Raw genomic sequence first — 57,671 nt, forward strand, 5'->3', positions numbered from 1 at the left:
CCTTCTTGTTCCCAGTCACTATTCTCCCATAAATGTACATAATAATCCCGTGCACAGCGGCGGACGATCCACTGCACTTTCTCATAGCGTTCCTTGAAGTTCATGTTATCTCCTTTTCCTTTGATAATATGATTCTACAAGAAAATATTCTTCTTTAGTGTCCCTGTCCCTATCCTGTCTATTTTTTGCCCCAACTGGTTCCTAACGCAAATAATTCCGACATCTCAGGGACATTTTATGACATGTTAGAACGCAAAAACAACTGCTTCAAAAAGCAGTTGTTTTCTGGATATTATTCTTCGTCTTCAACATCCTGATCATCGTCGGAATATTCGTCGTCTTCTTCATTTAACTCAACTTCTTCGCCGAGGTCATCTGGAGCTATTTCATTGATTTCAGCATCGTAGGCTTCAACCTCACTCTTTTCATCATCTGGATTATCTTCGTCATATGAAAGAGCTGGATCCTCTTCATAAGAGTCCTCATCTTCAGGATCATCATCGCTGTAATCAATTGCATCTTCGTCTCCATCCATAAAGGCATTAACGCGTTTTTTCTTGCGTTTCTTAGGCTCGTCTTCCTCATCCGTTTCTTCCAAAGCGATGATTTCTTCATCGACTTCGTCAATGGCATACCAAGAACGAAGACCCCATTTATTGTCGCCAAGTGGGATGAAGCTACCATCTACATTCAGTTCTGTATAAAATAGTGGTAGTGCTTCTCGGATTTCTCCATTTGTTTTTTCCAGATAATTTTGAATTTCATTAACTAGCTCATCGAAATACATTTCATGGTCACGCCCGCGCAATTCTAAGATGGCACGTGCTACCTCAATCATCGAAAGCTCACTTTTTTCTTGTCCTGCAAATACTTCTAATTCCAAAGTTATTCTCCTTAAGATTACACAGGCATTTAGCCATGCATTTTTTCGCTACTTTCTATTGTACGATAAATTTGCCGTCTAGTCAAAAAAATTTCACCTAGGCCATCCGACTTTTCAAGTCCAGCTTTTCTACTATAAGTATAGCATCTATAAAACAGCAGCTTCCTTCAATTTATACTTTGACATATTTCTCCTCACAAGTCTTCAACTAATCATGATATAATAGAAAAAACTTTATTTAATAGAAAGAAGCTCATGCCTCTCCTCCAACGTACCATCAAACTAGCTCTTGCAACATGTCTTGCCGTCGCTCTAGCTGCTTTTTTAGGTCTAAGCAATGCTATATCAGCCGGTATCATTGCCATCCTCAGCGTTTCCGACACTCGCAGAAGCACTATCAAACTAGCCCGCAACCGCCTCTTGTCTACTATTTTAGCACTGGCTATCGGGAGCTTATCTTTCATCCTTCTGGGATTTAACCTTTGGAGCTTAGTAATTTATATCCTACTCTACGTTCCCTTGGCTTATCTCTTTGGATGGGAAATAGGCATCACCCCCAGCACAGTTTTGGTCACTCATCTACTGCTGGCCCATTCTGTTTCTTGGTCTCTTTTAGCTAACGAAATGGCTGTTTTCCTTATCGGAACGGGATTCGCTCTCCTAGCTAATCTATATATGGTTTCGAACCAACAAGATATTGATAACTATCGTATTCAAGTTGAAGAACAACTGAAGAAAATTCTACTACGTTTTGAATATTTCTTGAAAGCTGGAGACGGTCGAAACGATGCAACTCTAATTAAAGAACTAGATATTATCCTTCAAGAAGCCTTAGAACTGGTCTATCTGGACCATTCCAACCATCTCTTTCATCAGACCAACTACCACATTCACTATTTTGAAATGCGGCAGGCACAGAATCGCATTCTAGAAGACATGGCAGGAAATATCAATGATTGCCAATTGGCAGCCAGTGAGAGCTTGATTTTAGCACGCCTTTTCTCTAAGACAGCCCAACAGCTCAGTCAAGAAAATCCTGCTCACGAGCTGGTTGAAGAAATCGAAACCTGCCTAGCTGTTTTTCGCGAACGCCCGCTCCCTAAGACCCGGCAAGAATTTGAGACACGCGCCACACTTCTGCAACTTTTACGAGACTTGGAGACTTTTATTAAGATCAAGGTAGAATTTTATCAAAATTACCAAAAGGTGCAAGCAAATTAGCTCTGTGCCATTTCCAATAGATAATAAAAGGAGTTGAAGATTTTTCAGCTCCTTTTTCTCATTAAGTAAAGGCATTCGCTCATTCCTTTAAGTGATATGAATAACTTGCGACCACGACATCCTCATACCATTTCAGATAGTATTTCAATTTCAAGCTCATCTGGTTATGCAAGACATTTTGCCATCTTTTTTTAGGTATAAATTGAGGTACTAAAACTGTCACTGTTCTTCCCTCTTTTTTGGCTCGCTTGGCTACCTTAATCACATACTGAACTGTCGGACTGATGATATTGCGGTAGCTAGTCGTGACTGTCTCGAAGCGAATATCAGGGAAGTAGTCAGCAAATTCCTCGGCGACTTCAGCATCTTTTTCAGCAGTTTCTGCTGTAGAAACGTGCATTGCCACAACTTCATCTCCGATGCTGCGAGCATAGCTCATCGCACCAACACTGACTCGGGTAACATTCCCTACTAGAACAATTACTGTATTACCAGTGTAGTTCTGACGCTCAATGTGGTCATGCAATCTCAACTGTTTAGCGACTCTATTATAGTGCTGCTTGATAGACAAAAACAGCCAAGTCAAGACGATGATAATAGGAAAGAAAGGCCAAATATCTTGAAGACGGAATAAGAGCAAGATAAGGACAATCCCGTAACAAATGATCGCACCAAGGATATTCGCAATCGAATGTTTCAAGAAATCCTTTCCATATTTTTTCTTCCAATGGACAACCATACCAGTCTGGGAGAGAGCAAAGGGCACGAATACACCAATGGTGTACAGGGGAATCAAACGTTCTGTATTTCCCTTAAAGATGAACAAAAGAGCAATGGCACCAAAAGCCAAAGTAAAAATGCCATTAGAATAGCTCAGACGATCTCCTTTTTCCATGTACATATGAGGCATGTATTTATTCTTCGCCATATTGTAGGAGAGCATCGGAAAGGCTGAAAAGCCTGTATTGGCTGCCACTGCTAAGATCAAAGCAGTTGACAATTGGAAAACATAAAACAAGATACGACCAAGAGGAGAAGTCCCCAAAATCGCTTGCGCCATCTGAGCCAAGGTCGTTACACCTTTGACAGGCACGATGCCAATCCAATAATTCAAGAAGGTAATGCCCGCAAACATGATGCCTAGGATTAAAGCCATAATCGAGAGGGTAGCTGCGGCGTTATGGGCTTTTGGTTTCTTGAAAAAGGGAACCGAATTGGAAATAGCTTCCACCCCTGTCAAGGAAGCAGAGCCGCTGGTGAAAGCACGAAGCAGTAAGATCAAACTTACTCCAGCAATCGGACTACCAATCCGCGCGGTTGCGTGATAGTCTAAATTTCCTGTCAGGATTTGCACAAAACCAAAACCAATCAACAATAAGGTGCTGACAATAAAAAGATAGACAGGAATCATCAAGGAAGTAGCCGATTCTTTTAATCCTCGGAGATTCATTAACATCAACAAGAGAACTAAGAAAATGGAAATATGTAAATTGTAAGGATGTAAGACAGGAATTGCAGAGGTAATTGCGTCCGCTCCAGAAGCGACTGAAACGGCTACGGTCAACATGTAATCTACCAGCAAGCTTCCGCCAGCGATCAAACCTGCCGTTGGAGATAGATTTTCCGTCGTCACCATATAAGCTCCTCCTCCTTGAGGGTAAGCATGGATAACCTGACGGTAAGAAATCGTTAAACTCGCTAATAAAACTAATACGACAATTCCTATTGGAAGCGACCACCAAATGGCACCAATAGAAATAGAGGTCAAGACCAAAACAACCTGCTCTGGTCCATAAGCAATAGAAGATAAAGCGTCACTGGAGAGCATGGCCAAGGCTTGCATCTTGGTCAGTAAATGACCATCCTCGCCCTCTTTCCCAGATTTTAATGGGCGTCCAATAAAAAATCCTTTTAACTTGGAAAACATAAGTTCCTCCTTTAAAAACATGAGCCATTCTACTCCTTTTCAGAAAACATGTCAATACTTTTCTGAAAATAAGTTTTCATAAATTTAAACTTTCTGCTTTTTATCCAAATGCTTGATGAAAACCATCTCAGTAGATATCAAGATCATTCTCCAACCTCACTAAAAATTGAAGGTGAAGAGGATAGAAATCGCAAGCGGGAGAGCCAGAAAATACTCAAACAATCTATTTAAAGTTTCAAACACACTCTCCTACAAAATCTTCCATTCTTTTTGTAAACAGCATGCTTGTTTATAAAAAACGAGCTTTATGCCAAGCTCGTTCTTGATATTTAAATTTCTTAAATTTTAGTGATTGTTCATAAAAGAGTTCTATCTCAGAATAAACAAGATGACAATCAATAGAAACCATCAAGTCTTCTGCTACTTTAATTGGAAAATGTATCTAGTTAATCTAAAACAAAGGTTTCTAACTATCTGTTAGATTGGTTTTACCGATTAGAACTAGTAGTTCATTGTCGTTTTTACAAACGATTCAGAACATTATTACTTTCTGTCACTCTTCAATCTCAATCCCTTTGGATTCGAATAAATCACGTACTTCTTTAGAAAATGGAAAGATTGTTCCGTCAATGGTTTTTAAATTCGAAAACTGTGATAGCTCCTTTTCAGTCACATTTTCCAAATCAAATTGATCATCTTCCCCATCCCACAAAGGGATCAATTGTGCATAGATCTCATTTCCTCCATCAAAGAAGAGACTTTCCACATTCTGCGCATACTCTTTAGGTATTTCCAACCGTTCGAAATAAGCCTCTACTTCAGGGATTGGTGTCTCATAGAAGTCTTCTGGATCTACAGATAAGTTATCAGATTTACAAAAACTGTAAACGTCAAATCGTGGCTCAAGCACGTTTTGTTCATACATCAACTCCTGAATAATAGCCAACTTAAAATTAAAATTATCAAATTGTAAGAAATCACTCATAAATTAGTTCCTTTCAAAATCAGGACGAAGCCTCTATTTTCCGAATACACCAGTCAATCAGCTCTTCCAGTCGCTCAATGGCTTCGGTCATATGCAGGTAGCCCATAACAGCTTCAAAGCCGGTAGACATCCTATAGGTGACGATATCTGTATTCTTAGCCTTGGTATGGCTGTTGGCATTACGGCCGCGCTTGTAGATATCTTCTTCCTTCTCCGTCAGAATCCCTTCTTCTAGCATGAGAGAGATGAGATTAGCCTGAGCCTTGGCAGAAACATACTTGGTCGCTTCCCTATGCAGCTGATTGGGCTTGGTCAGACCCTGAAAAATCAGGTGACGCCGGATATACATGGAGTAGACAGCATCTCCCTCAAAGGCGAGGGCAATGCCGTTAATCAGGTTGACATCAGTCACGGGTCCACCTCACTCCGTCCTTGGTATCCAAAAGCTTGATACCCTGAGTGGCCAATTCATCCCGAATACGGTCTGCAGTCGCAAAATCTCGATTAGCTCGCGCCACTTGGCGTTCCTCAATCAAGCGCTCAATGTCCGCGTCCAAGACTTCTTCTACAAAGACGATACCAAAAACTTCTAAGAGCTTGGCAAAGGCTGCCTTAACTTCAGCAGTGTAGTTGCCAGAATTGATCCACTTGGCTAGCTCGAAGACAACCGTGATACCGTTAGCCGCATTGAAATCTTCGTCCATAGCAGCGGTGAACTTGTCCAGAAAGGCCTGAAGCTGATCAGAGTCAGCCTGACCCGTGAAAGGCTGCTCATAGGTATTCTTCAAATACTTGAGATTGGTCGCTGCATCATGAACAGCTTTTTCTGTGAAATTGATTGGCTTGCGGTAATGCTGGGTAGCAAAGAAGAAACGCAGCACCTGACCATCAATGGTCTTGAGGGCATCGTGAACAGTGATAAAATTGCCTAGAGACTTGGACATCTTGACGTCATCGATGTTAACAAAGCCATTGTGCATCCAATAGTTGGCAAAAGTCTGACCAGTCTTGGCCTCTGACTGAGCAATTTCATTGGTATGGTGAGGAAATTCTAGGTCTGCTCCGCCACCATGAATGTCAATAGTATCACCCAAAATCTCCGTTGACATGACCGAACACTCAATGTGCCAGCCCGGACGACCAGGTCCCCAAGGACTGTCCCAAGAAATCTCGCCTGGTTTTACAGCTTTCCAAAGAGCAAAGTCTACAGGATTTTCCTTACGAGCCGTTTCTTCATCTGTTCGACCTGAAGCACCCAGCTCCAAATCTTCCAAGGTTTTATTAGCTAGTTTGGCATAATTGTGCGACTTTTCCACTCGGAAATAGACATCGCCCTCTGACTCATAGGCGTAGCCTTTGTCAACCAAGTCCTCAACAAAACGGATGATGTCAGCCATAAACTCCACCACCCGCGGATGACGAGTCGCAGGTTTTACACCCAGAGCTGAGACATCCTCACGAAAAGCTGCGATATACTTATCAGCCACTTCTTTTGGTGTGATGCCTTCTTCCTTGGCCCGATTGATAATCTTATCATCTACATCTGTAAAATTGGAAATATAATTGACCTCAAATCCCCGATACTCAAAATAGCGACGAACTGTGTCAAAAGCTACTGTTGAGCGGGCATTGCCGACATGGATATAGTTATAAACCGTCGGACCGCAGACATACATGCGAACCTTGCCCTCTTCAATGGGCACAAATTCACGTAGGCTGCGGGTCATGGTGTCGTAAATTTTAATCATGCGGTCCACTCCCTTCTCTATTTATGACTTTTTCGGCTGAAAACCAGCTCTGCAAAAGGGCCAAATTGTCTGAGGCTATCCAGTTGGTAAAAGCGCTGCCCTTCCTCTTGGGTAAAGAGGGGAACCCCCTTTCCTAGGATAAGGGGCGCTATCTGAATAATGAGGTGGTCGAAAAGATCCGCATCCAAGAGCGGTCCTACCAAGGAATTACCACCAATCACAAAGACATTTTTGCCTTTGTCAATCTGGTGAACAAAGTCCACCACATCCCCAGCTACTGGCTGGTAATTGCTGACAGGCAGGTGCCTATCATGCGTAAAGACATAGTTTTCCGTAGCTTGATAAAAACTTTCTACATCTTGCAAATCTTGGATCTCCTCAAAGGTCCGCTTGCCCATGATGGTGATATCCATTTGCCTGTAAAAGTCATCATAGCCTGTATCCTCTACAGAACCAAGCTGATGCAGCCAGTCTATCCTGTGCTGGCTGTCTGCCAAGTAGCCATCCATGGTGATACAGCCGTAAAAATATACTGCCATTCTTGTAGTTACCTTTCTAGTTCCTTTGCTATTGTCAAAGCGATAGTGAAAAAAGTCATGGCATCAGCTGTCCGCTCTTCATGGCGGGCATCCCAGGTTCGGTTATGATGATCCACATAGTCAGCTGTGTAGAAGAATTGATAGACCTTGGTCTTACGAAATTGACTCCAAGCCATGATCGCCGAAGCTTCCATGTCCACCACTTGAGCTCCAGCAGCCAAGCGACGCTTGATCTTATCAGGCGTTTCCCGATAAAAGGCATCAGTCGTCCAAGACTTGGTGCGGATATGCTCAATATCGTGCTTGTCAAAGATGGATTCCAGCTTAATCAACAGGGATTCATCATAGGAGATTTCGTCACCCGGTGGGACATAGTGATAGCTAGTTCCTTCATCTCGCAATGCAGCCGCAGGCAGGATGATTTTATCGGCCTCTATCGAGCGATCCAAAACGCCACAGGAACCTAGAATGATGAAATTCTTGAAGCCTCTGGCTGCCAACTCCTCCAGTTGGCCAACTATCATAGGAGCTCCAATCGGAGCCAACATAACTGCTAGCTTACTAGGACCTTGACCGTACATATACCACGGATGCTGTCCATTTATACTTTTTAAATAGCCTCCCTGATAGACATCTTCTGACTCAATCAATCGTTTCAGGATTTCGCCATTAAAGGACAGGATGATAGTTTCACAAATCTCACCCTTGTCCATAATCTGCCTATCTGTTGGCTCAATAACCCCAGCTACATCTTCGAATTCCTCTAATAACATAACTTCACTCTCTTTAAGCCTTCAGCAAAGCCATCTTCAACTTCTTCTTTGATGGTAAAGTTTAGTCTCATCTTTTCGGATTCACTTATAGTGAGCCCATTGAGTTACATTTTACCAAATCACTCCTTGGCAAGACCTCCTAAAGTATCTTGTTAGCTGTCCAAATTTGGCCTTTCTTAGAGCTCCGACGAATGGTGGCTGGCTTCACGGGCATGCTCCAGCTTGTCCAAATAATATTCTCGCTGTTCTTCCACCTCATGGATGGTCGGCTCATCTTTCTGACCATGAACACGCACGATCTTAGCCGGGATTCCAACTACAGTTACATCACTAGGTACATCCGCCACGACGACTGCCCCTGCTCCAACTTTGGCATTTTCGCCAATTTCCACTGGGCCAATAACTTGAGCATGAGCAGAGATGAGCGCTCCTCGACGGACAGTCGGGTGGCGTTTCCCAGCATCCTTGCCAGTCCCTCCTAGGGTCACCCCATGATACAGAAGCGCACCCTTTTCCACGATGGCCGTTTCACCGATAACCAATCCACTACCATGGTCAATGAAAACACCTGACTCAATCTGAGCACCTGGATGAATCTCAATCTGAGTCCAAAAGCGCCAAAATTGGCTGTGCATGCGTGCCAGTAGCTTAAAACCTCTCTTCCAGAGGAAATGAGAAAGACGGTGGGCTGCCAAGGCCTTGACACCTGGATAAGTCAGGATGACCTCCAGCGAAGTACGAGCAGCCGGATCATTTTCTTTTACAATCTCAATGGCTTCTTTCCACCAGCCCATCTTCTTCTCCTTTCATTAGGTAAAATAAGGGAGCAGGCCCTACACAAAGAAATTTGTAAGGTAATTGAGCCTGATCACTCCCTTTTCATTATTCTTCCGATTTAGTTTTTGGGGCGTCTTCATGTTTCTTATGAAAATGCCCTTTTTCCTGATGTTTATCGTGGTCTCTCTTTGGCTTGTCTGGCTTAGGCGGACGTGGCAAGAGAGCTTTCATAGACGCATCTACGCGGCCTTTTTCATCAATCTTAATGACCTTAACATCGACAAAATCACCAATTTGTACCAAGTCTTCGACATTGTTGGTTCGAGTCCAAGCCATTTCAGAAATATGAACGAGGGCATCGGTCTTGTCAAAGAGATTGACAAAGGCACCGAATTTCTCGATCCGAACAACCTTGGCATGGTAAACTTCATCCACTTTAGCTTCGCGAACCAAACCAGCAATGATTTCTTTAGCACGGTTAATAGCCGCTTGATCGCTAGAGTAGATGGATACATTTCCTTCTTCGTCAATATCAATCTTAACGCCTGTTTCAGCGATAATCTTATCGATGGTTTCTCCGCCTTTACCGATGACAATCTTAATCTTGTCCACATCAATCTTGATGGTGTCGATTTTCGGAGCAGTTGGAGCCAACTCAGGACGTGGAGCTGGAATAGTCGCTTCAATCACATCAAGGATTTCAAAGCGGGCTTTCTTGGCTTGAGCAAGAGCTTCTGTCAGGATTTCGGCTGTAATTCCTTGGATCTTGATATCCATCTGCAGGGCTGTAATCCCTTCGCGAGTACCAGCTACCTTAAAGTCCATATCGCCAAAGTGGTCTTCCAAACCTTGAATATCGGTCAGAACTGTGTAGTTGCTGCCATCTGAAATCAAGCCCATGGCAATTCCGGCAACCGGAGCCTTGATTGGCACACCACCGGCCATCAGAGCTAAAGTGCCTGCACAGATAGAGGCCTGTGAGGAAGAACCGTTCGACTCCAAGACTTCTGCTACCAGACGGATAGCGTAAGGAAACTCTTCCAAGCTAGGCAAGACTTGCTCCAAGGCACGTTCCCCAAGAGCACCGTGTCCGATTTCACGACGGCCAGGAGCCCCATAACGGCCTGTCTCACCGACAGAGTATTGCGGGAAGTTATAGTGGTGCATGAAGCGTTTCTTGTACTCTGGATCCAAGCCGTCCACAATTTGCGTTTCTCCCATTGGTGCCAGAGTCAGAACAGACAAGGCTTGGGTTTGCCCACGGGTAAAGAGACCAGAGCCATGCACACGCGGCAGGTAATCCACTTCCGCATCCAGTGGACGGATTTCATCAACCTTACGACCGTCAGGACGGACCTTATCTTCGGTAATCAAACGACGCACTTCTGCATGCTCCATTTGCTCCAAGATTTCAGCCACATCTCGCATGATACGGTCGAATTCCTCGTGATCTGCATATTTTTCTTCGTAGACGGCTGTGACTTGATCCTTAACAGCCTGAGTCGCTGCTTCACGCGCCAGCTTTTCTTCTACCTGAACAGCCTTTTGCAAGTCGCTGTTGTAGGCTGCGATAATCTCTGCTTGCAGCTCCTCATCAACATGCAGCAATTCTACTTCTGCTTTTTCCTTGCCAACTGCTGCGACAATTTCTTCCTGGAAGGCAATCAATTCCTTGACCGCTTCGTGCCCTTTGAGAAGAGCTTCCAGCATGATATCTTCAGACAGCTCCTTAGCTCCAGACTCTACCATGTTGATAGCGTCTTTGGTACCAGCCACTGTCAGTTCCAAAAGTGAAACTTCTTTTTGTTCCTTGCTAGGGTTAATGATGAATTCACCGTCTACATAGCCGACCTGAACTCCTGCGATAGGGCCATTAAAAGGAATATCTGAGATAGAAAGAGCCAGAGAGCTACCAAACATAGCAGCCATTTGAGGCGAAGCATCTTCGTCATAAGAAAGAACGGTATTGATAACCTGAACTTCATTACGGAAACCTTCCGCAAACATTGGGCGAATCGGACGGTCAATCAAACGAGCCGTCAAAGTCGCATCTGTTGACGGACGACCTTCCCGTTTCATAAAGCCGCCAGGATATTTCCCAGCCGCATACATTTTTTCCTCATAGTTGACCTGCAATGGGAAAAAGTCACCAGTAGCCATCTTTTTGGACATGGTTGCCGCAGTTAAAACGGTACTTTCTCCATATCGAACAACGGCGCTGCCATTTGCCTGCTTTGCAACCTGACCGGTTTCAACTATCAGCTCACGGCCTGCAAAAACGGTTTTAAAAACTTGTTTTATCATAAAGACTCCTTGCCGAGCACATGCTCAAATTTTTTCATACGTCTTGGCTACAAAGATCAAGATATTAAGACCTTAAGCAACTCATCGGACGTGTTCGGTTAGCACTTTCGCTTTAACTTCATGGCCTTAATAGCTTACTATATCCTCATCTTTGTATCAAGCACGTATAGACCTTATTTTACCACAATTTCAGCCAAAAGAAAAAGGCTTTGAGTGCCTTTTTCTTGAATCATTTATATTTGCTTTTATTCAAATCACTTATTACTTAGTTTCCTAATTTTAATGTTTTGATTCTCGCTCACGCTTCAATCCTACAAAACCTAAAACCGCCATTGCAATTCCCATAAGCCCAAGAGTGCTTACAGAATCACCAGTAGAAGGTAATTTTTTAGTATCTGTTTGTTTTACATGAGTAGCAATTGGCGTCGTTGCTCTCTTAGTTACAATCGGAACTTCCACTTTGCTGCTGAATGTTTCATGGCGAATAACTTCATTACGATGATTTCCTTCTTCATGATGAATATGTTCTTGTTCCCAGCGGATTGAATGTTCTAATTCTTTTGATCTAACAAATTTTTTATAGGATTCCAAAACACGTTTATAGTCTTCTTGAGCAACTTTATTTTTTGATTTTAAAATCTCTAATTTAGCGATTTCAGCTTCTAATTTTTCTTTTGCTTCAGTCGTTTTTACTTTAGCTTCTGTCAAGATTTTTTCAGCTTCTTCAAGTTTCATAGGTGCATTTTTAAGCAATTCCAGATAAGCTTTCGCTTCTTTAACCGCTTGTTCTGCTTCTTTAACTACTTCTTTGATACGTTCAACTCTTTGTTTGGTTTCTATAATCGCAAGTCCTTTTTCTGTCAAATCATTTTCTGCATTGGTTGCTTCTTTAAGAGCTGTTTTTAAAGCTCCTTCTTGAGCAATTAATCTAGATTTAGCATTTTTTAATTCAACTTCGCGCTGCTCACGAATTTGTTGCAAGTTGTCAAGATTTGATTTAGTAGTTACTAGTTCAGCTTTGGCTTTTTCAAGAGCTTCCGCCGTTTCATCAATCTTTGCTTGAGCAGACGGGCTTTGTTCCTTAATGGCAAGTACATCATTATAAGTTTTTTGAACTTTTGCAATGGCGTTATTTGCAGCGTCAAGTGCTGTCTGCGCATTTTCTTGAGCTTTTTGAGCAGCTACTAATGCGGTTTCACCATCTTTGACGGCTGATGCGGTTTTTGCTTTGTTAGCTTTAGCTTTTTCGAGAGCTTTTTCTGCTACAGACAAACCTGTGTTTTGTTTTAATGCGTTTTCGGCATCTTGATCTGTGTTCTTGTAGTTTGATGTAAGAGGAGCTGTATCCAAAACGTATTTTGGAATTTTGATGATGTTGACAGAACCTGTGCTGACAGCAACACCTGTACCGGCACCTTTTGCATTTGGATCAATCAAGTGTTTTGCGTGACCATTGGCCGATCTTGTGTCTTCAAGCATCATCATGCGGATGTCATTAGCGATGTCCTGTTTTAAAGTCATCATAGTGTAACCATTACGGTTTTCTTGATGCCATACGGGTAATAATCCACCAAGTGATTCACTAACTTTGTATTTGCTAAGAACATCGTATTGGTGGCCCCAGTTTTTCGCAAAGTTGAACTTGTCGGGAGTGCCTCCATTTGCAGCGTAAAAGGCGCTGTATTCGTCAGCAACTTTTTGAGCTAAGGTTTGACCTTGATCTGTCAATTTAATGGTCGAGAGGACCTTACTTGGGTCACGATGAGTCCAGTATTGCGTTTGAATGTCATTCATCATTTGAGCGACGAATTCGGCAATTTCGCGACGTTGGGCATTAGTCATGTTTGCAAGATCAACCTTGTCGGCATTTGAGCCGATTGGAAGCATGTCGTAGTCAGATGCGTTATTTTTCGGTTGTGCATCTAAAAATCGTTGTTGGTTTGCTTCAAACCATGCAAGATCATTGATGTCATGTTGAGCATAGTCTTTTGGAATGACGATTTGACGCAATTTACGGTCTTGTTTGAATTTCTTCAAAACAATATCATAGGCTGCTTGAGCATCTGCAAGTGCTTTTTTAGCATTTTCAATTTCAGATTGAGCTGCATCTAACTTAGCCTTCATCTCTTCAAGAATTTTTGCTTTAGAGTCAACCTTTGCTTTTGCGTCTTCGATACTTTGTTCAAGAGCAAAAATATCCTTCTCAGTTTTTAGCTTATCTAGAGCTGATTTTCTTTCATCTATTTTTACTTGACGCTTTGCATCGAATTCTTTAGCACGAGTCAGTTCAGCTTGAGCTGCTTTATATGTAGTTTCAGCCTCTTTAAGCTTATTGCCTGCAATATTTACTATCTCTTGAGCTTTTGTCAAAGTTGTTTCTTCTAAACTACGCTCAGCTTTCTTGACTCTTTCCTTAGCTAATTCTACTTTTGCTTTCTCAGCTTCAACTTTTTTAGTAGCAACTTCGTAATTTTCTCTTGACTCAGATTCAATTTTTTCAGCTAACTTCTCGTCTCCCTCGGCTTTCTTCAATTCTTCTTCAGCAATTTTCACCCCTTCTTCTTTAACTTTAATAACATCTTCAGTTTTTGAAATATTTTCAGGAGTTGTTTTTTCTGCAATTTCTTTTGTTTTAGCGTATGTTTCAGTAGCTATTTTTTCAGTAGCTTCAGCTTCCTTAACTTTTTGATCGATATCACTTACAACTTGTTCCTGCTCAGCAACAGTTTTAGCTGTTTCATCGGCATTTGCCTTTGCCATATCGACTGTTTCTTTTGTAGTTTCAGCAATTTTATCCTCATTTGAAACAGTAATCGGCGTTTTAGCCTGTGGTTGAGACACACTCGTCTCATCGGCCTTGACAGTTGATGATAGCCCCACTGTGGCAATAATAGCAGCACCGATAATAATACCTTGTTTTGTTGATTTATTCATAATTTAAAGAATCCTCTCCGAATGAAATAGATTAAAATTTATGTAGTTCATATAAACATATCAAAGACAATCAATCTTTCTCTGTAACATTTTTTGTTCCAATTTTATCAAGGCCAAAACTTATTTTTTTCTTGGCAAGTTGTCTACTCAATAGCATATTCTCAGTTCTAATACCTACCCATTGTTCCCCAGAAATGATATATGGCATACTTTCATAAGTTGGTGTAGCTTGGAATTTTGTATCAACATAATCTGCTTTTTTGATTTCATTTTCAACTACCGCTTTTGTCCATTCAAAATCCACACTAATATCTAGTATATCCACATATGGCATATGAATCAAACTTTCTTGGAATACATAATTACCTGATGAATCAGTCCAAACATTTGATTTCAGCTTGATATCTGAGTTTGGTTTCCTAAATTGTTTATAAGTTAAATTCGAATAAAATTCTCTTGCTGCTTTATAATTTTCAAGAGATCTTTGGCCATAATCTTCATCATCTTTTCCAGAACTTATATTTTCCTCTGATAATTTTATCCCCTCATTAGCAGCATTAATTTTTTTCTCTTTTCTCTGTTCAAAATATTTCTTATCATATTCTTGGGCAATTTTTAGAATTTCTTCATCAGATTTGGATTTTAGAGCTGATAAAGTATTATCTTTATACCCTTTTAGAATATACCTTGTCATTTTCCCTTTTTCAATTATATATACTGCTTTAACCTCAGAATTTTTATTGACATCACTACCTGAAATTCCATACAAAATCGTTTTAGGTGTACTATTGAAAAATTCAATTATTCCAACACTCTCCATTTCGTTCATTAACTCTGTACCAGTCTTGTTGCCTGAAACTTTAGTATCTTCCTGTAGTGTAGGTTGATTCTCATGATTAGATGTGCACCCACCAATGACGAATATGCTAGAGCATAACAATAAATATAACTTTTTCATAATCATTTCCTTCCCAAATCTTTCATCTTCCATGACGAATATTCTCAAGCTCATTTGCTATGGCACGCGAGGATGCAGCGGCCTCCTGCGTTTCTGCAATTTGACGTGCTCTTAAAATATTAGCATGTTCTTGAAGCCTAATCATTCTCTCCTGATTAATAATCTGTTCCTTTTCTAGTTCAAGCATTTCCATTTCAAATGCTCGACGTGCCGCTCTATCTAGATGAGTATCGTATAGATTTATTGCTTCTTTTATACTATCTGCTTTAAAATTATCAAACGCATGAATTAAGTACTCTACTGCATCTAGAGCATAGTAATCTTTGGGATACCATCCTTGACCAATCGCTAAAGCCTGATCACGAAACCTCTCCATTAATTGTCCCTCTTGCTGATAGGCCAAATCTAATCTTTGATTTTCTGCAACTACTGCTTGATAGTCTTTTAAATGCTGTTCATTTTCACTACGAATAGTCTTATTTGCAAGCGCAATCATTAAATCCAACTTATTTTGAATAATAAAATATGTCGCTACAACAGATAAGCCAAGTAAAATTATTGTTATGGGATTAGGAGTCAGAAGTAAACGTAGTGGGAATACAAGTAAGATCCCTCCCATAATAAGCATCGCTGGATATATCCAGCTATCTTTGGAACCTTTCATACGACGATACAATAAAAATAGAAATCCTGATATAAACAAAATCTCAAAGAAGAGGTCACTAAATAATCGATTTACAGCCCCGAACAATAAAACATATAATAAATCGCCCAAAAGTATTGCAATACTTGAAAATACCATGACTGAAAATGCGATTTTAAAAGATTTATGAGATAACGTGTTATCACTATATTCTTCTTGTTGAATTAATTTGGCAGTTCGCATTTGATTAACAAGTGCAACTTGACGTGAACGTGCCTGAATAAATCCCAGAATATTCTCACGAATTAACCCTAATTTTGAAACAATTTCTTCTCTTGTTTCCATATAAACCTCCTTTATCACTAACTAGCTATATTTAATTAAAATTAAGAATATAAGTATTAATCTGATAATTGTTCATGCAACTCTTTATATTCTTTAAGGCTATTAGTGTTGAGTATTGCATGAAATGCAATACTCTGATATGCTTAGTATATCAGCAAAATTTTATTTCACCGTTTATCTAAAACGTAGTGTTAAAAATTGAAATATTTGTTTTAAATTTCTTCAACAGTATTTTTCATTTAAACCCCATCATAAATTTCAGAACTATCAACTGTTTCTAGCTATTCTCAACAAGTTCACTCCTTTTTTCTAAGCAGACAGCTGAAATCATATTTCCCTAATTTTTTCCTATGAACAAGGCATTCTGAAGGAATTTTTGCTATACTTAATATAGCTATTTAATCAAAAGGAGTAAACTATGGAACAAAAACATCGTTCTGAATTTCCGGAAAATGAACTCTGGGACCTAACGGCCCTTTACCAAGATCAGGAGGACTTCCTGCGGGCCATCGAAAAGGCCAGAGAGGACATCCAGAAATTCGTCCGTGATTACCAAGGCAAGCTCAGCATTTTCGAAGATTTTGAGAGAGCCTTTGCTGAGTTGGAGCAGATTTATATCCAAATCAGCCACATCGGCAACTACGGTTTTATGCCACAGACCACTGACTTTGGCGATGAGAGCTTTGCGCAGATTGCCCAAGCAGCCATGGAGTTTGAGACCGAGGCCAATGTCGCACTCAGCTTCTTTGACGACGCCCTGGTCAGCGCAGACGAGGCTGTATTGGAGAGACTAGGCCAAGAGCCCCATCTGACTTCAGCCATTCGCCAAGCTAAAATCAAAAAATCCCACTATCTGGGAGCGGATGTCGAAAAAGCCTTGACCAATCTGGGCGAGGTCTTTTACAGTCCACAGGATATTTACACCAAGATGCGAGCCGGCGACTTTGCTATGGATGACTTTGAAGTGGACGGCAAAGTATACAAAAACAGCTTTATCACCTATGAGAATTTCTATCAAAACCATGAAGATGCAGAAATCCGCGAAAAAGCTTTCCGCTCTTTCTCAGAAGGACTTCGTCAGCACCAAAACACTGCCGCTGCCGCCTATCTGGCTCAGGTCAAGTCTGAAAAACTGCTGGCTGACATGAAAGGTTATGACTCTGTCTTTGACTACTTGCTAGCTGAGCAAGAAGTAGATCGCTCTATGTTTGACCGACAGATTGATTTAATTATGAGCGAATTTGCCCCAGTAGCTCAGAAATACCTCAAGCATGTCGCTAAGGTAAACGGACTTGAGAAAATGACCTTTGCCGACTGGAAGCTGGACTTGGACAGCGAGCTCAATCCCGAAGTCAGCATTGACGATGCCTATGACCTGATCATGAAGTCAGTCGAGCCACTCGGACAAGAATATTGCCAAGAAATCGCCCGCTACAAGGAAGAACGCTGGGTCGACTTTGCGGCCAATGCCGGAAAAGACTCTGGAGGCTATGCTGCTGATCCTTATCGGGTTCACCCTTATGTCCTCATGAGCTGGACTGGTCGCATGAGCGATGTCTATACTCTGATTCATGAGATTGGCCACTCCGGTCAGTTCATCTTCTCCGACAATCACCAAAGCTACTTCAACGCCCACATGTCCACCTACTATGTGGAAGCACCGTCTACCTTTAATGAGCTCCTGCTCAGTGATTATCTGGAGCGCCAATTTGACAACCCTCGCCAGAAACGCTTTGCTCTGGCTCATCGTCTGACAGATACTTACTTCCACAATTTCATCACCCACTTACTGGAAGCTGCCTTCCAACGCAAGGTCTATACTTTGATTGAAGAAGGCGGAACCTTCGGTGCAAGCAAACTCAACGCTATCATGAAAGAAGTCTTGACAGAATTCTGGGGCGATGCCGTTGAAATCGACGACGATGCTGCCCTGACTTGGATGCGTCAGGCCCACTACTACATGGGGCTTTACAGCTACACTTACTCAGCAGGTTTGGTCATCTCTACCGCTGGCTACCTCCACCTGAAAAATGACGAAAATGGTGCCCGTGACTGGCTTGAACTACTTAAATCTGGTGGCAGCAAGACTCCACTTGAGTCAGCTATGATTATCGGAGCAGATATTTCGACAGACAAACCCCTTCGTGACACGATTCAGTTCTTGTCCGACACAGTTGATCAGATTATTGCTTACAGCGAAGAGTTAGGCGAGTAAAATCTTATAGGAGATTGTAAATGAAGAAAAACAATACCACTTCTGGTTGCCTGACAATATTTGCAGCAATTGTTGCTATTGCAGTCGTAATATTCTTTATAGCCTTAGCCATGCCACTTATGCTGATTTTAGGCAGTTTTGGTATTATTCAAAAAAATATCCAAATACCAAAAGACAAAAGGTTGCTATCGCAGTCACTCTAATAGGTCTGATTGGCTCATTCACCGTAACTCCTTGGGTATTTAATTCAATAAACACTAAATCAGAACAGACTCAAACCACCATTTCTAGCTCTAGTCATTCCTCAGACTCTTCAAGCTTCAGCTCTTCTAAAACAAGTGGTTCCTCAACATCCGAGGAAAAAGAAAAGCAAGAGAAAGAACGCAAAGAAAAAGAGCTACAAGAAGCGCAGAAACAAAAGCAGGAACAAGCGCGTAAGGAAGCCGAAGCTAAGCAAATTGCTGAAGCTGCTGATCAAGCTGTCCAACAACTCGAAAACAATCCAGTTCAAGAAAATATTTCTTCAGCACAAGCTGCTGTCGAACACGTTGCAGATCCAGCTACAAAAGCTAGTTTGACTGAACGTATCGGCCAAGTCCAAAACGCAATTAACCAACAGGCGGAGGAGGCTCGCCAAGAAGCTGAGAAACAAGTAGTAGAACAACAAGATACAGGCTCTACCGGTGGATATTTTAAAGATGCTAGAGGTAGATGGCATCGACCTAACGGTCAGTATGCTTCCAAAATAGAAATTGCAAATGCAGGATTAGCATGGTAACATTCGTTTTATGTTATGCCAAAATTTTCAGGTGCTTATGAAATAATCAAAGGGAATGACAATTCACTATACGACATTAGCGAGTCTACCAATTTTATTACACTTGAATATTTCTATCATTTAGGGAAAGAAAAGAATATAAAATGAGCTTGAAAAAATGTTCAAGCTCATTTTTCATTATTTTAAAAAAGTTTGAAGAAATATAGATAAACCAAAATATAGATTGTAAAACAGACGATAAATACGAGCCACCTCATCCAAAACTGTGACTTGCTATAATTTTTAGCACGCAAGAGGCCGATAAAGAACCAGATAAGCCCCCAAAAAAACATTCCCAGCAATTGAGGAGCATAGTAAGAAATCAAAACTAGACTAAAAAGGACAAAACTGAGTACAAGCATGATACTTTTTTCTGTTATCTGCGACCGAGGAATCATCCAGCCCAAAAAGAAACAGAAAATTGGCACCGCGATAAACGGCGTAAAAACCATCAAAATGAAGCAAAACTGCGATAATGACTCAAACATAAACAGCGCCCTTTTCATTCCTTTTTTATATTTTGTAAAACACAGCTGATTTACCTTCTTCCTATTATAACCTAAAAATTTTATTTTCAAACAAAAAAACTGGAATATATCATTTTTCTTAAATCAATAGAGGACTAATGAGGCAAGCTAAGGGCGTGAGAGACACCAGCTACCTACACCTGAAAATGACGAAAATGGTGCCCGTGACTGGCTAGAACTGCTCAAATCTGGCAGCAGCAAGACACCGCTTGAATCAGAAATGATTATCGAAGCCGATATCTCAACGGACAAACCACTCCGTGATACCATCCAATTCTTGTCTGATACAGTTGATCAGATTATCGCCTACAGTGCTGAGTTGGGAGAGTAAATTAAAAGAGTCTGAGACAAAAGTCTAACCTTAAATATAAAAAAGCGAACAAAACGAGTTATCTGACACTCAGAATACTGTCTTGTTCGCTTTTTTTATAATCTATCGATTTTAAAAATTCATAATAAAGAATTCCTAAAATCAAAATTTTTTGTCCCGGCCTCTTAAATTATCCCCAAAAGCTATCTTCCTCAGCTTGATCTGAAGAGAAGAGCCAAACTTCTTTGATTTTTCCGTCTTCAATACGGAAGAGGTCAATCCCGTTCATATTGAGTTCAGTACCATCAGCACGTGTTCCGAGAAAAGTAACATTAGCTGCGATTAAATCCTTATTGTCAGAAACCCAATTTGTTATCACCTTAAAGGTTCCATTAGTTTTCTCAGCAAATGTAGCTAGGTGAGATCCTAGCTTGTCCTTACCAACAACTGAACCAGATATACTATGATTACCAGGTTGATGCCAGACAATATCATCTGCCATCGTTTCAAAGACACCAGGAAAGTCACCAGCAATTAAAGCTTGGTTATAAGCATTGAAAATTTCTAAGTTTGTTGACATATCTATTCTCCATTTCTTTTTTATGGTATAATTGTAACAGTTAAAATCAAAAAAACAAGTAGACACTTTCTCGATAGCTAGTATCAAAAGTAGTACTATTATTGATACTAAAAGATAAATTTTTTTAAAAAAATAGAAAGAAGATATTTTATGCCAAATAAAGTGAGTGAGTATGGTATTTGTCCATTTGCGACAACGCAAAGGGTTTTAACAGGGAAATGGGCACTGGTAATCATTTATCAGTTGAGTACGGGTACCAAACGATTTAAAGAATTGCAGAGATTATTGCCTGGGATTACTCAAACTATTTTGACCCGTCATCTCCGTCAATTAGAAAAGGATAAGATTGTTCAACGAAAGGTCTATGCGGAAGTTCCCCCACGAGTTGAGTACAGCTTAACCGAAATGGGACAGGAATTCAAAGTTGTATTAGATGCTGTCGAAAACTGGGGTCTGGATTATATTAAGTTGCTAAATGCTAATGAGATAGGCAACTGATAAGTCCCATAGAGGGAATGCATTTTTTATCGAATCCCTCAATCAAAAGACAGTAAGGCAAACCAGTAAATTTCCAATCAATTTTCTTGAAACCCGTTCCTTCTTTTGATAGACTAATATATAGTTTTGAAAAAGGAGACTTATCATGAAAAAATTTATTGCTGAATTAATCGGTACATTTATGCTTGTGTTCATCGGAACAGGAGCCGTTGTTTTTGGAAATGGTACAGAGGGTCTTGGACACCTTGGAATTGCTTTTGCCTTTGGTTTAGCAATCGTGGTTGCAGCTTTCTCAATCGGAACTGTTTCAGGTGCCCACTTAAACCCAGCCGTTTCAATCGCTATGTTTGTAAACAAACGCTTGTCATCTTCAGAGCTTGTCAACTACATTCTTGGACAAGTGGTTGGAGCTTTCCTTGCATCGGGTGCGGTCTTCTTCCTCTTGGCAAACTCAGGCATGTCAACTGCTAGTCTCGGTGAAAATGCCTTGGCAAACGGTGTAACTGTCTTTGGTGGTTTCCTGTTTGAAGTCATCGCAACTTTCTTGTTTGTCTTGGTTATCATGACTGTCACTTCAGCAAGCAAAGGCAATGGCGCGATTGCTGGTTTGGTAATCGGTTTGTCTTTGATGGCAATGATTCTTGTAGGATTGAACATCACTGGACTTTCAGTAAACCCAGCTCGTAGCTTGGCACCAGCTGTCTTGGTAGGTGGCGCAGCCCTTCAACAAGTATGGATTTTTATTCTTGCACCAATCGTAGGTGGCGTTCTTGCAGCTCTTGTTGCGAAAAACTGCCTTGGCACAGAAGAATAAGAAACGAAAAAGAGTCCTGTCCTCAGTTTGAGGAACAGGGCTTTTTCTATGAGAACAAAGAAACACTCCCTTTTTGAATGGGGAGTGCTTTTCTTTTAACTCAATTCAGCAACGATGGCCTTGATTTGTTCTGCAGTGTGAACACCTGCAACTTGTTTCACCACTTGGCCGTCTTTTTTGAAGAGAAGGGTTGGGATGGACATGATTCCAAAGGCACGAGCTGTATCTGGGTTTTCATCTACGTCCATTTTAACGATTTTCAGGACATCTTCTGAAAGTTCTTCAGACAATTTATCCAAGATTGGACCTTGCATACGACATGGACCACACCAAGTTGCCCAGAAGTCTACCAAGACCAAACCGTCTTTTGTTTCTTGTTCAAATGTTGCATCTGTAATTGCTTTTGCCATTGTATTTCTCCTTTTTAGTTATATTGGCTTAAATCTTGTTTCATGAGATAGAAGAAGACATCTCCATAAGTCCCATGGTAGTCCAAATCATGACCATTGTAAGTTAATTTTTGGACAGTGTAGTAATCCGCGACACCGATCAGGCAGGCATGCTGGGATAGTTCAAACTCCTCATATGACTCGAAAGTTATCTTCCGTTCTGACTTAGCTGCATCTAGATAAGTAATTTCAATCATAGGCTCTCCTTTTTGATTCCATTCGTAATTCATGATTTAATTGTAACCAAAAAAGTTACATTTGTCAAATCAGACGCATCCGCCACTGCTAGATCGTAGAAGGATGCCTTTGAATCCTGATTGATCATCTTCTCCCTTTTGTTTGACTTGATTCTAGCACAATGTAAAGAAGAAATCTTTGACAAAACAAGCACAAAGGCTACGTTTGTTTTTATTTTTATGTTAAAATAAAAGGCATGGACAAAATTATTAAAACTACCTCAGAAAATGGTTCTTTCCGAGCTTATGTGCTGGATAGCACAGAGACGGTTCGGACCGCTCAAGAAAAACATCAAACTCAAGCAAGTTCTACCGTGGCACTCGGCCGCACACTGATTGCCAGCCAGATTCTGGCTGCAAATGAAAAAGGCCAGACTAAGATTACCGTCAAGATTCTTGGGACCAGCTCACTAGGCGCGATTATCACAGTGGCAGATACCGAGGGCAATGTCAAAGGCTATGTGCAAAATCCTGGTGTGGATATTAAAAAGACAGCCACTGGCGAAGTTCTGGTTGGCCCTTTTGTCGGCTCTGGTCAATTTTTGGTTATCACGGACTACGGCACTGGCAATCCCTATAATTCTATGACTCCTCTCATCTCTGGAGAAATCGGCGAAGACCTAGCCTTCTACCTGACCGAAAGTCAGCAAACTCCTTCTGCCGTTGGCCTCAATGTTCTCTTGGATGAGAACGATAAAGTCAAGGTTGCTGGCGGTTTCTTGGTACAAGCTCTGCCTGGTGCTAAGGAAGCTGATATCGCCTGCTTTGAGAAGCGGATTCAAGAAATGCCAGCCATCTCTAAGCTGTTAGAATCCGATAACCATATAGAAGCTCTACTGGCTGCCATCTATGGAGATGAGCCCTACAAACGCCTGTCTGAAGAGGAAATTCGCTTCCAGTGTGATTGCAGCAAAGAGCGCTTCATGAATGCCTTGGCTACCTTGCCAAAGGCTGACTTAGAAGAGATGCGTGACCAGGACCACGGAGCTGAAATAGTCTGCCAATTCTGCCAGACAGCCTACCACTTTGACCAAAATGACTTGGAGGAACTGATTCGTGACAAATCTTAATACCCCTTTTATGATTGGAAATGTTGAAATTCCTAACCGTACGGTTCTGGCACCCATGGCCGGCGTAACCAACTCTGCTTTCCGAACCATTGCCAAAGAGCTGGGAGCAGGCCTGGTCGTTATGGAAATGGTCTCTGACAAGGGCATCCAATACAACAACGAAAAAACCCTCCACATGCTTCACATTGATGAGGGTGAAAATCCAGTCTCTATCCAGCTTTTCGGAAGCGACGAGGACAGTTTGGCTCGCGCAGCGGAATTTATTCAAGAAAACACCAAGACAGATATCGTCGATATCAACATGGGCTGCCCGGTCAACAAAATTGTCAAAAACGAAGCTGGCGCTATGTGGCTCAAGGATCCTGAGAAAATCTATAAAATCATCAACAAGGTTCAGTCTGTTTTGGATATCCCTCTGACAGTCAAGATGCGGACGGGTTGGTCCGACAGCTCACTGGCTGTAGAAAATGCTCTGGCAGCCGAAGCAGCTGGCGTTTCAGCCTTGGCTATGCACGGCCGCACCCGTGAGCAAATGTACACAGGGCATGCTGACCTCGAAACCTTGCATGACGTGGCCCAAGCCCTGACAAAGATTCCTTTCATCGCCAACGGTGATATCCGCAGCGTGCAAGAAGCCAAACAACGCATTGAAGAAGTCGGCGCTGACGCTGTCATGATTGGACGAGCTGCCATGGGAAATCCCTACCTCTTCAACCAAATCAACCACTATTTTGAAACGGGTGAAATCCTGCCAGACTTGACCTTCGAAGACAAGATGAAGATTGCTTATGAGCACCTCAAACGCTTGATTAACCTCAAAGGTGAACACATTGCTGTCCGCGAATTCCGTGGTCTAGCACCCCACTACCTTCGTGGAACATCTGGTGCAGCTAAACTTCGCGGTGCCATTTCACAGGCCAACACATTGGCAGAGATCGAGGAACTCTTGCAACTCCAACATTAAAGAAATAAAAAAGGAAGCATCTACAAAGGTGCCTCCTTTTTTTGCAAATTTATTTGATCAATTGAACACTAGCTACTTTACCGTCAGCGCCAGTAGTGATTTGGATGCCCAATCTAGGAGCAGATGGCTCAGCAGAACCCAGCTGAGCTGTATAGCGACCATCATCCAAAGTATAGGCATATGAAGCAACATGGTAAGTATTGACAGTTCCATTTGCTGACTTGACGCTAAATTGTCCGCCTGCTGAAACAGTCACTGTACTACCTCCTGCATCTACCCAACTACCAGCCGCTGCAGAGAAATCTCCATCCACCATATTCAAAACGCCTTTATAGCGAGCATTTGTTTCTGCCTGCTTGTTTTGAAGCTGACGATCAGTGGCTGGATTTTGAGCTGGTTGACTCGGTTGGGCTGGCTGAGTCGCTTGATTTGGTTTAGTTGGTTGAGTCGGCGTAGCTTGTTGACTAGGAGCTTGTTGAGATTGGCTTGGTTGAGCCTGTGTATCTTGTTGAGCTTGAACCTGCTGATCCACCCCTTGTTGTGTTTGGTTTTGTGAAGGTTGAACGGATTCCACAGCTTTCTGTACTTGTTCTGCTTGCCCTACTGTTTTATTTGAAGAAGCATTGCTGCTGGCTTTTGGAGCGCTGCTAGCTTTGCTAGATGAAGTAACTTTAGAGCTAGAAGAAGTTTGTACTGTCTTATTAGCACTTGTGCTAGTCTTGGTTTCTTCTTTGTGACCACAAGCCCCTAAAAGTAAGCTAGAAGCTAGAACAGTAGCAGCCATCAATTTTGTATAAGTCTTAGTTTTCATTTTTTCTTCTCCTTTGTAACATCTGGAAATCTTTTTGTAATATTATTGTAACACTCGTAATAAAGTATGTCAACTAGATATATGGAATTTTTCAAAAAATTTTGAAACAAATAACATCCAGGACTTAGGCCTCCTCTCTTCCTCAGCAGATATGTCGCTACTTTTATATTCGTAACGAAAATAAAAAAAGAGGCTGGGACAAAAGTCCTATCCTCTCAATTGTCTTTGGATTGCCGAGCAAGGCGCAGTGGTTGAGTGGGCTCTACTACGCTGATTTCATCAGCTTTTACAGCCCTACTCAACTGTGCGGAGGTGGGACGACGAAATCGAATTCTAACGAATTACCGATTCCTGTCCCACTCTCAAGTAAAATATAGCATCAATTTTCTTTTATTCCGATTTTTCTGTCTTCAGCCGATAAACCTTTCTCGGTTTCTTCTTTGGCACGCGCTTGACACCAGCCTCCTCCAAGTATTCTCCAAATTTTACGAGAAAATTATTGCTGACAATAGGTCGTCTAGGTGAGATGAGATTGACCAGCTCTGTCCCTTCATAGACAGTAAAGGGCGATTCCAGTAAATGGAGAAAAGTTGGATTCCAGTCCAGTCTCCCTTGAATCCGCTTGATAGATTCTAACAGGATTTGGTAGTGGTCAAAAGCAAAGTCCTCTGCTGTCAGAAGTCGCTCGCCATCTCTAAAACTCCTTGTCTTAAAGTCCACATTAAGGAAGGTGACTTCCTTAGCATCATCACCGGCCTTGACTTGGTTGATAGCGATTGCCGGCAGATAGACCAGATGGGCAATGGTGATAACCCAACCACGCGGATCGCGTCCTGGAGTGGAAACCGTCATCAGCTGCTCCACCTTTTCCAGCGGTATCTCGAGGTCTACTTCTTCCTTGACCTCCCGAATACAGGCTTGATAGGCATCCTCATTTTTGTCCACAAAACCTCCGACCAGAGCATATTTATTCTGATAAGGATGGGCCTTGCGCTTAATAACCAAGAGTTTTATCTGGCCTTCCACAAAACAATAAGCCACCATATCTGCTGTTACGCTAGGTGTCTCATACTTGGGCAAATCCTGTGTCTTGTACCATGCTAAAAAGGCGGACTCATCCGCCATTGTTTCGTAATACTCTTTTTCCGACATTCCCGCTGGGATATCCTGTTTGGTCATGAATTTTTCTTCCTTTCCTAAGCTATTTTTTCTATCAAAAATCCTCCAAATCTTGCTCTAAGCTTTCTTCACTGCCTTGGTCCACTGATACCAGCCAACGATGCTATTGAGGGTATAAACCCAGTACATAGCCTGAATGTGAAGGTTGCTGCCCCACCAGAGGTAGATACTAAAGAGATTGGTCGCAATCCAGAAAATCCACTGCTCGCGGTAGAGACCCGTCATGAGAAGCTGGCCGATTCCATTGGTCGCATCTGTCACACTATCGCGGAAAGGCCGGTGACTGTGAATGCTCTTATAAGCAAAGCCCATGCCAATCCAAATCAAGGCAGTCAAGGCCAAATATTTAAGCCAGCCACGCCAGTCTAACTTCTTAGCCTCAAAATGAGAGGGCTTTGCCTTATCTTGTTCATTAACTCGGTTGGACAACCAAGTATAGAGCCCGATTGGCTGCATGATAAAGAAGTAGACCGTAGTCAGTACTTCTCCATAAAAGCTAGCCTGAAAGGACAAGATGAGATAAATCGCCGAATTAACAGCTCCAAAGAGATAATTGCTGGCCCGACCCTCAGCTACTAGGATGACGCAGACGATGCCTGTCCAGGAAGCAAAGAGTCCCAACCAGTCATGCTGCTCCTGCCCACTGGTAAACTCCAGAACGAAGGGCAGACTGGAAAGAGCAATCAAGTAGAGCCATTGAGCCAAGTTGCGCCCGCCAAATAAATCCTGCCAGAGCAATTTGGCGATACCGCTAAAGCCCTGTTCTTTTGCTGCTGCACAGACATTCTGGAAATTCCGAGCAAAGGTTTGAGATTTTTGTTTTAGTCCTGCGTAGAGAGCTGCAGGAGAGAGTTTTTGATTTTTTACTACCATTCTATTTTACCACTTTCTTTTTTAATCTGCTTGATAAATCTTGTTAATCGCTTCTTTAGCCGCCTGATAATTATCTAAATAACTGCTAGCTAGATAAACCGTCGGAATATGAGCTAAACACTCCTCTTTCAGCTTTTTCAAATAGCTAGAAAAATCACTGCGGATAGCCTCGTCTGCCATGCTCATATCACGAAATCCATCATTGACATAGGCTCCGACCGGCTCAGCAAAGAGAATCAAATCCCATTTTTCCTTGGCCAAAATGCTAGCAAAGAGATTGTCAAAGGTATCTGTCTCCTCGTCTTTAACGGGACTTTCTTTCAGATAGTAATCATAGTAAGCCTTGGTTACTAACGAATTTGTATCGGCCACGACCAGACCACGGTTGGCGCTGCTGTCAATCAAGCGGGAAGTCTGAGCATATTGTCCCAAGAGCAGATAATAATAGTCCTTAGGTGTCAACTCATCGTCTCGCACGTTATTTTGAATCTGGTATTCTCGAGCATATTCCAGGCTGACGGGAGCATCATAGAAGCGAGCTAAATCCTTGGCCAAAGTCGTTTTACCATTGCTGGCGCTGCCCATAATCAGCACTTTCTTGGTAAAGTGACGGCGGAAAGGTTGGGCGATATATTTCCAATAAAGGCTAGGATTTTCCCGAATCATCGTAGCTGAAATCCCAAATTGCCGCTCCTCAAAAGAAGTTTTGAAGCCACGCTTTGTCAGCTCCGCTTGATAGTCTGATTCTCCGACAAAGAAAATCAACTCCTCGCCTTCTGAATCATAACCCACCAAGTCCAATAAAGCGGGCAACCACTGAGCCCAACCCAGAGGATAGCGAGGGAAAGACGTTTCGTCTAGTCTATAAACCTGGGTCAGTTCATCATCTGCGAAGGTCTCACGAGTATAACGGAATCGCTTCTGCAGAGATAGACCTACTTCCTCGCCACGGTCTCCCTGATAGCCAGAAACCACCACGCGCACTTTGTCATAAGAACGCTTCGCCTTCTGAATCAAATCAATATGCCCCTGATGCAAGGGAGCAAAGGTCCCAAAGACGATTGCAATTTTTTCTTTCATACGCTTAACCTTTTTATTATATTTTATTCTTTCTATGATTTTATTATAAACTATATTTTCCTTTTGTCAATGGTTTTTTATAAAAATTTATAAAAATATTTTTCAGACACTTTAAAACTGCTTCAAAGACACAAAAAAAGAATCTAATGTCTTAGCATCAGATTCTTATTCTACAAGATTTATTGCTGATAGACTTCTTGGTAGAATTCCAGCTTGTCTCCATCTTTGAGCGTGATTTGATTGGCACCCTTAGGAGCCATTTCTCCGTTGACCTTAAACATCCAGTAGAGGCCTTTCGCTTCATCCTGAGCATGACCGTCAATCGAAGTGATAAAACCATCTTTTTCTTCGACCTTATAGGCCTTCTTCAAAGCATCCATCGCTGTCTTTCCTTCTTCAACAGCCACCGTTTTCTCGCTCTTCTCCTGACCTTCTGGTGCAATACTGATGCTGATTTTCAGTTCCTTTTTGACGGAAGAAGCAGCCGAACTAGAGCTGGTAGCAGTTTTTGTTTGGCTATTACTACAGCCCACTAAAAAGAGAGCGAAGGCAAGCGTAAGTAAGCTAAAAATTTTTTTCATGATAAAGTCTCCTTAAAATAAAATACAAAATAGGATAGAAAAGCATCGTGGACCAGGCGTGGGCTAGATTGAAGCCTGCTCCCGCTGCCACATAGGTCCACCAAGGCATTTGATAAAGCAAGGCTGTGATACCATCAATCACAAGACCATAGCTAAAGGCTAAAAGCAAGGCCAACATACTCTGGCCAATCAAGCCTATTCGCCAATACAGCAGGTACCATAGACAAATGACCACCGCAAAGGATAAGATCTGGAAAAGTACCCACGGTCCCATTCCAAAGAGGAATGAAGATACAAAGATACTGATAGACATGACTAGAAGCGAACCCCTCAAGTCCTCAAAATCCACCAAGAGAAAATACAGCGCTGTAATCGGTTTGATACTGGGCAGGCCAGCAAAGGCATAGCGAAGCACGACGCAGACGGCTGCTAGAAGAGCGATTCGAGCAAGATAACGAAGAGACACAGTTTCTGCCTTTCTAAACGATATTCTTCAGTAGGATAACACGGTTCTGACTAGCCTAGCAAGAATGCTAAGTAAATCAGCTTTTTATGTATCCTGTCGAATCATCTCCGTTAGTCCTTGATCTCGGTAAAGCAGATCATTTCTAACTGAAAATCCCAGCTCCTGCCAAAAACGGTTGCCCAGTTCATTTCTTTCAAAAACGACCAGCGATACTTTAGGGATACCAAGTCTTTTCACTGCTGACAAGGCCTGTTCGACCAGAGCTCTGCCTACTCCTTTTCTACGAAAATATGGATGGACAGCTGTATGATAAATGTACGCTCTACGTCCATCTGTGCCAACTAGAATAGCACCTATAAAGCTCTCCCCTTCCAAGGCAACCAGACAGGTCTCAGGATTGCGCTTCAAAAAGCGGGCAATCCCTTCTTCAGAGTCATCTAAGTTATTGAGCCCCATACCAGCGCAAGAGAGCCACAGCTGGTAAACAGAGGCATAATCCTTTTCTGTCATCACACGAATTTCCATTGCACACATCCTCCCTAAGTCATTTCAAATTTGAGTTGACCGTTTTTGACACCAACTTTAAGCGTTTGACCAGCTGCCAAATCTCCAGTCAGGAGCAACTCAGACAGCTTGTCCTCCACCTGCGTCTGCAGGGTACGGCGCAGCGGCCGCGCTCCCATTTCTGGATCGTAACCTTCCTGAGCCAGCAATTTCAGGGCACTAGCTTGGAATTTAAGTACGATGCCTTGCTCTGCCAGACTCCCAATCAACGGTTGCACCATAATCTTGACCACTTCCTGCATATCCTCAGCAGACAGACTGTGGAAGACCACCTTTTCATCAATTCGATTGATAAATTCAGGCCGGTAGGTCTTTTTCAATTCTTCCAGAATTCGTTTTTCCATATTAGCCTGATCAAAGCGGATATCACGCGCCCCAAAACCAACCGTCTTATCATCCCGCAAAGCCGTTGCCCCCAGATTGCTGGTCATGATAATGATGGTATTGGAGAAGTCCACCTTGCGGCCCTTGCTATCGGTCAGCTGACCATCATCCAAGACCTGCAAGAGGACATTGAAAATATCTGGATGAGCCTTTTCTACCTCGTCAAAGAGAAGAACTGAATATGGACGGTTGCGAACCTTTTCCGTCAATTCGCCGCCTTCCTCATAGCCTACATAGCCTGGAGGCGCCCCGTTAAGACGACTGGCTGCGAATTTCTCCATATATTCACTCATGTCAAAGCGAATCAGGGCGGATTCATCATCAAAGAGAACTTCTGCCAAGGCTTTAGCCAGCTCAGTCTTTCCGACACCCGTTGGCCCTAAGAACATAAAGGAACCAATTGGGCGTTTGCCGGTGCGGATGCCCGATTGATTGCGACGAATAGCCCGACTGACAGCCGAAACTGCCGCATCCTGTCCAATAACTCGCTTGTGCAGTTCTTTTTCCAAATTGAGATATTTTTTGGCATCTGTCTGAGTCAATTTCTGCACAGGAATACCAGACAAGCGACTGAGAGTCTCTAGGATATCTCCTTCTTCCACCTTCAGCTTGTAAACAGCTGGCTCCTGCTCTTTTGCCAGTAGCTGGCTGACTTTTTTCAGATTTCCAGCCATCAAAGCTTGATCCACAGGCGTCAAATCCGACTGTTTATAATTCTGCGGTCCTTTATTCTGCACCGTTGCACTAGCTTCATCCAAAAGATCAATGGCAGAGTCTGGCAAATGCTTGCTGGTCAGGTAACGATGTGCATACTTGACCGCTGTTTCAATGGCCTGGTCACTAATCTGCACCTTGTGGTGATCCTCATAGCTCTTTCTCAAACCCTGCAAAATAGCAATGCTGTCGGCCACGGTAGGCTCTTCAATGGTTACCTTGGCAAAACGCCTAGAAAGAGCCGCATCTTTTTCAATATGTTTCTGATACTCTTCCTGCGTCGTAGCACCAACTGTCCGCAAGGTTCCCCGAGCCAGAGCCGGTTTCAGGATATTGGCCGCATCCAAGGTCGAGTCAATCCCGCTACCAGAGCCCATAATAGTATGCAGCTCATCGATGAAGAGGATGACATGCCCGTCTTCTTCGATGTCATTGATGATATTGTTCATCCGCTCTTCAAAGTCTCCGCGGAAACGAGTCCCAGCGACAACATTCATCAAGTCTAATTCCAAAACGCGCATCTTGGCAAGTTCTGCTGGAACCTGACCAGCTGCCACGCGTTGAGCCAAGCCTAGTGCCAAAGCAGTTTTACCAACCCCCGCATCACCGACTAGCACTGGATTATTCTTTGTCTTGCGGCTGAGGATCTGAAGCATCCGAGAAATTTCCTCATCCCGCCCGATAACTGGTTCCAGACGACCAGCTCGAGCCAGTTCTGTCAAATCCCGAGTATAGTCTTCCAGACCACCGCTGGTTGAAGGAGGCATGCCCATCATGTTCGCCATGGTTTGTTTAGCAGAAGACGTGTTTTTATTTAGCGAGCGAATCGATTTGATTTCCTCTCTGCCCCAGCCAGCACGCTGCTCTAAAACCTTTCGCAAATCACTGAATCGAGGAGCTGAACTTTTATCATCATAGCTAAAACCTGCAGCTTCTAACACACGAGCTGCCAAGGTCCCACGGTCAAATAGCATGGTTAAGAGAAGATGTTCTGTCCCTAGGCTTTTAGCATGGACGGCTTCCGCAATCTGCCCTGCTTGAGTAAAGAGCTCCTCCAAACGGTAAGAGAAAGGCAATAAGTCAAAACCACCCTTTTTTTGGTACTCTTTTCCAGTAATGTCAAAGGCTGCTTCTTCCAGTTTATCCACTTCAATAGGGAATTCATTTAGAGCCGAGCCTGCCACGCTGTAGGGATTATTTGCCAGAGCCATCAGCACCTGCCACGATTCTAAATAATTAGTAGCAAAATGACCGGCTAAAAGCTGAGCCGCCTCCAAGCTTTCTACTAAAGCTTTTGAATAGTCCATATTCTTAATTTCCTTTTCTATCTAATTGCTGCAAAATTTTCCGTAACATTCTGGCTCGAATCCTCGGAGCATTTGCTCCTAAGACAGCATCGCTGGCACTCGCTAGGAGCAGATCTCCCTCACGCTGGCTGATAATTTTTTCATCAAAGAGCAGCTGCAAAATATCTGAAAAAACTGGCTGGCTGAGCGACTCACCGACATTGGTCAACAAATCAGACAACATCTGGTGCCGATCGGAAAACTCAATCTTACCAATCCTGATATAGCCACCGCCACCGCGCTTGCTCTCCACGATATAGCCCCGACTCTCCGTAAAACGTGTCTTAATCACATAATTGATCTGACTCGGAACCACCTGAAAAACATCAGCTAACTCACTGCGCTTCAGCTCGACCATACCCGCCTGCGCCAAAATTCTTTTGATATATTCTTCTATACTATCCGAGGTATTTTTGATGCCCATGATATACCTTTCTATCTGTTATATCTAAAAATAAGCATTCAAGTCTTCTCTAACATTGACTATCTTTGACTATTATACCGAAAAAATCCATTTTTTGAAAGAAAAAGAAGTCCCAGAAGGCTTGAAAATATCTGATAATTCAGAGTAATGAAAAAGATTGATGAACTAGATAAAAAAGAGTGTAAACGCTTGCTTTTTACTTTTAAAGACTTATAATAAAGGTGTGAAAGTGTGGTTTTTACACCATCAACCGTATCCAAACAATCATCATCAAAAGGAGGTTTTCCAATGAAAATAAATTGGCTCAACTATACCCATCATGTGCTTAGCTGCCTGTTTGTCACTCTGAGTATCTTGACTATTTTTTCCGCCGAGTATGTCGTTTTCCCAACGAGCCTTCTTCTAGGCTGTCTCCTCATTCCTCTGCTCTTTGAGCAGCACTTATTCAGTCGTCGAATGACTTGGGGCCTCAGCATTTTCTTTGCTATTCTCGCCTTTGCCCTTCTCTTTATCATCAAAACAAATCATATCTCCCTTAGCTATCCAGCAACAACCCTTCTTCTTTTTGTACTAGCAAGCCTGAGTTTTTCAAACTCCTTTATCCTTCACAAAAATAAAGAACAAAAGGCCGCTAGATAGAACAGCACAATAAAAAGTGTGGAAGCAACATGAGCTCAGAAGAGCCATGAATTCCACACTTTTCTCATTTTATAAGGAGCTGGTGATAGCTAAAAATATTTAAACGGTCAGTTCAATCTGATTGCCTTCAAAAGCTTGAATATTGCTTTCATAATAGCCATCCCCCGTCACTCTAGGACCACTCAAAACAAGATAGCCATCCTTCTCCAAGCGAGCCGTCAGCTCATCAACTGCTTCAGGACTACCTAAACTGAAAGCCAGATGATGGTAGCCTGTAAAAAGCAACTCCTGACTACCATCTGCCAAATCATCAGCCCGTGTCATAATCTCCAAGCGCGCGCCCTCAGCAAAGGTCAAAAAATAAGACTGAAAACCTGTTTTCTGATTATGATAGAAAACACTGCTTGTGCCTGCAAAATATGTTTCGAAAAAATGTCGAGCCGCTTCCAAATCCCGAACATAAAGACCTATATGCTCAATCTTCATAACTATTTCCTCCATTCGTCACAATGACTTCTTCCTACCCAAATGAATATTTCTCATAGCGTATAAATACCATACTGATCTCTCTTTTTCACCTACTTCCTCAACATTTTCCCATCACTCTCAGTCCGTCCCAAACTGAGCTTTCAGAAAATTATTTTCCCACTTTCATTTTCTTTTTAATTATATTATAATAGTTGGCAAACACATTTTCTACTATTATTATCTTAAAGAATGATAGTATTCTACGAAGGAGGGCACTATGATGGATTTGGGGCAGTTGCACAAAACTACTGAATATAAGAATCAAGGGACCCCCTATTCCCTGATGCGAACCATTACGGAAAACGGCCAACCTGACATCCTCTTCCACTGGCACACAGATGTTGAAATCATTTATGTCCACGAAGGAAGCGCCCAATTTCATATCGACTATCATTATTTTAATAGTAACAAGGGCGATATTGTCCTGATTCGTCCCAATGCCCTCCACTCCATTCATCCGATTGAGCAGCAGCGCCACTATATGGATGCCATTAACTTTCATTTGGATTTAATGGGCTATTCGGCCATGGATCATGCTAGTATCCACTACCTCCAGCCTCTCTACAACGGACAACTGGACTTTATCCACGTCATCAAACCGACTGACCAAGCCTATGATGAAATTCGTCAATGCCTGCTGGCCACTATGGAAACGGGTTATTGCCAAAAGAACTACTATGAATTCCAACTCAAGGCCCAGCTTAACCAGCTCTTCTACTTGCTCTTTGAGAATGACTATATCGTCTCCAAGGAGCTGTCTGCCGAGGGCTACCGCAAGGAAGAGAAAATCCGCTCCATCATCGACTATATCAATGAACATTATCAGGAAGAACTCTCTATTGATCAGCTGTCTGGCATCTGCGGCTACAGTCCGACGCACTTCATGAATTTCTTCAAAAAACATCTGGGCGTTTCCTGCATTGAGTACCTGATTCAATTTCGCCTGCGCAAGGCTGCCGAGCTCCTCCAGCACTCCACTCTGTCGGTTCTAGAAATCTCAAGCCAGTCTGGTTTTAATAACCTTTCTAATTTCAATCGGCAATTTAAAAAATACTATCAAATGACACCAAGTCAATATCGAAGAAAGTAAGAAAATCTCCAGTCAGCTGATTGGAGTTTTTTTATCTGAATATGATTAATAAAAAAACGAACAGACCTTTAGTCTGTTCGTTTTACGGGATTTTGAAAGTTATAGGTGGTTATTCTGCTGATTTTTCACGGATCACCAAGACACCATCTTCCATATCTGCAGTCAGGTGCTTAGCATCTAGATTATCCAAGTGGAAGTCGGTCACCTTGTCACGAATTTGCTGCTCGATGACACGGCGGAGCGGACGAACGCCCATGACTTGGTCATAACCAGCATCACGTAGGAATTCCTTAGCTGCATCAGATACAGCCAGATCAATTTCCTTCTTGCTCAAAGTTTGATTTACTTCAACCAGCATGAGATTCACAATTTCCATCAGGTCTTCTTTCTTGAGATGAGAGAACTCAATAACCGCATTGAAACGATTGAGGAATTCTGGACGGAAATAAGCTTTGAGTCGATCCATCAGCTCAGGCTTTTCTGCATCCTCTTCCAGACCTGCTTCATAGCCAAAGCCTGCATTGGAAGTCGCAATAATGACCGTGTTCTTGAAGTTGACTGTGTTTCCTTGTCCATCTGTCAAGCGACCATCATCCAGAACTTGAAGGAGAAGGGTAATCACTTGCGGATCCGCCTTTTCAATCTCATCCAAGAGAATGATAGAATAAGGATTGCGGCGCACGCGCTCGGTCAGAGTGTTGTTGTTGTCATCATAGCCGACATAACCAGCAGTCGTACCAATCAGCTTGGAAACCGCAGTCCGGTCGGAGTATTCTGACATATCCAGACGGATAATCGCTTCCTTGGTACCGAACATATCCAGAGCCAGTTGCTTAGCCAGCTCAGTCTTACCAACACCTGTAGGACCAACAAAGAGGAAACTACCAATTGGGCGATTACCTTCGTCAAAACCGGCACGGTTACGGCGGATAGCTCTAGCCACAGCTTCTACAGCCTTGTCTTGGCCAATGACCTTAGCTTTGAGACGGTCATTCATGCCTTTGAGGCGCTCAATGTCGCTGGTACCCATCTGAGATACCGGCACTCCCGTCATCCGCTCAACAGACTCTGCTACATCGTTGACTGTCGCCGTTACCTTCATATCCTCGGTGTGGTTTTGAATTTTCTTTTCCAGCTCTTCGATGCGAGTCTTGGCATTCAGAGCTGCCTCATAATCTTCTTTCTCAACAGCCGCTTCCTGCTTGTCTTTTTGCTCAGCAATCTCATGCTCAACCGCATGGACATCCGTTACTGGATGTTGGGCCGCCAAGTGGGCAGCTGTCACGTCGACCAGGTCAATGGCCTTGTCTGGCAGGCTCCGTTGTGGGATATATTGAACAGAGTAGTCCACAGCCGCTTTCAGCACTTCATCCGGCAGGATGACATTGTGGTGCTTTTCATACAAGTCCCGAATACCCCGAAGGATCTGATAAGTATCTTCGGCAGACGGTGCATTGACCTTGACTTCATTGAAACGGCGAGCCAAAGCTGCATTTTTGAGAATGGTATTGCGGTACTCATCCTGAGTAGTCGCCCCGATAACGGTCAATTCACCACGAGAAAGCGCTGGTTTGAGAATATCTGCCAAGCCCTTAGACCCGCTGTCTCCGCCAGTAGAACCTGCTCCTAGGATTTGATGGATTTCATCAAAGAAGAGGATAACATTGCCGGCTTCCTTGACTTCATTGACTAAGTTTTGGATATTTTCTTCAAAGCTACCACGATACTGGGTACCAGCTTCTAAGCCAGAAATATCAACAGAAATAATTTCCTTGTTCTTGATGGCCGCTGGCACATCACCATTGACGATAGCCTGAGCCAATCCTTCTACGACAGCCGTCTTACCAACTCCGGCATCTCCAACCAATACAGGATTATTCTTGGTCCGGCGGGAAAGGATTTCAGCAGTTTCTTGGATTTCCTTATTGCGCCCAATGACTGGATCCAATTTACCATCACGAGCTTCCTGGGTCAGATTGCGACCTAGCTTAGCCAAAATGCCATCTTGCTTAGGCCCATGCGCTCCAGCTTGCAAATCCTGTTCGCTAGTCATTTGACCAGGAAGCTTTCCAGTAGCCCGATACTGAGCAAACTCTTCCGGTGTGACCTCTCTACCATTGATCAAGTAGCGACGGTGTTCGCTGTTGTAGCCACCCATGCGCCCCATGAGTTGGTTGAAAAGGTCGTCCATATTGTTAAAATTGTTGTAGTTGTTATTCATAGCATTGCCTCACTTTTTATATTTTTCTTTACATAATTTTTATTTTACTGAAATTTTAGATAAGAAATCTTTTCCTTATCTACTATAAATATTCATTTGGGAGAACTTCTCCAATCTATTATATTACATAACTTATTCGATTTCCAAAAATCAAGACTAATTTAGTCTTTGTTTCTATGAGTGAATTAGATTTCTTTCAGAAGAAGATGATTTTACATAACTTTTAATCCTCCCAAAAATAATTGCCTTCCGGCTGTATTCATATCTTCTGATTAAATTTACGTAAACTTTTTCGTTTACAGTTGTAATTATACATCCTTTTTTACCTCTTGTCAATAGGTTTGAGCAAAAAAATTACATAATTTTTTAAAATCAAAAAACTTCCTCCACATAAAAACATGAAGAAAGCTTCTCTATTTTGATACAAGTTAAATCATATATTCTACACTATAGCTGGCATCCGACAAAATGCGGGATAGAAACTGCTTGGTCCGCTCTTCCTTGGGACTGGTGAAGAATTCCTGTGGAGGATTTTCTTCTATTATATGACCACCATCCATAAAGATGACATGGTTGGCCACATCACGGGCAAAGCTCATCTCGTGGGTCACAACGACCATGGTCACTCCCTCCTGAGCCAACTGTTTCATGACACTGAGAACTTCACCGACCAGTTCCGGATCTAGAGCCGAAGTTGGCTCATCCAGCAGGATGACATCTGGCTTGACGGCAATGGCACGGGCAATCCCAATCCGCTGCTGCTGGCCGCCTGATAGCTGAGAAGGATAATAGTCCTTGTAGGCCAAGAGTCCCACGCGCTTCAAGGACTCTTCTGCAATCTCAAGCGCTTCTTCCCTCGGTATCCTACGAGCTATCACTAAGCCCTCTAAGATATTTTCGAGGGCAGTTTTATTAGCAAAGAGGTTATAATGCTGGAAGACAAAGGCCGTCTTTCTGCGTATTTCCAAAATTTCCTTTTTGCTAAGTTTAGCCAAATCATAGTCCTTACCAGCCAAAGTCAGCTGGCCGCCATCCGCTTTTTCTAAATGATTCAGACATCGCAGAAATGTTGTTTTCCCAGAGCCTGAGGGTCCCAAAATAACCACAACGTCACCTTGATTGACTTTGAGACTGACATCTGCCAGCACCTGGTGCTCTCCAAATCGTTTGGAGATATGTTTTACTTCTAACATAATCTTTCCTTCCTAAGCAAGAGCGTAGCGCTTTTCCAAGCCCCTAAAAATCCACTGAATCAAGCCACAAATAATGAGATAAATAACAAAAATCACCAGGTAAGACTCTGAATACTGATATGAATGAGAGGCTTCAACCTTAGCCAAAGCTGTGATATCTTTCACCGTCATAACAAATACCAGCGAAGTTCCCTTGACTAGATTGATAACCAGATTGGCCAGATTGGGCAGGGCAGAACGCAGAGCCTGGGGAAAAACAATCCTCCTATAAGCTTGAAAATTGGTTAACCCAATCGCTTGAGCCGCCTCCAACTGTCCTTTATCCACCGTCAAAATGGCAGAGCGCAGGATTTCCGATAAACTCCCTGTTGTCATTAAGCTATAGATGATGAAAGCATAGTAAAGCGGATTAAACTTAAAGACATCTACCTGACTGCCCAGACTTTTGAAAAATTGATTCAGTAAACTAGGAAAAAGACTGTAGAAAAAGAGAATGAGCAAAATAGGAGGCGTCGCCCGAATAAAGGCCAGATAAACCACCGAAAAGGTCCGCACACCTCGAATTTTATAAATCTGCCCCAGAGCTAGAAGCAGAGCTGGAATAAAGCTGAGCAGAATAGCCACTACCATAATGATCAGGGTTACCGGTATGCCTTTCAAAGTAACCAGAAAGGTATTTACAATATAATTCAAATCCATGCTCTACCTCTCCTTGACTGTCAGACTTTTTTCCAGAAACTGGGAAGCCAGCGAAACCACTAGAGCAATCCCCCAGTAAATCAAGGCCACCGCTGTATAGGTTTCAAGGGAATAATTTCCCAGATTCCGGCTGATGAGATTTTGCCCCGCTCCCATGACATCAACTGCTCCAATCGTATAGGCCAGCGCAGCATCCCGCATGAGATTAAGAAAGGCGGTAGTCAAATTGGGCAGGGCGATGCGAAAAGCCTGTGGCAGAATAATCCGAAGAAAAGTCTGCACTGGTGTCAAGCCAATACTGAGTCCTGCCTCGGTCTGTCCCTTGGGAACAGCAAGATAGGCTGCCTTGAAGACTTCTGCAATCATGGCCGCAAAGAGCAAAATCATGGTGATGATGACAAACACAGTCCGCGACCAATTATTGATATCCAGCCCCAGCCACCACTTTAAAAACTCTGGAATGCCATAGAAGACCAAGAAGAGCAAGACAATAGGCGGTGTACACCTAAGGATAAATATATACCCTCTAGCCAGACCAGCAAAAGTCGGCTCCTCCGCAACTTGAGCCCAGGCCAACAGGCCGCCTAGCAAGGAGCCAATTAAAACCGTCACGAACATAATCCATAAAGTAGTCGGCAAGGCCTGTAACAAACCAGGCAACAGGCCAAAAACACGGGACAAATCATAAGCGACCATACGGTCTCCTTTCTCCAGCTTTTAGTCTTTATCTACATAAGAAAAGACATCTTCACCAAAGTATTTTTCCGATAATTTAGAGAGTGTCCCATCTTTCTCCAGCTCTTTAATAGCCTTTTCATAGGCTTTGGCAAACTCTTCATTCTTTTTATCTTTATGAATGAGTGGATAAGTAGGGATACCCTTATAAGGGAACCAGCTCAACTGGTCCGCATACTGATGGTAGGAACCTGCCTTGTCTGTGACAGCTTTTTCAAAGGACAATTTGATATCAAAGAAGGCATCATAGCGACCTTCCAAGACCCAAGCATAGGCATCCGCTATCTGAAAAGACTCTGCTGCGGTCAACTCAATTGGGCTAGCGCTGTGCTTTTTGTTGTACTCTTCAATCACTGTCCATTGAGCATTCTGTGGCGAAATCGGCACCAATTTTCCTTTTTCTTTGGCAAAATCATCAATATTTTTAAATTTATTTGCGTCTGCTTTTCGAATGGTGAAGCCGATGATACTAGCTCCGATAGGACTTTCTGGAATGATAAACTTCTTCGCCCGCTCTTCAGTGTACCAAGCTCCCTTGGTTCCGATATCATACTTCCCAGATTCCAAACCAATCAAAAGATCTTCGTCACTGGTGCCAGTATATTCGAACTGATAATCTGGCAATTTTTCATCAATGGCCTTGAGTACCGCTACTTCATACCCATCTGACTGGCCTTTTTCGTCCAAAAAGTCGTAAGGAACGTAGTTTTGCGTATGAGCTACTTTTAAAGTCGTGACCTTGTCACTGCCTGATGTCGCACTACTCGCCTTGCTGGATGAAGCCCCCGTCAAGGTCCGTCCCAAATAAGTCGCAGCGACAATAGCAATCACAGCTACTCCACCGATAATCCATTTTTTCTTACTCATTCTTTCGTCTCCTTCTTATGCTAAACTTGCTGCTTGGCGAACCCACTCAATCCGCTCTGGATCAATATCGCTTGGGATAGTGCAGTCAGCCCCGATAATCAAAGCATCCTTACCAGCCTCTGCTATCAAGCGCTTGGTTTCATTTTGAATAGCTTCTTGGCTACCTGTGTAGAGGAGACCAGTTTTGCCATTTTCAAAGCCACCTAGAACAGTCCGACCGCCAAATAATTTTCGACCTTTTGCCAAGCTGATGCCTTCCGGCCCCACTGCCCAGTTAATAACCTGAGCCGGATAATCTGTGAAAAGATGAACATCGTTTCGCGCGCCTTCGTAGCCACAAATATGCAGAATATTCACTCCGCCAGCCGCATTGGCTGCTTCCAGCACTGCCAATTCACTAGGAGCGATGAAAGCCTTATAGTCTTCAGCCGACACCCGCGCATCCTGAATGCTCTGAACGCTGAGGTAAATTCCATCCGCACCAGCTTCCTTGATAATGCGCTCTGTCAGAGCCGCAATATCTTGAGCAATCACATCCAGCACCCGCTTTGTCACTTCCGCATCCTCTGCTAGAAAATCTGCAATGATGTCATCTCCTCCAGCAACCTTGCCAACCAGCCATTTGAAGTAGGTCACCGGCGCAAAAATATTGTAAATAGCAACCAAATCCTCTGTGAAGCCAGCCCTAATCTTTTGAACCAGCTCCACCTGCTCACTGATCCAAGGATGGTCAGCGCCTAGCGGCTCGATATCTGCCAAGTCCTTGATAGATTGAACTTTTTTCAAGCGCTCATTCGGATAGGCAAAATAACCATCGCTCATCAGTTTGACAAAGTCTGGCTTGACTTCTGTTAGAAATGTTTCATGGCCTGCCAGATTTTTCTCAATAATAGTCTGATTGCCAAAACCAGCCAGCCACTCATCCTCGCTGGTAAAATGATGCCAGAAACCAACTGGCACTCGATCAACTTTTTCCCCCTTAAAGGCTTTTAAAACCAACTCTCTTTTAGACATATCTTGCTCCTTTTCAATTTGATTGCTATTATCATATCACTGAAAAGTAAGCTTTCCAAATATATATTTCCTATCAGCCCGATTAAAAATATTTATAAGAGTAAATTAAAAAAGCTAGCTCGAACTAGCCTTACCAAGGTTTTTCAGCTTTCGATGAAAAAACTGTTTCCTCACCATTTTTAGAAAGTCAAGATATATATTTTCTATGGGATAGATAAACAATCTTTATCAAAAGACCTCTACTTCGATCTTACTTACCCTTAGCCGCAAAATACTCCCGCACAAGCGGTGCAACCTTGGTGCCAAAGAGTTCGATAGACTGGAGAACCTGCTCATGCGGAAGCGATCCCAACGGCAGATGCAGCATGAAGCGGTCCAATCCCAGCTCCTCTATCATCTTGATCAATTTCTGAGCGACCTTTTCAGGGCTACCGACAAACATGGCCCCCTCTGGCCCTACCTGATCTAGATATTGCTCATAGGTCATCTCCCGCCAGTGAGGGCGGTCTTTAGAGATAGCGTCCACTACCTGCTTGGTCGGATGAAAGTAAGTCCGGATCGCCTCCTCATTGTCCTCCATGACCCAGCCCCAAGAGTGAGCAGCAATTTTCAGCTTTTCATCTGAATGGCCACTTTCCCGTCCAATCCGGCGATACGCATCCAGCAAGGGTTTGAAGCGCTTAGGCTGTCCACCGATAATAGCATACGCAATCGGTAGACCCTTCTGGGCGACCTTAATGGTGGACTCAACATTGCCCCCCGTCGCTACCCAAACCGGCAGTGTTTCTTGCACAGCCCGTGGGTAGACTTCCCGATTGTCAATAGTCTGCGTCAGCTTGCCCTTCCAATTTAGCCGAGTCTCAGCACTGGCATAGAGGAGCAGGTCCAGCTTTTCATCAAAAAGCTCTTCATAATCCTTCAAGTTATAGCCAAAAAGCGGAAAGGACTCGATAAAAGATCCACGGCCAGCCATGACCTCTGCTCTGCCATTTGACAAAGCATCAATCGTCGCATACTGCTGGTAGACTCGGATAGGATCCAAGCTCGACAAGACACTGACAGCACTAGTCAAGCGAATCTTCTCTATCTTGACCGCACCAGCCGCCAGCACAATCTCCGGTGCAGAGACGGAAAAATACTCTCGGTGATGCTCTCCGATACCATACACGTCCAGCCCCACCTTGTCTGCCAGCTCAATCTCTGCTACCAGCTGCCGAATCCGTTCGTCATGAGTATAGATCTGCCCAGTCCCCTCTAGCAGCGTTGTCTCTCCAAAAGTAGAAATACCTAATTCCACCATGTTTTGTCCTCCTGACATTTAAGATAAAAATATTTTATCGCTAATTAGTGATATATACAAAAATGATGCTCAACCTATTGTCCATCTGCATAGAATAACATGGTTTTATCATGATAGAAAGAGACTTCCAAAGAGCACCATCACCAAAATACCACACCAAAAGCCCCAGAAAAATCTGAGGCCTGGTATTCTTATCGAGATTCATTAAGATGGTTATTCTACCGTTACAGATTTAGCGAGATTGCGCGGTTTATCCACATCCAATCCGCGGTGCAGAGTTGCAAAATATGCAATCAATTGAGTCGGTACTACCATAGAGATTGGTGACAGGTAAGGGTGAACTTGGCTCAGGACAATATCGTCTCCATCCTTAGCCACATTTTCCTCCGCAATGGTCAACACCTTGGCTCCGCGCGCCACAACTTCAGAAACATTTCCGCGAGTATGGCTAGCCAAAACCTCGTCTGAAAGTAAAGCTAGAACAGGGGTTCCCTCTTCAATCAGAGAAATAGTACCATGCTTAAGCTCTCCTGCCGCAAAGCCTTCACACTGAATGTAGGAAATCTCCTTAAGCTTAAGGCTGGCTTCCATCGCCACATAATAATCCTGACCACGACCGATATAAAAGGCGCTGCGAGTTTCCGCCAACAAGTCACGAACCTTGCTTTCGATCAATTCTTTCTCAGAAAGGGTAGACTCGATAGACTGGGCTACAATAGACAGCTCATGAACCAAATCAAACTTCTTGGCTTTTTCGTTACCATTGGCATCACCGACCGCCTTGGCCAAGAAAGCTAGGGCAGCGATTTGTGCAGTGTAGGCTTTGGTTGAAGCCACGGCAATTTCTGGTCCAGCATGGAGAAGCAGGGTATGCTTGGCTTCACGAGACAAGGTTGAGCCTGGCACATTGGTCACTGTCAAGCTAGGAATGCCTAGTTCATTGGCCTTGACCAAGACCTGACGACTATCAGCTGTCTCACCAGATTGGCTGATAAAGATGAAAAGTGGCTTCTTGCTCAGAAGAGGCATAGCATAGCCCCATTCTGAAGAAATGCCCAGCTCAACTGGCGTATCCGTCAACTCTTCCAGCATTCGTTTAGAAGCGTAACCAGCATGATAAGAAGTTCCAGCAGCAATGATATAAATGCGATCCGCTTCTTGGACTGTCTTGATGATGGCAGGATCAATCAGCATCTTATTATTTTCATCCGCATAAGTGCTGATTAGCTTACGCATCACGGTCGGCTGCTCATCAATTTCCTTCAGCATGTAGTAAGGATAAGCACCTTTGCCGATATCGGATAAGTCCAACTCAGCTGTATAGCTACCACGTTCAAGAACATTGCCTTCATAGTCCTGCACTTCTACGCTATTAGCCGTCACGATAACCAGCTCTTTATCATGAATTTCCATGTATTCGCTGGTCTCACGAATCATAGCCATGGCATCGGAGCAGACCATATTGTAGCCTTCGCCCAAGCCGATCAAAAGCGGAGATTTATTTTTGGCAACATAGATCGTAGAAGGATCTTGGGAATCTACCAAGGCAAAAGCGTAGGAACCTTCGATAATGTGAAGGGCCTTGCGGAAAGCATCAAGAACAGAGAGGCCGTCTTCTTCCGCGAATTTCCCAATCAAATGAACTGTAATTTCTGTATCTGTCTGGCCTTTAAAATCATGGCCAGCAAGATAGTTATTTTTGATATCTAGGTAATTTTCAATCACACCGTTGTGAACCAAAACAAAACGGCCTGTCTGAGAAGTGTGAGGATGGGCGTTATTCTCACTTGGTTTTCCGTGGGTTGCCCAGCGCGTATGACCAATACCTGTTGAACCCACTACATCCATGCCAATCTTAGCACGAAGATCTGCAATCCGACCTACAGACTTGACCAGGCTAGACTTTTCTCCTGTTGTCACAAAAATTCCAGCCGAATCATAGCCTCGGTATTCTAACTTTTCAAGTCCTTGCATCAAAATATCTGTTGCATTGCGGTTTCCCACAACTCCGACGATTCCACACATAGATTTATTTCTAGCCTTTTGCTGGCAAAAAGCTAGTTCCTCCTTTATTCAAAATTGGTATAGTCTTATTTATCTTTTTATCGAGAGACGAAAACATTATACACACCGATTTGATATTTGTCAACATAAAATTGGTATAGTCTCGAGATAGGGAAATTTGTTTAAGAAACAAAAAAGCCTCCCATCGGAAGGCCTTTCCATAAAAATAAGAAAAACAAGGCTCAATGCCCCTTGTGCTTTTCCAACCGTTTTTGCTGTTTGAGTTCGAATTTCCTTTGCTTAGCCAGTTCTTTCTGCTGCTTGCGCTTGACTCGAGCGATTTTCTTTTGCTCTTCAAATTGTAGCTTCAGCGCTTCCTGAGACTTTGAAGAACGTGAAGCCATCTGCTCCTTTTTAGACTGTCTCTGCAGGCGTTTAGGACTGACCGACTTAGTCATCTCCTTAACTCTGATGCTAGGACTAAACTGCAACCGATGATAATAACGGTTTAGAAAATCCAACAATTCCTGCGTGCTAGGCTCTGCACCAAAGGTGACTCGACAAACTCTATAAGATTGAGCATGTTCCTGCTCGAAAAGACCGTGCCAAAATCCCTCTTCAAAATAAACTGTCAGCGTCATTGAAATCTTATCCATGACAGCACCTCCTTTAAAAATCCCTAAGAATGGACAACCAAGGAGGAAGGTTACTGACAAAAAATGATTTTTTTGCGTCTGGACTACCAACCAGAACTGTGTTTTTATCTTAGTAGCTACAGTCTAGCAAGATTTTATAAAAAATTCAAGAAGAGCTAAAAATTATACCGATAGAAGACAAAATAAGGCTAACGAAAAACCTATGAATTCAGAGAGCTAATTTGAGCTCGGGCTAAAATTCTAGTGAAAATAAAAAATCTCCCCGAAGGGAGAAGATCTGGTTTATTTTACCTTACAGTGCTCGGAACCGTAACCGAAGATCATACTTGAGTATATCGAGGTAAGGTGACAACATAAAAAGCCCTCTGAGATCAGAGAGCTTTATTCTTGCTGGATAAAACGTTTATAGACTAGGCGACGAGGCGAAGATTGTACTAATGGTACATCGAGACGAAGTCAACGAAGTATAGAAACGTTTTAGACGCAAGATTAACGACGAAGTCCAAGAGAGTTGATCAACTCACGGTAACGGTTAACGTCGTTTTTACGCAAGTATGCAAGCAAGTTACGACGGCGACCGATTTTCTTCATCAAACCACGGTAAGTAGCGTGGTCTTTTTTGTGTTGTTTGATGTGTTCGTTAAGGTGGTTGATTTCCCAAGTAAGGACAGCAACTTGAACCTCTACTGAACCTGTATCACCTTCGTGACGTGCATATTGTGCAATGATTTCATTTTTTTTCTCTTTTGAGATTGCCATGATAAGCTCCTTTTCTTTACGCTTCATCCGAGTGGCAGGCTTGGCAATTCCTGCAACCAAGAAGAAGTTATTTGTCTTTAAGACATTCCTATTCTATCAGGAAGCCAAGTTTTTGTCAAATCTTCTAATTTTCCGACAAGGTCAGCCAAATTTCATTAGCCAAAATGAGGATTTTCTACACATTTGCTCCAAGGCTCGATCTAGCTAGTCGCTTTTTGACTTTGGAGCAGGTTTAGCTTATACTGAGATTAAAATGACACGAGGAGAAGAGCTTATGAGATATCTTAAATTTGGAGAAAGCAAACGAGAAATTTCCCAGATTATCATGGGACTGATGCGAATTGCCCAAATGACCCCCAAAGAGGTGGAAGAACTGGTCGAAACAGCCTTATCAGTCGGAATTAATGCTTTTGACTTAGCCGATATCTACGGTGGAGGCAAGTGCGAAGAAATTCTGGGACAAGTGCTCAAAAATCGGCCTGACCTGCGGGCTAAGATGTGGATTCAGTCCAAAGTGGGAATCCGCATAGAAGAATTCACCTACTTCGACTTTTCCAAAGACCATATCCTCGAAGCAACAGATGGTATTTTACAGCGCTTAGGCGTGGATCATCTGGACTCTCTGCTCTTGCACCGACCTGATGCCCTGATGGAGCCTAGTGAAATCGCTGAAGCTTTCGATCTGCTCAAATCTCAAGGAAAGGTTCTTGATTTTGGAGTGTCCAACCAGAATCCTATGATGATGGAGCTACTGAAAACAGAGGTCAAGCAGCCCTTGGTGGCAAATCAGCTCCAACTGAGCGCAGCTTTCTCACCTGCTTTTGAAGCTGGCTTCCACGTCAACATGGAGGGCACAGCCGCAAATATGCGCGACGGTAGTATTTTCGAATACTGCCGCCTCAACGACGTCGTGATTCAGGCTTGGTCTGTCCTCCAGCACGGCTATTTCGAAGGCGTTTTTGTCTGTTCAGATAAATACCCCAAGCTCAATGCCGTCCTCAACCGACTGGCCGATAAATACCAAATATCACCATCGGCAGTGGCTATTGCTTGGGTGCTACGCTATCCAGCCCACATGCAGGCGGTCATCGGCACGACCAAGGCTAGCCGCATCATCGAAGCAGCCAAGGCAGCAGATATTGAACTGACTAGAAAAGAATGGTACGAAATCTACTTGGCCTCTGGAAAAGATCTTCCTTAAAAAATGAGCCTAAAATCCGATTAATTTTCTACCAAGATGCTGGCTGAAGGACTGTTTAAAAATCTGATCAAGGCATGTCCACTGTATAGCCGAGAAGGTAAAATTACCTTGCACAAGCTTAACTAGCACATAAAATTCCTATTTCACGAAAGGAAAAGACCAATGAACCATTTCGACACAATCATCATCGGCGGAGGACCGGCCGGCATGATGGCTGCCATTTCCAGTTCTTTCTACGGACAGAAGACCCTGCTCCTTGAGAAAAATAAACGACTGGGCAAGAAACTAGCCGGTACGGGCGGCGGGCGTTGCAATGTGACCAACAACGGAAACCTAGATGACCTCATAGCAGGAATACCAGGCAACGGGCGCTTTCTTTACAGCGTCTTTTCCCAGTTTGACAACCATGATATCATCCACTTTTTTACCGAGAATGGCGTCAAACTTAAGGTCGAAGACCACGGCCGTGTTTTCCCAGCGACAGACAAGTCCCGCACCATTATCGAAGCTTTGGAAAAGAAGATTGCAGAGCTGGGTGGCACTGTCATCACCAATACCGAAATCGTCTCCGTCAAAAAATCTGATGAGCTTTTCACTGTCAGATCCAGCGACCAGACTTGGACCTGCCAGAAATTGATTGCGACAACTGGCGGCAAGTCCTACCCTTCAACTGGCTCGACTGGTTTTGGTCATGAGATTGCCCGTCATTTTAAACATACCATTACTGAGCTTGAAGCCGCTGAAAGTCCATTGTTGACAGATTTTCCTCACAAAGCGCTTCAGGGAATTTCGCTGGACGATGTGACTTTAAGTTATGGCAAGCATGTTATCACTCATGATCTGCTCTTTACCCACTTTGGTTTGTCAGGTCCTGCTGCCCTACGCATGTCCAGCTTTATCAAGGGCGGTGAGACCATCTATCTAGATGTCTTGCCTCAGATGAGTCAGCAGGATTTAGCGGACTTTTTAGAAGAACATCGGGAAAAATCTTTGAAAAATGCTTTAAAAACCTTGCTACCAGAACGCTTGACAGAATTTTTTGTGCAAGGATATCCTGAAAAAGTCAAACAGCTAACTGAAAAAGAACGCGAGCAACTTCTCCAGTCTATCAAGTCCCTCAAAATCTCTGTTACTGGTAAAATGTCCCTTGCCAAGTCCTTCGTCACCAAAGGAGGCGTCAGTCTTAAGGAAATCAATCCTAAAACTCTGGAAAGTAAGCTAGTACCTGGACTCCACTTTGCTGGCGAAGTTTTAGACATCAATGCCCACACGGGCGGTTTCAACATCACATCTGCCCTCTGCACCGGTTGGGTGGCAGGCTCAAATCCAATAAATACCAAATAAGAAAGGAAGTCCTTTGGAACATATTATTTTACTGAGAGGCGTTACTCCTAATGGAAAAAATGCTATCCCGAAAATGTCTTATTTGGTAGATATTTTGACAGAAGCTGGTTTTCAACACGTTCGAACCTATATTCAAAGTGGGAATATCATTCTTGATAGTGACCTAGATTTAGAAGAAATACGAGAACACGTTCATACTCTGATAAAGGAAAAAATTGGGGCCGACTTAAAAATGGTTATCAAGAATAAGAACGATTTTGAAAAGATTGTTCATGAGAATCCATTTAAAGAAGAGTATCTTCATGATCGTGTGCATGTAATTCTTTATCAAGGGTTTATCCAAAGTCTGCCACTAGAAAAATTAAAAGCTGACTATGGCGAGGAAGAAATCTGTATAGGCGATCACTGTCTCTACCTCTATCTCCCTAGAACTGCAAAACAAAAAAAGCTCAATACTAACTATCTTGAAAAATTGTTTGGCGTGGATCTGACCATGAGAAAGTTAAACGTAGTAGAAAAATTACTAACAAAATAGGAGAACAAGATGAACAGATGCGAAACAGTCGAATTCGTCAATATGTGCATGATTTATGACGGAGAAAAAGTTCTGGTCCAAGACCGAGTTAGTCCCGACTGGCCCGGCATTACCTTTCCTGGCGGGCATGTAGAGCGCGGGGAATCTTTTACAGAGGCCGTTATCAGAGAAGTCAAAGAAGAGACTGGTCTGACCATATCCAAACCTCAACTTTGCGGCATCAAGGATTGGTATGATGACAAGGATTTTCGTTATGTCGTCCTGCTCTACAAGACAGAGCACTATTCCGGTGTACTACAATCCTCAGACGAAGGAAAGGTTTGGTGGGAAGATTTGGAAAATCTCTCTCATCTGAAACTTGCAACTGAGGATATGTCTGATATGCTGCGTGTTTTTTTAGAAGACGATTTAAGTGAATTCTTTTACTATAAAGATGGCGACGACTGGATTTATGACTTAAAGTAAAAAATGAGAGTGGGACAGAAATCGGTAATTCGTTAGAATTCGATTTCGTAGTCTCACCTCCGCACAGTTGAGTAGGGCTGTAAAAGCTGATGAAATCAGCGTAGTAGAGCCCACTCAACCACTGCGTCTTGCTCGAAAATCCAAAGACAATTGAGAGGCTAGGACTTTTGTCCCAGCCTCATCTTTCTACATTTGCCCGAACGTAAGCTGCAATCACATCTGCTGTGTACTGGGCAGTACCTACTCCAAACTTGTCGATATTTTCCTTAAACTCTGGGTTATAGACATAGCCTTTACCGATATGGCCGAATACCTCAATAGAGCAATCAAAGCCGTAAGTACGGATGGCTTGCAAGAGTTGAGCTGCCTGTTCTTGATTTTCTGCTGCGTCAACCGGCAAGCCTTGCTGCATATTCTCTGCCAGACTTTGAAAAACTTGATTGAAGGCTTCAACAGATTCTTCTTCCCGTCCATTTTGACGAGCCAGTGCCTCCGACATGACTTCTTGACCGTATTCTTCTACAGCTTCTTGGTGGTATTTTTGATTGTCTTCGTAGGTAAAGCCTGCGAATTTTTCTTTCATTGTCATCTTTCTTTCTCCTTTTTCTTCTTGGATAGTTTTTTGTAAGGTGGAAATCAAGGTATCTAAGCGGTCTCTTTCTTGCTGCAAATACTCCAACTGCCTAACCAGATGTGGCAATAAGGCCTGATCATCCTGACTCAGCAGCTCTGCTATTTTCTCCAAAGAAAAACCCAGATACTTATAGTAAAGGATGACCTGCAACCGCTCTAAATCAGCTTGGCTATATGTCCGATAGCCATTTTCTGATTTTGCGGGCACCAAAAGCCCGATTTTGTCATAATGGTGCAGGGTTTTGACAGAGACACCCGAAAGCTGCGCAGCTTCTTTGATATGATACATACAAAACCTCCTTGCCCTTATAGTATAAGCCCTGACCTTAGGGCAAGGTCAAGCTTTTTATGAAATTTTTTAAATCGCTTTAAATTTCCAAAGTAGCTAGTATTTATTTGCGAGAAACCATAGCGATAAAGCCCAGTTTTTCTTGATTCTTTTGGAACATCTTAAACATCTTCATAAATTGGCCGTAGTTCTCTTTTTTAAGGGCATTAAAGCAGATTTTCAGAGTACCACCCAGTCCTTCGTCATATATCATACCTCGAAGACTCATCAAGGTCATTTCACCAACAAAGGTCTCCACACGGTCAAAAGCATGAGAACGTGCCAGCTGAATCCAAGAGCCTTCTGTCAGCGGACCAACATTAACGTTAATCGCACGTGACAGCTCTTCTCGGACATTCTTATCTTTTTGCTTGAGCATAACATCGTGTGTGAGAAGCACTCCGCCTGGCTTCAGCACCCGGTAGTACTCATCCATACATTTGGCCTTCCCCTTATCCGTCTGCATGGTCAGCATGGCTTCATTGATAACAATATCAAAAGAATTGTCATCATAAGGCAGCTTCATGGCATTAGCCTGCTCAAATGTGACGAGTTCACTAACACCAGCCTTGTCTCCATTAAGCTTAGCCTGAGCCAGCGCAGCCTTATCCAAATCAACTGCAGTAATCTGGCAGCCATATCTTTTAGCCAGCTCGATTGTTGTGGTCCCCATATTGCAGGCAACTTCCAGAACCTTCTTATCGCTGGAAAACTGTCCCTGCTCAATCAGCCAGTCCGTTGCCAGTTTACCACCAGGACGAAGGCGTTTCTTTCCTAATTTTGCTAAAAATTTATGACCTGCTTCTGCCATTTCCGAACCTCCATAATTTTGATTGCTTCCATTATAGCATAAAATATTATATTTTCAGACAATTCTTAGAATTTAGCAAAAAACAGACCGAATCAACCGATTCAATCTGTTTTTTTATCTTCTTTACAAGCCAAGAATTCCAGCTAGATAGCGCAACAAGGCCACCAAGACTACACCAAATACAACAGTTGCAATTAAGTTTTTATACTTAAATGCCACATAGCTAGTTGGAAAAACAGCCATTAAATCCAGCCATTTAAAACTCGGCAGCTGACCTGTTTTAGCATTAGTGACACTAGACAGGATAAGAGCAAAGATAATGGAAACTGGCAGATATTTGAGGAAACACCCTACCATAGGCGGAAGCCCCTTGTACTTGACTAGGATAAAGGGCAAAACCCGTGGAATCCAAGTGACTAGAGCTGACAAAAGAATAGCCAGCAAAATATACTTACTTATCATCCAAAATCACCCCCACTGTACAGCCTAGTAAGGTTGCAAAAAGCACCGCCAGCGAATTTTGAAGCAGCATGGTCAGGATCAAGTAGGCAAGGCCCACCACACCTAAGACCAAAAAGAGCTTCTTTATCTTGACCCGTCGCAACATGATTGTAAACTGAGAAGAGAAAATGCCAATAAACATAGCTACTAGGGCGAAGTCCAGGCCAAAACTCTCAGGATTGGGCAGAAGGCCACCTAGAGCTGTTCCCAAAATTGTACCCAAAATCCAAGAAGTATAACTCATGAAATTGTTACCCATCATCCAGCTAGCAGCAATCTCTTCTGTATACACCTGCTCTCCCATCAAGACTCCATAAGATTCATCCGTCAAAAAAGAGCCAATGACAATATTCTGAATCAAGTTAGACTTACGAAAAAGGGTTGAGGCATGCAGACAGAGCAAAAGATGCCGAATATTTATCAGAAAAACGGTCAGTGCGATAGCCAAGACCGGCGCCTGCTGGGCAAATAAACCAATCATGGCAAACTGGGCACTGCCCGCATAAACCAGAATACTCATCAGCCCCATCTCCAAGGGATCCATATAGGGCGCCGCCATGATGCCACAGGCTAAGCCAATCCCAATATAGCCCAGAGCTGTTGGCACTGCTGCCTTTGCACCCTGTTTAAATGTCTGTCCGCGCATTCTTCTCCTTTACTCCATCGTTTCAAAAGCCAGACTCGGCTTAGCATTGAGATCCAAACTGGCAAAATTCTCCTTGTTCCACTCACTGACGCTGGCATAGGCAATCATACCAGCATTGTCACCACAAAGGCGCAAAGGCGGAATAATCACCTTAACATCTTGAATCTCAGCTGCCAAACGTTCTCTTAAACCTTGGTTAGCAGCAACACCGCCTGCCACGACCAGAGTTTTGACTGGATATTTTTCCAGCGCTCTCTTAGTCTTGGCCATGAGAATATCCATGACCGCTGCCTGAAAGCTAGCCGACAGGTCTTGATTAGACAAGGCTTCTCCTTTTTGCTGGGCATTGTGATGCAAGTTGATAAAGGCTGACTTGAGACCGGAAAAAGAAAATTCCAGATTGTCTTCCTTGATCATAGCCCGCGGAAAATCATAAATATCCTGTCCTTCATGAGCCAGCTGATCAATCTCTCGGCCTGCTGGATAGGTCAGCCCCATAACGCGACCGACCTTATCATAGGCTTCACCGACCGCATCATCGCGAGTTTCCCCCACAATCTTATAGTCACCAGCTTGACTGACATAGACCAGCTCAGTATGACCGCCACTGACCAAAAGAGCCAGCAAGGGAAACTCCAAGGGTTCCACGCTCTGGGCTGCCATCAGGTGCCCAGCCATATGATTGACCGGAATCACGGGAATATCGTGAGCCCAAGCAAAGGACTTGGCCGCTGCCAAGCCGACCAGAAGCGCCCCAACCAGACCAGGACCGTAGGTAACGGCCACCGCTGTAACTTGCTCCTCACTAATCCCCGCTTCTGCCAAGGCCTCCTCAATACAAACCGTAATGACCTCCACATGGTGACGGCTGGCCACTTCCGGTACCACTCCACCAAAACGCTTGTGGCTCTCAATCTGGCTGGCGATGACATTGCTCAAAAGCTCCGTCTCATTCTTCAGAACCGCCACACTGGTCTCATCACAAGACGTCTCAAAAGCTAAAATATATCTATCTTTCATGAATCTCTCTTTTCATAACAATCGCGTCTTCCACCGGCGCATGGTAATAGGCCTTCCGCCGCGCGATCTCTTCGAATTTTTCTTTTTTGTAAAATAGCAGAGCTGGCCTGTTTGACTCCCTAACTTCGAGGAAAATCTCCTTGTCGGCAGGCAAAAAGTCAAACAAGGCTGTCGCGATTTTCTGCCCCTGATAGCTAGGCAATACAGCAATCTGCAGGACTTCTGCTTCAAAGTCTGTCTCCTGCCAGACTAAAAAGCCGACAAGTTGACTCTCATCTGCTGCTAGTGCACAACTGTTCACATCCGAACGCAGAACCTCTGCCACTTGGGCCGCTGTCCATGGGCTGACCTCATAGACTGCAAGTAAGAGCTGTTCCAGCTCTTCTGCGAGAGTTGCCACGTCCACATCCGAGTTAGCGCACCATTTTCTCAATTTAATCATAGGCGCTGAATGTAAGAATCGCTGGATTCCTGATGGGTCTTGAGCCAATTTTCCTCAGCTTCTACCCGCTTGAGATAGTTAGGAACAAAGTCATGAATGGACTGAGCTGGCAGGTCTAAACCGAGACGACCAACAGCTACGGCATCTGGCAAGGTCGGCTGAATGGCAGCCTGAGGAAGAGCCGCTTCAATCTGCTCCGTAAAAGCTGTCGTTTCTCCGACAAAGGTGACTGATTGGTTAGCAGCGCCAGCTATTTCCAAAACCTCTGCCAAAGGTAGATGGGCTTCCGGCCGTACAGCCTGACCAGACTGGTAAAAGCCAGCATAGACATTATTGCGGCGGGCATCCATGATGGGAATGACCAAGCCTTCCACCTGCTCTGGAACTAAAGCCAGCAGACTAGACACACCGACCAGCTCAATCTTGAGGGTATGAGCCAGAGTCTTGGCTGTCGCCACCGCAATTCTCAGACCTGTGTAGCTGCCCGGCCCCTGCGCCACCGCGATCCGATCCAAATCGGCCGGCTTCAAATCCAGACTATTCATCAGAAAATCGATAGCCGGCATAAGGGTAATGCTATGATTTTTCTTGATATTGAGCGTCACCTGCCCCAAGGTCTCCTCATTCTCTAAAATTGCTAGAGACAGAGCCTTATTTGACGTATCCATCGCTAAAATGTTCATCATTTTCTTCCTTACTCGAGTGTTTGCTTCTTATTATACTACAAAAGCAGCGACAAGGGTAGAGAGAGACCGTCATTTGATGACCCAGATTGTCCTCAAAGGCTTTTCTGAAAATCTCCATAAGATTTTCTCGGCTATGTCTTTTACTAAAAGCTGGTTTTATGATATAATTGGTTAGAATTATATCGAATCAAGGTCAATCTACTACTCATAAAACTGAATAAAAGAAAACAGCTGATTAGCTGTCGTTTTCTGTAGCTTGATCGTGAAAAATGGAAGGAAATAAAATGATTTACAAAGTTTTTTATCAAGAAACAAAAGAACGCAGCCCACGCCGTGAGCAAACACGCGCCCTTTACTTAGATATAGAAGCAACCAATGAATTAGAAGGCCGCATCAAAGCCCGCAAATTGGTTGAAGAAAAGACTCCTTACAATATCGAATTTATCGAGCTCTTGTCTGACAAACATTTGGAATACGAAAAAGAGTCAGGCGCCTTCGAATTGACGGAGTTGTAAGCTATGGCATATAACTTAAAGAAAGAAGAAGTTGGTGTTTTCGCCATCGGTGGTCTGGGCGAAATCGGTAAAAACACCTACGGAATTGAGTATCAAGATGAGATTATCATTGTTGATGCTGGGATTAAATTTCCCGAAGACGACCTCTTGGGTATCGACTATGTTATCCCCGACTACTCTTATATCGTGGAAAATATTGACCGCGTAAAAGCTGTCCTCATCACCCACGGGCACGAGGACCATATCGGCGGCATTCCTTTCCTGCTCAAGCAAGCCAATGTTCCCATCTATGCTGGTCCTTTGGCGCTGGCCCTCATTCGGGGCAAGCTAGAAGAGCATGGACTTTTGCGCGATGCCAAACTCTATGAAATCAATCAAAATACAGAGTTGACCTTTAAAAATCTGAAGGCGACTTTCTTCCGCACAACCCACTCTATTCCAGAGCCCTTGGGGATTGTCATCCATACGCCGCAGGGTAAGATTGTCTGTACTGGTGACTTCAAGTTTGACTTTACACCAGTCGGTGAGCCTGCAGACCTGCACCGTATGGCCGCTCTAGGCGAAGAAGGCGTACTCTGTCTCCTATCTGACTCGACCAATGCTGAAGTTCCGACCTTTACCAATTCCGAAAAAGTAGTCGGACAGTCTATTATGAAGATTATCGAAGGCATTCATGGACGGATTATTTTCGCTTCCTTTGCTTCAAACATCTTCCGACTCCAGCAGGCAGCTGAAGCTGCTGTCAAGACTGGACGTAAGATTGCGGTCTTTGGCCGCTCCATGGAAAAAGCCATTGTCAACGGGATTGAGCTGGGCTATATTAAGGTTCCTAAAGATACCTTCATCGAGCCAAACGAGCTTAAGGACTACCCAGCTGGCGAAGTACTGATTATGTGTACCGGAAGTCAGGGTGAGCCCATGGCAGCCCTGTCTCGGATTGCTAATGGTACCCACCGCCAGGTTCAGCTGCAACCTGGAGATACAGTCATCTTCTCATCCAGCCCTATCCCTGGCAATACGACCAGCGTTAACAAACTGATTAACATCATTTCCGAGGCTGGTGTAGAAGTGATTCACGGTAAGATTAACAACATCCACACCTCTGGACACGGTGGCCAACAAGAGCAGAAACTCATGCTTCGCTTGATCAAGCCTAAATATTTCATGCCAGTCCATGGTGAATACCGTATGCAGAAAGTCCATGCAGGTCTAGCCGTTGATACTGGAGTACCAAAAGACAATATCTTCATCATGAGCAATGGTGATGTGCTGGCTCTGACAGCTGACTCAGCTCGTATTGCCGGCAGCTTCAACGCTCAGGATATTTATGTTGATGGGAACCGCATTGGTGAAATCGGAGCTGCAGTCCTACGCGACCGTAAAGACCTGTCAGAGGACGGTGTGGTTCTGGCTGTCGCGACGGTTGACTTTGAATCCAAGATGATCTTAGCCGGTCCAGATATTCTCAGCCGCGGCTTTATCTACATGCGCGAATCAGGTGACCTCATTCGCCAAAGCCAGCGCATCCTCTTCAATGCTATTCGCATTGCCCTTAAGAATAAAGATGCCAGCGTTCAATCTGTCAGCGGCGCTATCGTCAACGCCTTGCGTCCTTTCCTCTACGAAAGCACTGAGCGCGAACCTATTATCATTCCGATGGTGCTTACACCAGACGAAGACAACTAAAAAATAAGCTTTGCTAGTCTAGCAAAGCTTATTTTTTGTAAACTTTAATGGTATTTGGCAATTGACTTCCATCTATTGAGAATGGCTCAGCTCAGTCGCTTGATGAAATGATATTTGGTCACACCTTTTTGGGGCATATCTTCCAGATTGGCATAGATTTCATAGCCTTGCTTGATGTAAAAATCCTTGGCTTGATAAGAGTTGGTGGACAAGG

The 57,671-nt window shown here is 43.3% G+C and carries 59 protein-coding genes and 2 pseudogenes (1 of these 61 running past the window's edge); 16 read left to right on the top strand and 45 right to left on the bottom strand.

The window, feature by feature from the left end:
- A pseudogene (locus D8791_RS10590) lies at positions 1–104 on the bottom strand (sigma-70 family RNA polymerase sigma factor); the annotation flags it as partial.
- 188 nt (positions 105–292) lie between these two features.
- Entirely contained in the window at positions 293–883 is a 591-nt protein-coding gene (gene rpoE / locus D8791_RS03510) for a DNA-directed RNA polymerase subunit delta (RefSeq protein WP_125446288.1), read from the bottom strand.
- A gap of 255 nt (positions 884–1,138) precedes the next feature.
- Between rpoE and D8791_RS03515 the strand changes: the two genes are divergently transcribed.
- Complete coding sequence (locus D8791_RS03515) at positions 1,139–2,104, top strand: aromatic acid exporter family protein (RefSeq protein WP_125446289.1); 966 nt, start codon at positions 1,139–1,141, stop codon at positions 2,102–2,104.
- A 79-nt stretch (positions 2,105–2,183) separates the two neighbouring features.
- On the opposite strand, the gene kimA is transcribed toward D8791_RS03515, so the two are convergent.
- The 11 genes from kimA to D8791_RS03570 all read right to left on the bottom strand — a co-directional run bounded on the left by kimA (position 2,184) and on the right by D8791_RS03570 (position 16,037).
- The gene (gene kimA, locus D8791_RS03520; protein ID WP_125446290.1) at positions 2,184–4,031 is read right to left on the bottom strand and encodes a potassium transporter KimA; all 1,848 of its coding nucleotides are present in this window, start codon (positions 4,029–4,031) and stop codon (positions 2,184–2,186) included.
- A 553-nt stretch (positions 4,032–4,584) separates the two neighbouring features.
- On the bottom strand, positions 4,585–5,016 hold the full coding sequence (locus D8791_RS03525; RefSeq protein ID WP_125446291.1) for a DUF6892 domain-containing protein: 432 nt from the start codon (positions 5,014–5,016) through the stop codon (positions 4,585–4,587).
- A 19-nt stretch (positions 5,017–5,035) separates the two neighbouring features.
- On the bottom strand, positions 5,036–5,428 hold the full coding sequence (locus tag D8791_RS03530; protein ID WP_045497774.1) for a Mini-ribonuclease 3: 393 nt from the start codon (positions 5,426–5,428) through the stop codon (positions 5,036–5,038).
- A complete protein-coding gene (cysS, locus tag D8791_RS03535; RefSeq protein ID WP_125446292.1) occupies positions 5,421–6,764 on the bottom strand; it encodes a cysteine--tRNA ligase in 1,344 nt (447 codons plus the stop codon). Before cysS ends, D8791_RS03530 begins: the two co-directional genes overlap by 8 nt.
- A 17-nt stretch (positions 6,765–6,781) precedes the next feature.
- Positions 6,782–7,303, bottom strand: a complete 522-nt coding sequence (locus D8791_RS03540; RefSeq protein ID WP_125446293.1) for a dihydrofolate reductase family protein — start codon at positions 7,301–7,303, stop codon at positions 6,782–6,784.
- A gap of 8 nt (positions 7,304–7,311) precedes the next feature.
- Positions 7,312–8,076 (bottom strand): nucleoside phosphorylase, encoded by a 765-nt coding sequence (locus tag D8791_RS03545; RefSeq protein WP_125446294.1) that lies wholly within the window; start codon positions 8,074–8,076, stop codon positions 7,312–7,314.
- A 176-nt stretch (positions 8,077–8,252) separates the two neighbouring features.
- Positions 8,253–8,870 (bottom strand): serine O-acetyltransferase, encoded by a 618-nt coding sequence (gene cysE / locus D8791_RS03550; RefSeq protein WP_125446295.1) that lies wholly within the window; start codon positions 8,868–8,870, stop codon positions 8,253–8,255.
- 88 nt (positions 8,871–8,958) lie between these two features.
- On the bottom strand, positions 8,959–11,157 hold the full coding sequence (gene pnp / locus D8791_RS03555) for a polyribonucleotide nucleotidyltransferase (protein ID WP_125446296.1): 2,199 nt from the start codon (positions 11,155–11,157) through the stop codon (positions 8,959–8,961).
- A 279-nt stretch (positions 11,158–11,436) separates the two neighbouring features.
- Positions 11,437–14,091, bottom strand: coding sequence for an SEC10/PgrA surface exclusion domain-containing protein (locus tag D8791_RS03560; RefSeq protein WP_125446297.1), 2,655 nt, complete (start codon positions 14,089–14,091; stop codon positions 11,437–11,439).
- Between the two features lie 70 nt (positions 14,092–14,161).
- Entirely contained in the window at positions 14,162–15,082 is a 921-nt protein-coding gene (locus D8791_RS03565; RefSeq protein WP_125446298.1) for a hypothetical protein, read from the bottom strand.
- Complete coding sequence (locus tag D8791_RS03570) at positions 15,072–16,037, bottom strand: hypothetical protein (RefSeq protein WP_125446299.1); 966 nt, start codon at positions 16,035–16,037, stop codon at positions 15,072–15,074. Before D8791_RS03570 ends, D8791_RS03565 begins: the two co-directional genes overlap by 11 nt.
- 418 nt (positions 16,038–16,455) lie before the next feature.
- Here D8791_RS03570 and pepF point away from each other — a divergent pair, with 418 nt between their 5' ends.
- Both pepF and D8791_RS03580 read left to right on the top strand, forming a co-directional pair.
- Entirely contained in the window at positions 16,456–18,252 is a 1,797-nt protein-coding gene (gene pepF / locus D8791_RS03575; protein ID WP_125446300.1) for an oligoendopeptidase F, read from the top strand.
- Positions 18,253–18,298: 46 nt separating this feature from the next.
- A complete protein-coding gene (locus D8791_RS03580) occupies positions 18,299–19,030 on the top strand; it encodes a hypothetical protein (protein ID WP_223368341.1) in 732 nt (243 codons plus the stop codon).
- 182 nt (positions 19,031–19,212) lie between these two features.
- Here the strand turns inward: D8791_RS03580 and D8791_RS10595 are convergent, their stop codons facing one another.
- Positions 19,213–19,557 carry a hypothetical protein gene (locus tag D8791_RS10595; RefSeq protein WP_223368340.1) on the bottom strand — a complete coding sequence of 115 codons (345 nt, stop codon included), beginning with the start codon at positions 19,555–19,557 and terminating at the stop codon, positions 19,213–19,215.
- Positions 19,558–19,738: 181 nt separating this feature from the next.
- On the opposite strand from D8791_RS10595, the pseudogene D8791_RS03590 reads away from it, so the two are divergent.
- Positions 19,739–19,927: pseudogene (locus D8791_RS03590) on the top strand (oligoendopeptidase F); the annotation flags it as partial.
- A gap of 169 nt (positions 19,928–20,096) precedes the next feature.
- On the opposite strand, the gene D8791_RS03595 reads toward D8791_RS03590, so the two are convergent.
- Entirely contained in the window at positions 20,097–20,486 is a 390-nt protein-coding gene (locus D8791_RS03595) for a nuclear transport factor 2 family protein (RefSeq protein WP_000106199.1), read from the bottom strand.
- A 150-nt stretch (positions 20,487–20,636) separates the two neighbouring features.
- On the opposite strand from D8791_RS03595, the gene D8791_RS03600 reads away from it, so the two are divergent.
- Together D8791_RS03600 and D8791_RS03605 are read left to right on the top strand one after the other, a co-directional pair.
- Complete coding sequence (locus tag D8791_RS03600) at positions 20,637–20,984, top strand: winged helix-turn-helix transcriptional regulator (RefSeq protein WP_125446301.1); 348 nt, start codon at positions 20,637–20,639, stop codon at positions 20,982–20,984.
- A gap of 145 nt (positions 20,985–21,129) precedes the next feature.
- Positions 21,130–21,798, top strand: coding sequence for an MIP/aquaporin family protein (locus D8791_RS03605; RefSeq protein WP_125446302.1), 669 nt, complete (start codon positions 21,130–21,132; stop codon positions 21,796–21,798).
- A gap of 95 nt (positions 21,799–21,893) precedes the next feature.
- Here the strand turns inward: D8791_RS03605 and trxA are convergent, their stop codons facing one another.
- Positions 21,894–22,208 carry a thioredoxin gene (trxA, locus tag D8791_RS03610; protein ID WP_125371563.1) on the bottom strand — a complete coding sequence of 105 codons (315 nt, stop codon included), beginning with the start codon at positions 22,206–22,208 and terminating at the stop codon, positions 21,894–21,896.
- A gap of 14 nt (positions 22,209–22,222) precedes the next feature.
- Positions 22,223–22,444: a DUF4649 family protein gene (locus D8791_RS03615; RefSeq protein WP_125371564.1), complete on the bottom strand. Its 222-nt coding sequence runs from the start codon at positions 22,442–22,444 to the stop codon at positions 22,223–22,225.
- A gap of 236 nt (positions 22,445–22,680) precedes the next feature.
- Between D8791_RS03615 and hslO the strand changes: the two genes are divergently transcribed.
- Together hslO and dusB are read left to right on the top strand one after the other, a co-directional pair.
- The gene (gene hslO / locus D8791_RS03620) at positions 22,681–23,553 is read left to right on the top strand and encodes an Hsp33 family molecular chaperone HslO (protein WP_125446303.1); all 873 of its coding nucleotides are present in this window, start codon (positions 22,681–22,683) and stop codon (positions 23,551–23,553) included.
- A complete protein-coding gene (dusB, locus tag D8791_RS03625; protein ID WP_125446304.1) occupies positions 23,540–24,517 on the top strand; it encodes a tRNA dihydrouridine synthase DusB in 978 nt (325 codons plus the stop codon). Before hslO ends, dusB begins: the two co-directional genes overlap by 14 nt.
- A 49-nt stretch (positions 24,518–24,566) precedes the next feature.
- Here dusB and D8791_RS03630 read toward each other — a convergent pair whose 3' ends face one another.
- The 9 genes from D8791_RS03630 to D8791_RS03675 all read right to left on the bottom strand — a co-directional run bounded on the left by D8791_RS03630 (position 24,567) and on the right by D8791_RS03675 (position 32,939).
- A complete protein-coding gene (locus tag D8791_RS03630) occupies positions 24,567–25,328 on the bottom strand; it encodes a hypothetical protein (RefSeq protein ID WP_125371567.1) in 762 nt (253 codons plus the stop codon).
- A gap of 390 nt (positions 25,329–25,718) precedes the next feature.
- Positions 25,719–26,507, bottom strand: coding sequence for an NUDIX domain-containing protein (locus D8791_RS03640; protein ID WP_125371568.1), 789 nt, complete (start codon positions 26,505–26,507; stop codon positions 25,719–25,721).
- Between the two features lie 57 nt (positions 26,508–26,564).
- On the bottom strand, positions 26,565–27,380 hold the full coding sequence (gene pnuC / locus D8791_RS03645) for a nicotinamide riboside transporter PnuC (RefSeq protein ID WP_125446305.1): 816 nt from the start codon (positions 27,378–27,380) through the stop codon (positions 26,565–26,567).
- Between the two features lie 21 nt (positions 27,381–27,401).
- Entirely contained in the window at positions 27,402–28,460 is a 1,059-nt protein-coding gene (locus D8791_RS03650; protein WP_125446306.1) for an AAA family ATPase, read from the bottom strand.
- Positions 28,461–28,639: 179 nt separating this feature from the next.
- Positions 28,640–29,041, bottom strand: coding sequence for a DUF4430 domain-containing protein (locus D8791_RS03655; RefSeq protein WP_125446307.1), 402 nt, complete (start codon positions 29,039–29,041; stop codon positions 28,640–28,642).
- Positions 29,025–29,507: an ECF transporter S component gene (locus tag D8791_RS03660; RefSeq protein ID WP_125446308.1), complete on the bottom strand. Its 483-nt coding sequence runs from the start codon at positions 29,505–29,507 to the stop codon at positions 29,025–29,027. Before D8791_RS03660 ends, D8791_RS03655 begins: the two co-directional genes overlap by 17 nt.
- Positions 29,508–29,591: 84 nt before the next feature.
- The gene (locus tag D8791_RS03665) at positions 29,592–30,032 is read right to left on the bottom strand and encodes a GNAT family N-acetyltransferase (RefSeq protein ID WP_125446309.1); all 441 of its coding nucleotides are present in this window, start codon (positions 30,030–30,032) and stop codon (positions 29,592–29,594) included.
- Between the two features lie 14 nt (positions 30,033–30,046).
- The gene (locus D8791_RS03670) at positions 30,047–32,476 is read right to left on the bottom strand and encodes an ATP-dependent Clp protease ATP-binding subunit (protein ID WP_125446310.1); all 2,430 of its coding nucleotides are present in this window, start codon (positions 32,474–32,476) and stop codon (positions 30,047–30,049) included.
- A gap of 4 nt (positions 32,477–32,480) precedes the next feature.
- Positions 32,481–32,939 carry a CtsR family transcriptional regulator gene (locus D8791_RS03675; protein ID WP_125446311.1) on the bottom strand — a complete coding sequence of 153 codons (459 nt, stop codon included), beginning with the start codon at positions 32,937–32,939 and terminating at the stop codon, positions 32,481–32,483.
- A gap of 288 nt (positions 32,940–33,227) precedes the next feature.
- On the opposite strand from D8791_RS03675, the gene D8791_RS03680 reads away from it, so the two are divergent.
- Positions 33,228–33,578, top strand: a complete 351-nt coding sequence (locus tag D8791_RS03680; RefSeq protein ID WP_125446312.1) for a hypothetical protein — start codon at positions 33,228–33,230, stop codon at positions 33,576–33,578.
- Between the two features lie 99 nt (positions 33,579–33,677).
- On the opposite strand, the gene D8791_RS03685 is transcribed toward D8791_RS03680, so the two are convergent.
- Positions 33,678–34,064 carry a VOC family protein gene (locus tag D8791_RS03685; RefSeq protein WP_125446313.1) on the bottom strand — a complete coding sequence of 129 codons (387 nt, stop codon included), beginning with the start codon at positions 34,062–34,064 and terminating at the stop codon, positions 33,678–33,680.
- A gap of 259 nt (positions 34,065–34,323) precedes the next feature.
- Between D8791_RS03685 and D8791_RS03690 the strand changes: the two genes are divergently transcribed.
- Entirely contained in the window at positions 34,324–35,196 is an 873-nt protein-coding gene (locus D8791_RS03690) for an AraC family transcriptional regulator (protein WP_125446314.1), read from the top strand.
- A gap of 109 nt (positions 35,197–35,305) precedes the next feature.
- On the opposite strand, the gene D8791_RS03695 is transcribed toward D8791_RS03690, so the two are convergent.
- From D8791_RS03695 to rpsO, 10 genes are all read right to left on the bottom strand, one after another.
- On the bottom strand, positions 35,306–37,417 hold the full coding sequence (locus tag D8791_RS03695) for an ATP-dependent Clp protease ATP-binding subunit (protein WP_125446315.1): 2,112 nt from the start codon (positions 37,415–37,417) through the stop codon (positions 35,306–35,308).
- Between the two features lie 428 nt (positions 37,418–37,845).
- Positions 37,846–38,610 carry an amino acid ABC transporter ATP-binding protein gene (locus D8791_RS03700; protein WP_125446316.1) on the bottom strand — a complete coding sequence of 255 codons (765 nt, stop codon included), beginning with the start codon at positions 38,608–38,610 and terminating at the stop codon, positions 37,846–37,848.
- A gap of 12 nt (positions 38,611–38,622) precedes the next feature.
- Positions 38,623–39,309 (bottom strand): amino acid ABC transporter permease, encoded by a 687-nt coding sequence (locus D8791_RS03705; protein WP_125446317.1) that lies wholly within the window; start codon positions 39,307–39,309, stop codon positions 38,623–38,625.
- Between the two features lie 3 nt (positions 39,310–39,312).
- Complete coding sequence (locus tag D8791_RS03710; protein WP_125373369.1) at positions 39,313–40,005, bottom strand: amino acid ABC transporter permease; 693 nt, start codon at positions 40,003–40,005, stop codon at positions 39,313–39,315.
- 21 nt (positions 40,006–40,026) lie between these two features.
- Positions 40,027–40,911, bottom strand: coding sequence for a transporter substrate-binding domain-containing protein (locus D8791_RS03715; RefSeq protein ID WP_125371577.1), 885 nt, complete (start codon positions 40,909–40,911; stop codon positions 40,027–40,029).
- A gap of 15 nt (positions 40,912–40,926) precedes the next feature.
- Entirely contained in the window at positions 40,927–41,925 is a 999-nt protein-coding gene (locus tag D8791_RS03720; protein ID WP_125446318.1) for a uroporphyrinogen decarboxylase family protein, read from the bottom strand.
- Positions 41,926–42,175: 250 nt separating this feature from the next.
- A complete protein-coding gene (locus D8791_RS03730; protein ID WP_125446319.1) occupies positions 42,176–43,225 on the bottom strand; it encodes an LLM class flavin-dependent oxidoreductase in 1,050 nt (349 codons plus the stop codon).
- A 213-nt stretch (positions 43,226–43,438) separates the two neighbouring features.
- On the bottom strand, positions 43,439–45,250 hold the full coding sequence (gene glmS, locus D8791_RS03735) for a glutamine--fructose-6-phosphate transaminase (isomerizing) (protein ID WP_125446320.1): 1,812 nt from the start codon (positions 45,248–45,250) through the stop codon (positions 43,439–43,441).
- A gap of 221 nt (positions 45,251–45,471) precedes the next feature.
- Positions 45,472–45,885, bottom strand: a complete 414-nt coding sequence (locus tag D8791_RS03740; protein WP_125446321.1) for a YjdF family protein — start codon at positions 45,883–45,885, stop codon at positions 45,472–45,474.
- 489 nt (positions 45,886–46,374) lie between these two features.
- The gene (rpsO, locus tag D8791_RS03745) at positions 46,375–46,644 is read right to left on the bottom strand and encodes a 30S ribosomal protein S15 (RefSeq protein ID WP_001018251.1); all 270 of its coding nucleotides are present in this window, start codon (positions 46,642–46,644) and stop codon (positions 46,375–46,377) included.
- Positions 46,645–46,918: 274 nt separating this feature from the next.
- On the opposite strand from rpsO, the gene D8791_RS03755 reads away from it, so the two are divergent.
- The 4 genes from D8791_RS03755 (at position 46,919) to D8791_RS03770 (ending at position 50,189) form a co-directional block, all read left to right on the top strand.
- Complete coding sequence (locus tag D8791_RS03755; RefSeq protein WP_125446323.1) at positions 46,919–47,845, top strand: aldo/keto reductase; 927 nt, start codon at positions 46,919–46,921, stop codon at positions 47,843–47,845.
- Between the two features lie 162 nt (positions 47,846–48,007).
- The gene (gene aao / locus D8791_RS03760; protein ID WP_125446324.1) at positions 48,008–49,189 is read left to right on the top strand and encodes an aminoacetone oxidase; all 1,182 of its coding nucleotides are present in this window, start codon (positions 48,008–48,010) and stop codon (positions 49,187–49,189) included.
- A gap of 13 nt (positions 49,190–49,202) precedes the next feature.
- Positions 49,203–49,724, top strand: coding sequence for a DUF1697 domain-containing protein (locus D8791_RS03765; RefSeq protein ID WP_125446325.1), 522 nt, complete (start codon positions 49,203–49,205; stop codon positions 49,722–49,724).
- Between the two features lie 9 nt (positions 49,725–49,733).
- Complete coding sequence (locus D8791_RS03770) at positions 49,734–50,189, top strand: 8-oxo-dGTP diphosphatase (RefSeq protein ID WP_125446326.1); 456 nt, start codon at positions 49,734–49,736, stop codon at positions 50,187–50,189.
- 178 nt (positions 50,190–50,367) lie between these two features.
- Here D8791_RS03770 and D8791_RS03780 read toward each other — a convergent pair whose 3' ends face one another.
- From D8791_RS03780 to tsaB, 7 genes are all read right to left on the bottom strand, one after another.
- Positions 50,368–51,111, bottom strand: coding sequence for a MerR family transcriptional regulator (locus tag D8791_RS03780; protein WP_125446327.1), 744 nt, complete (start codon positions 51,109–51,111; stop codon positions 50,368–50,370).
- A 103-nt stretch (positions 51,112–51,214) separates the two neighbouring features.
- Positions 51,215–51,961, bottom strand: a complete 747-nt coding sequence (locus tag D8791_RS03785; RefSeq protein ID WP_125446328.1) for a class I SAM-dependent methyltransferase — start codon at positions 51,959–51,961, stop codon at positions 51,215–51,217.
- Between the two features lie 123 nt (positions 51,962–52,084).
- Positions 52,085–52,423: a branched-chain amino acid transport AzlD family protein gene (locus D8791_RS03790; protein ID WP_125446329.1), complete on the bottom strand. Its 339-nt coding sequence runs from the start codon at positions 52,421–52,423 to the stop codon at positions 52,085–52,087.
- The gene (locus D8791_RS03795) at positions 52,413–53,108 is read right to left on the bottom strand and encodes an AzlC family ABC transporter permease (RefSeq protein WP_125446330.1); all 696 of its coding nucleotides are present in this window, start codon (positions 53,106–53,108) and stop codon (positions 52,413–52,415) included. Before D8791_RS03795 ends, D8791_RS03790 begins: the two co-directional genes overlap by 11 nt.
- A 9-nt stretch (positions 53,109–53,117) precedes the next feature.
- Complete coding sequence (gene tsaD, locus D8791_RS03800; protein WP_125446331.1) at positions 53,118–54,128, bottom strand: tRNA (adenosine(37)-N6)-threonylcarbamoyltransferase complex transferase subunit TsaD; 1,011 nt, start codon at positions 54,126–54,128, stop codon at positions 53,118–53,120.
- Entirely contained in the window at positions 54,118–54,570 is a 453-nt protein-coding gene (rimI, locus tag D8791_RS03805) for a ribosomal protein S18-alanine N-acetyltransferase (protein ID WP_125446332.1), read from the bottom strand. The genes tsaD and rimI overlap by 11 nt, the downstream gene beginning before the upstream one ends.
- Positions 54,567–55,253, bottom strand: coding sequence for a tRNA (adenosine(37)-N6)-threonylcarbamoyltransferase complex dimerization subunit type 1 TsaB (gene tsaB, locus D8791_RS03810; RefSeq protein ID WP_125446333.1), 687 nt, complete (start codon positions 55,251–55,253; stop codon positions 54,567–54,569). Before tsaB ends, rimI begins: the two co-directional genes overlap by 4 nt.
- A gap of 287 nt (positions 55,254–55,540) precedes the next feature.
- Between tsaB and rpoY the strand changes: the two genes are divergently transcribed.
- Together rpoY and rnjA are read left to right on the top strand one after the other, a co-directional pair.
- Positions 55,541–55,771: a DNA-directed RNA polymerase subunit epsilon gene (gene rpoY, locus D8791_RS03815; protein WP_125446334.1), complete on the top strand. Its 231-nt coding sequence runs from the start codon at positions 55,541–55,543 to the stop codon at positions 55,769–55,771.
- A 3-nt stretch (positions 55,772–55,774) separates the two neighbouring features.
- Complete coding sequence (gene rnjA, locus D8791_RS03820; RefSeq protein ID WP_048765385.1) at positions 55,775–57,457, top strand: ribonuclease J1; 1,683 nt, start codon at positions 55,775–55,777, stop codon at positions 57,455–57,457.
- An 86-nt stretch (positions 57,458–57,543) separates the two neighbouring features.
- Here the strand turns inward: rnjA and D8791_RS03825 are convergent, their stop codons facing one another.
- A protein-coding gene (locus tag D8791_RS03825; RefSeq protein WP_125446335.1) for a GNAT family N-acetyltransferase crosses the window boundary here: on the bottom strand, positions 57,544–57,671 show its 3' portion. The gene runs 277 nt beyond the window's last position; only the last 128 of its 405 coding nucleotides appear in the window; its start codon lies off the right edge, out of view; the stop codon is at positions 57,544–57,546.

It is taken from the genome of Streptococcus cristatus (assembly GCF_003943515.1).
In the GTDB taxonomy this organism is placed as follows: Bacteria; Bacillota; Bacilli; order Lactobacillales; family Streptococcaceae; genus Streptococcus; species Streptococcus cristatus_D.

Bases quoted from the DNA above. Each gene is read 5' to 3' on its own strand.
- D8791_RS03515 (WP_125446289.1), top strand. From the start codon at position 1,139: ATGCCTCTCCTCCAACGTACCATCAAACTAGCTCTTGCAACATGTCTT.
- kimA (WP_125446290.1), bottom strand. From the start codon at position 4,031: ATGTTTTCCAAGTTAAAAGGATTTTTTATTGGACGCCCATTAAAATCT.
- D8791_RS03525 (WP_125446291.1), bottom strand. From the start codon at position 5,016: ATGAGTGATTTCTTACAATTTGATAATTTTAATTTTAAGTTGGCTATT.
- cysS (WP_125446292.1), bottom strand. From the start codon at position 6,764: ATGATTAAAATTTACGACACCATGACCCGCAGCCTACGTGAATTTGTG.
- D8791_RS03540 (WP_125446293.1), bottom strand. From the start codon at position 7,303: ATGGCAGTATATTTTTACGGCTGTATCACCATGGATGGCTACTTGGCA.
- D8791_RS03545 (WP_125446294.1), bottom strand. From the start codon at position 8,076: ATGTTATTAGAGGAATTCGAAGATGTAGCTGGGGTTATTGAGCCAACA.
- cysE (WP_125446295.1), bottom strand. From the start codon at position 8,870: ATGGGCTGGTGGAAAGAAGCCATTGAGATTGTAAAAGAAAATGATCCG.
- pnp (WP_125446296.1), bottom strand. From the start codon at position 11,157: ATGATAAAACAAGTTTTTAAAACCGTTTTTGCAGGCCGTGAGCTGATA.
- D8791_RS03560 (WP_125446297.1), bottom strand. From the start codon at position 14,091: ATGAATAAATCAACAAAACAAGGTATTATTATCGGTGCTGCTATTATT.
- D8791_RS03565 (WP_125446298.1), bottom strand. From the start codon at position 15,082: ATGGAAGATGAAAGATTTGGGAAGGAAATGATTATGAAAAAGTTATAT.
- D8791_RS03570 (WP_125446299.1), bottom strand. From the start codon at position 16,037: ATGGAAACAAGAGAAGAAATTGTTTCAAAATTAGGGTTAATTCGTGAG.
- pepF (WP_125446300.1), top strand. From the start codon at position 16,456: ATGGAACAAAAACATCGTTCTGAATTTCCGGAAAATGAACTCTGGGAC.
- D8791_RS10595 (WP_223368340.1), bottom strand. From the start codon at position 19,557: ATGTTTGAGTCATTATCGCAGTTTTGCTTCATTTTGATGGTTTTTACG.
- D8791_RS03595 (WP_000106199.1), bottom strand. From the start codon at position 20,486: ATGTCAACAAACTTAGAAATTTTCAATGCTTATAACCAAGCTTTAATT.
- D8791_RS03600 (WP_125446301.1), top strand. From the start codon at position 20,637: ATGCCAAATAAAGTGAGTGAGTATGGTATTTGTCCATTTGCGACAACG.
- D8791_RS03605 (WP_125446302.1), top strand. From the start codon at position 21,130: ATGAAAAAATTTATTGCTGAATTAATCGGTACATTTATGCTTGTGTTC.
- trxA (WP_125371563.1), bottom strand. From the start codon at position 22,208: ATGGCAAAAGCAATTACAGATGCAACATTTGAACAAGAAACAAAAGAC.
- D8791_RS03615 (WP_125371564.1), bottom strand. From the start codon at position 22,444: ATGATTGAAATTACTTATCTAGATGCAGCTAAGTCAGAACGGAAGATA.
- hslO (WP_125446303.1), top strand. From the start codon at position 22,681: ATGGACAAAATTATTAAAACTACCTCAGAAAATGGTTCTTTCCGAGCT.
- D8791_RS03630 (WP_125371567.1), bottom strand. From the start codon at position 25,328: ATGAAAACTAAGACTTATACAAAATTGATGGCTGCTACTGTTCTAGCT.
- D8791_RS03640 (WP_125371568.1), bottom strand. From the start codon at position 26,507: ATGACCAAACAGGATATCCCAGCGGGAATGTCGGAAAAAGAGTATTAC.
- pnuC (WP_125446305.1), bottom strand. From the start codon at position 27,380: ATGGTAGTAAAAAATCAAAAACTCTCTCCTGCAGCTCTCTACGCAGGA.
- D8791_RS03650 (WP_125446306.1), bottom strand. From the start codon at position 28,460: ATGAAAGAAAAAATTGCAATCGTCTTTGGGACCTTTGCTCCCTTGCAT.
- D8791_RS03655 (WP_125446307.1), bottom strand. From the start codon at position 29,041: ATGAAAAAAATTTTTAGCTTACTTACGCTTGCCTTCGCTCTCTTTTTA.
- D8791_RS03665 (WP_125446309.1), bottom strand. From the start codon at position 30,032: ATGGAAATTCGTGTGATGACAGAAAAGGATTATGCCTCTGTTTACCAG.
- D8791_RS03670 (WP_125446310.1), bottom strand. From the start codon at position 32,476: ATGGACTATTCAAAAGCTTTAGTAGAAAGCTTGGAGGCGGCTCAGCTT.
- D8791_RS03675 (WP_125446311.1), bottom strand. From the start codon at position 32,939: ATGGGCATCAAAAATACCTCGGATAGTATAGAAGAATATATCAAAAGA.
- D8791_RS03680 (WP_125446312.1), top strand. From the start codon at position 33,228: ATGAAAATAAATTGGCTCAACTATACCCATCATGTGCTTAGCTGCCTG.
- D8791_RS03685 (WP_125446313.1), bottom strand. From the start codon at position 34,064: ATGAAGATTGAGCATATAGGTCTTTATGTTCGGGATTTGGAAGCGGCT.
- D8791_RS03690 (WP_125446314.1), top strand. From the start codon at position 34,324: ATGATGGATTTGGGGCAGTTGCACAAAACTACTGAATATAAGAATCAA.
- D8791_RS03695 (WP_125446315.1), bottom strand. From the start codon at position 37,417: ATGAATAACAACTACAACAATTTTAACAATATGGACGACCTTTTCAAC.
- D8791_RS03700 (WP_125446316.1), bottom strand. From the start codon at position 38,610: ATGTTAGAAGTAAAACATATCTCCAAACGATTTGGAGAGCACCAGGTG.
- D8791_RS03705 (WP_125446317.1), bottom strand. From the start codon at position 39,309: ATGGATTTGAATTATATTGTAAATACCTTTCTGGTTACTTTGAAAGGC.
- D8791_RS03710 (WP_125373369.1), bottom strand. From the start codon at position 40,005: ATGGTCGCTTATGATTTGTCCCGTGTTTTTGGCCTGTTGCCTGGTTTG.
- D8791_RS03715 (WP_125371577.1), bottom strand. From the start codon at position 40,911: ATGAGTAAGAAAAAATGGATTATCGGTGGAGTAGCTGTGATTGCTATT.
- D8791_RS03720 (WP_125446318.1), bottom strand. From the start codon at position 41,925: ATGTCTAAAAGAGAGTTGGTTTTAAAAGCCTTTAAGGGGGAAAAAGTT.
- D8791_RS03730 (WP_125446319.1), bottom strand. From the start codon at position 43,225: ATGGTGGAATTAGGTATTTCTACTTTTGGAGAGACAACGCTGCTAGAG.
- glmS (WP_125446320.1), bottom strand. From the start codon at position 45,250: ATGTGTGGAATCGTCGGAGTTGTGGGAAACCGCAATGCAACAGATATT.
- D8791_RS03740 (WP_125446321.1), bottom strand. From the start codon at position 45,885: ATGGATAAGATTTCAATGACGCTGACAGTTTATTTTGAAGAGGGATTT.
- rpsO (WP_001018251.1), bottom strand. From the start codon at position 46,644: ATGGCAATCTCAAAAGAGAAAAAAAATGAAATCATTGCACAATATGCA.
- D8791_RS03755 (WP_125446323.1), top strand. From the start codon at position 46,919: ATGAGATATCTTAAATTTGGAGAAAGCAAACGAGAAATTTCCCAGATT.
- aao (WP_125446324.1), top strand. From the start codon at position 48,008: ATGAACCATTTCGACACAATCATCATCGGCGGAGGACCGGCCGGCATG.
- D8791_RS03770 (WP_125446326.1), top strand. From the start codon at position 49,734: ATGAACAGATGCGAAACAGTCGAATTCGTCAATATGTGCATGATTTAT.
- D8791_RS03780 (WP_125446327.1), bottom strand. From the start codon at position 51,111: ATGTATCATATCAAAGAAGCTGCGCAGCTTTCGGGTGTCTCTGTCAAA.
- D8791_RS03785 (WP_125446328.1), bottom strand. From the start codon at position 51,961: ATGGCAGAAGCAGGTCATAAATTTTTAGCAAAATTAGGAAAGAAACGC.
- D8791_RS03790 (WP_125446329.1), bottom strand. From the start codon at position 52,423: ATGATAAGTAAGTATATTTTGCTGGCTATTCTTTTGTCAGCTCTAGTC.
- D8791_RS03795 (WP_125446330.1), bottom strand. From the start codon at position 53,108: ATGCGCGGACAGACATTTAAACAGGGTGCAAAGGCAGCAGTGCCAACA.
- tsaD (WP_125446331.1), bottom strand. From the start codon at position 54,128: ATGAAAGATAGATATATTTTAGCTTTTGAGACGTCTTGTGATGAGACC.
- rimI (WP_125446332.1), bottom strand. From the start codon at position 54,570: ATGATTAAATTGAGAAAATGGTGCGCTAACTCGGATGTGGACGTGGCA.
- tsaB (WP_125446333.1), bottom strand. From the start codon at position 55,253: ATGAACATTTTAGCGATGGATACGTCAAATAAGGCTCTGTCTCTAGCA.
- rpoY (WP_125446334.1), top strand. From the start codon at position 55,541: ATGATTTACAAAGTTTTTTATCAAGAAACAAAAGAACGCAGCCCACGC.
- rnjA (WP_048765385.1), top strand. From the start codon at position 55,775: ATGGCATATAACTTAAAGAAAGAAGAAGTTGGTGTTTTCGCCATCGGT.